Raw genomic sequence first — 57,671 nt, forward strand, 5'->3', positions numbered from 1 at the left:
AGTAAACGCGTTAAGGCTGTAATCGCCACATAAATAAGAAAACGTACAGGCATATGATTGGTTTTAAAATAAATACCGACCATTGCGCCGAGTTCCAGATAAATAAATAACAATAAGATGTCATCGATTGAAGCATACTTTTTGACAGTTAAAATTTCATAAACTGTATGTGCTGCTGACCATGCCACCATACAACCGATAATGAATAAAGCCAAATAATGAAAAGCTTCAACGGCATAGTGACCAAACCGGTCGAGCGTTCTTTCAAACTTTTTCGGATCAGGCATAGTAAAATCTTTTTAATATGAGTATGCCTAGAAAATAAACAAATTTTATGCCAATAGAAATAGTAAATACAAAATAAAAAACGCCTGATTACTCAGGCGTTTTTTATAAAAATCTTAATTATGCTTGGTTTGTAAAGTAGTCTTCACTAAAGCCCATAATTAAGTCTGAACCAGCTTTGATTTTAGCAATACGTGCATCAATATCTGGCAAGATACGTTCAACAAAGTATTGAGCTAAAGCAAGTTTGTTTTGGTAGAAATCACCAGATTTATCTTTAGCAGCAGCTGCAATTTTTGCAAACATATAAGAGAAGCTGAGTAAGCCAACTGCATGTAAGTAATCAACAGCAGCAGCATTTGGGAAATCTACATTTTCAGCAGCTTGTTCAATAATAAACTGAGTGATTGCTTCAATTTCAGTTGCAGCATCTAAAGTTGCATCTTTAATGAAGTTCAAATCGGTGTCTAAATCATTTGCAAAGTCACGGATTTCTGTAATGTATTCAGCAATGAATGCACCGCCACATTTAATAGTTTTACGACCAATTAAATCTTGAGACTGAACGCCGTTGGTACCTTCGTAGATTTGCGCAATACGAAGATCACGAATACATTGTTCCATACCCCATTCACGAATATATCCGTGACCACCAAATACCATCTGAGCATCTAAAGTTGCTTGGAATGCGGTATCTGTAAGGTAAGCTTTTGCGATTGGTGTTAAAAGCGCAACGCGATTATTGGCTTTTTTCACAGCTTCTGCATCAGTTGAGAACTTAGTGATATCTAGCTGTTGACCTACATAGACTGCAAATGCACGAGAAGCTTCGTTGTTTGCACGTACATTTAACAACATACGACGTACATCACCATGTACTAAAATGCTATCAGCAGGCTTGCTTGGTGATTGGACACCAGCTGCACTACGGCCTTGTAAACGGTCAGTCGCATATTGAGCAGCATTTTGATAAGCAAATTCAGAAGCACCTAAACCTTGAATACCCATTGATAAACGTTCGTAGTTCATCATAACGAACATCGCAGCGAGACCTTCGTTTTCTTTACCAACGAGGTAACCTTTTGCGCCATCAAAGTTCATTACACAAGTAGCAGATGCTTTGATCCCCATTTTATGTTCAATAGAACCTGGGCCAACATGGTTGCGGTCACCTAAAGAACCATCTTCTTTTACAAGGTATTTCGGTACGATAAATAGCGAGATACCACGTGAACCAGCAGGAGCATCTGGAGTTTTAGCAAGTACCAAGTGAATGATGTTTTCTGCTAAATCGTTGTCACCGCCAGTGATGAAGATTTTAGTACCTGTAATGTTATAAGTACCGTCTTCATTACGTTCTGCTTTAGTTTTAATAATACCTAAGTCAGTACCTGCATGTGGTTCAGTCAAACACATGGTACCTGACCATTCACCGGAATAAATCTTAGGTAAATAAGTTTCTTTTTGCTCTTGAGAAGCATAGCTACTTAAAGCCATACCAGCACCTACTGAAAGAAGCGGGTAGAGCATGAAAGATGGGTTTGTCGCAAATAACATTTCATCGGCAAGAACGGTCAGCATTTTTGGCATGCCTTGACCGCCCCATTCTTCATCTGCGCCTAAGCCAATCCAACCACCTTCTGCATATTGACGAAATGCATCTTTAAAGCCAGCAGGCGTAAAGACTTCGCCGTTTTCATAGCGAGCGCCTTCTTCATCACCAGTACGGTTTAATGGATGAGTCACGTTCTGAGCAAATTTAGCCATTTCTTCTAAAATTGCTTCAGCTGTTGCAGCATCTACATGAGCGAGTTTCTCATTAGACTGCCAAAATTGTTCTGCTTTAAATACATCATTTAAGATGAATTTCATATCAGCTAAAGGAGCATTGTAAATTGGCATAATCGTTCACCTTTTTTATGCACATCAACTTGTGCTAGATATCCTGTAAAACGAAATGGATATTGAATTTAAAGTCTAAATTTATCACTGATCTTATAAAAAAAGGACCGTCAAAACTGAGCAGTCCTTTTTTAGTTTTTAACATTGCATATCGCAACTAACTATGGTTAGAAAGCGAAATGTTCAGCATCTAATGACATCAATGGGTCTAAACCACCAGCAATAACGTCTACGTGAGAACGTACGCGTGGCAAGATTTTCTTGAAGTAGAAGCGAGCAGTCGTAACTTTCGCGTTATAGAAATCAACGTCAGTTGTACCTTCTGCTAATTTCTCTTGTGCTACAAGCGCCATACGAGCCCATAGATAAGCTAAAGTCACGTAACCAGCGAAGTAGAGGTAATCTACAGCAGCAGCGCCCACTTCATCCGGATTTTGCATTGCACGCATACCGATTTGCATAGTGAGGTCGCCCCATTCTTTGTTAAGCGCAGCAAGTGGCTCAACAAATTCTTTCATGGCAGCATTGTCTTTATTTGCTTCTACAAACTTGTGAACAATCTTAGTGAAATCACGAAGCATTGCACCTTGAGTTTGTAAAACTTTACGGCCTAATAAGTCTAGTGCTTGAATTTCAGTTGTACCTTCATACAAGCAGGCAATACGTGTATCACGTACGATTTGTTCCATGCCATGCTCAGAAATAAAGCCATGACCACCGAAGACTTGAACACCGTGCTTAGCAGACTCAGAACCTGTTTCAGTTAAGAATGCTTTTGCAATTGGAGTCAATAAAGACAAGATGTTGTCAGCAAACTTACGCTCTTCTTCAGTTTCGCCTTTTTCAACGATATCTGCATATTGAGCAAGTAAGTAAACAAGTGCACGACCGCCTTCAGCAAATGCTTTTTGAGTTAAAAGCATGTTGCGAACAGCAGGGTGAACAATAATTGGATCTGCTTCTTTTTCCGGAGCTTTAGGACCAGAAAGTGAACGCATTGCTAAACGCTCTTTCGCGTAAGCTAAAGCACCTTGGAAAGATGACTCAGATGCAGATAAACCTTGAACCGCAGTACCAATACGTGCTGTGTTCATGAAGGTGAACATACAGTTCAAACCACGGTTTTCAGGTCCGATCAAGTAACCTTTAGCTTGGTCAAAGTTAATGACACAAGTTGCGTTACCATGGATACCCATCTTGTGTTCAATAGAACCACAGCGTACTGCATTACGCTCACCAATCGTTCCGTCTGCATTGACATTGAACTTAGGAACGATAAATAACGAAATACCTTTAGTCCCTTTTGGTGCACCTGGAAGGCGAGCAAGAACGATATGGATAATGTTTTCAGCCATATCATGTTCACCAGCAGAGATAAAGATTTTCTCGCCAGAGATTGCATAGCTACCATCTGCATTTGGTTCTGCTTTAGTACGGATAATACCTAAGTCTGAACCTGCATGAGATTCAGTTAAACACATCGTACCTGTCCAAACACCTGAAACAAGGTTTGGTAAGTAAGTATTTTTTTGTTCATCAGAACCATGATGTTCTAATGTACGTACTGCTCCGTGAGACAAGCCAGGGTACATACCCCATGCCCAGTTAGAGCTACCTACCATTTCTGAAATTGCGATACCTAAAGAGTTAGGTAAACCTTGACCGCCGTATTGTTCTTCTGCTGATAAAGACGGGAAGCCAAGTTCGATGTATTTTTGATAAGCTTCTTTAAAGCCTGTTGGTGTAGTAACAACACCATCATTCCAAGTACAACCCTCGCGGTCGCCAACTTGGTTTAAAGGAGAAAGTTCATTTTCACAGAAGTCTGCCGCAGCTTCTAAATATTGATCAACCAATTCACGGCTTACGTTACCTTGAAAGTCAGGTAATTTTGCATAGTGTTCTTCAGCATTTAATAATTCATGCAAAACAAATTGCATATCACGTAAGGGCGCTTTGTATTGTGGCATATCGGGTTCCTCAATACTGGTGAAACCAGAGTTATAATCCTAATCTACGATAATGTGCCATAAGAGGCACCTTGAACCATTACATCGTGCAACAACTTGCATAACTGTACAAGCACCTCAGGGCCTTTACTTTGTGACTGCAAAGTCAAGAAAAAAATACTTGAACTATGTAAGTGCTTTGAGTGTAAACACTTTTGGTGAAGTTTAGATGAGACAAATAGTCAAAATCGTAAATAGTTATGTACACAAAAAAGGCGCCTATAGGCGCCTTTTATTGCAGTATTTTTAAAATTATTTTGCTTGTGGTGCTACTGGAGCTGGAGCATTCATTGGAGGTTGAGGACGCTTTGGCTCGAAACGAAGATTACAAGTCCCTTCAAGTGTTCTATCTCCAACTTGGACATTTACAGCTTGACCATTTGCCTTGCCTTCACATGCTTTTTGAATCTGTTCAAAACGAGCTTGACGTTCTGCGCGGTGCTGTTCCCACGCTGCTTTTTGCTCAGGTGTAAATTCACGATGTTTCATGCGGTGATGACCATCACGTGGACCATCTTTCATCATATGATGGTCTGAATTAGGCGTTTGAGGGTTTGATTGACAAGCTGCCAAACTGCCCATAGTTACAATTGCTGCACTGAATAATGCGATTTTAGCCGTCATTTTCATATTTAAAGCCCTTTAATGTTTGTTTTAAGATGACTTAAAGATTAGATAATAAAGATGAAGAAACAATGGAGAGTTTTTCTTTTCGTTGTTGGTTACAATGCAAAATATAGGATAAAAATGAGAGAGTGCTTTTGAACGTTCTACGTGTTCCCATTGCATTGCGGCTATTTTTAACGGTCTTGCTTACCACGCTGTTAATTGCAACCGCAAGTTTGAGTGTTCTGCACTGGACCATGCAAAAGAACTTTGCCAAATATGTGGCCGATGTTGAAATGCAAAAGCTAGATCGGCTCATGACCAATCTTGGAAATGTTTATAACGTTTATCATGATTGGGGAAACGCGATTCAAGCCCAAATCTTACAAATTGAAGGAACAGCCGCTCCAGATGATTACGATCGTCTTTCACAGTGGTGGTTAAGACGCCAATATGACATTGCCATTCAGCAGCATTCTTTCGATGAACACACTCTCATTAATGTTTCTCCAGATGGTGCATCTCCAAATAAAAATTCTATTTTTAGCGATGAAGAGTTACGCACACTAGAAAAAAACTTACCTTCTGAATATCAACCATTTGAAGGTTTAAAATTCCCGTTAAGTGCTAACCAGTTTCGTCCACGTGATGACAATAAAAACAAGTCAAAAAGAGGAAGTCTCAAAGATATTGAGACACAAAATGGTAAGAAGCGCTTTATTGCTTTACCAGACCGTTTAGGCTTAAGTTCTCGTTTATCCTTATATGATGCCAAACATCAGTTTGTAGTGGGTGAACCGCCATCTTCAGATCAAATGTCGTACCGTCCTATCATCGTCAACAATGAGGTGGTAGGGTACTTAGGACTAAAACCAGTCCTAGATAAAGAAGATGCTTTAAGTATTAATTTCTTTAGTAATCAAAAGCGTTATTTACTTTTAATTTATGCCTTAACATTGCTGTCGAGTTTAGTTGCAGCACTTTTAATGGCAACTTATTTTAAAAAGCCAATTCAGCGTTTATTAAATGCAACAAATGAATTAACTAAAGGTAATTATCAGCATCAAGTTGTGATTAAACGAAATGATGAACTAGGTGACTTATCAACTCAACTAAATCATTTAGCCGAGATTTTACATCAACATGAAGAATCACGACGTCAATGGGTTGCAGATACATCTCATGAGTTAAAAACACCATTAGCTGTATTGCAAGCGCAAATCGAGGCAATGCAAGATGGCATTCGAAAGGCGACTCCTGAACATCTCGATGCCATGATGCGACAAGTTTCAAGTTTAAAGAAACTCACTCAAGATCTTGCAGACTTGGCACAGGCCGATGCCCAGCAACTTAAATGCTATTTAAGTTCGGTCAACCCTTGGGATGTTGTACTGCAAGAAGTCGAAAATTTCAGACCTAAACTCGAACAGGCAGAGCTGGAAATTGAGGTGGAAGGTGAGGGCGTTCCATTATTATTAGACCGTGATCGCTTTAAACAAATTATTGTTAATTTAATTAGTAATAGTATTCGTTATACCGAAACAGGTGGAAAGATTCATATTCATACAAGTCAAACGTCTCAGGAGTGGACTTTATATGTCGATGACAGTCCGTTTGGTTTAAGTGATGAGCAATTATCACGTTTAGGTGAACGTTTTTATCGTGTAGATGATTCGCGCACGCGTAGTACAGGTGGAACAGGACTAGGCTTAGCTTTATCTTGTAAAATTGCGCAAGCGCTTGGTGGTACACTAAGTTTTGAACACTCACCATTAGGTGGTTTACGTTGTGTACTTACCTTTAAAAAGCAGAGTTAAATAAAAGGAAAAATGGCCCATGAAACATGTAATGTTGGTTGAAGATGAAGTCGAGTTAGCGCATCTGGTGCGTGATTATCTTGAGGCTGCTGGTTTCGAAGTAAGCATGTTTCATGATGGTCAAGATGCTTATACGAGCTTTCAACAACGTAAACCTAATTTAATGATTCTGGACTTAATGGTTCCAAGAATGGATGGTTTAACGATTTGCCGTAAGGTACGTGAACAGTCAGACTTACCAATTATTATGGTAACTGCACGTACTGAAGAAATTGACCGTGTTTTAGGGCTAAATATGGGAGCAGATGATTATGTGTGCAAACCTTTTAGTCCAAAAGAGTTAGTTGCCCGTGTACAAGCAGTTTTACGCCGTTTGGAACGTAAGGCTGAGCCAGAACAAAATGATTCGTTCCGCATCGATAAAGCCCAACAAAGAATTTGGTATCAACAAAAATCTTTAAGTTTAACGCCGACAGAATTTCGCCTACTTGAGCTATTTTTAGAACATGTGGGGCAAGTTTATTCACGTGCACAATTATTAGACCATATTAATCCGGATAGCTTTGATGTTGCTGACCGAGTTATTGATAGCCATATTAAAAACTTGCGTCGAAAAATCACGGAAGTGGCGGAAACTGGTAACCGTCATGAGTGGATTCAAGCTGTTTACGGTGTAGGGTATCGCTTCGAATATCCTGAAGAATAATTGCTTAGAAAAGTTATTCTGTGGATAACCACAATGTTATCCACAGAAAATGTGGATAAAAAATTAAGACGAACAGCTCACTGCTACATCAGGTACATCGCTTGGCAATGGCCCTAAGTCTTCAGGTTTTTCCAAATCTGGTTGTCTTGTATAAGGATGATTGAGTAACTTAAACAAACGGTCTACTTCACTAAAATCATCTCGCTCCGCTGCTTCAATCGCTCGCTGTGCCATATGATTACGTAAAATATAAATCGGATTTGCTTCTTGCATGTTCGCATCAAGTTCATCGTTATCTTGATGTTCACGAATATTTTCGTATTGCGTAAGGAAAGCATCAAATTGTCGAATATCAAGGCAATCATCACGTAAAACCTTATATTCTTTATTTTGAAGGCGAATAAAGCTTTGAGTGTAATCAAGCTGCTCTGTTTGCAAAATACGTAAAAAGCTTAAGCCGCATTCAGTACTGTCTTTATGAAAATGAGGAAGCCCCATTTTTTTGCATAACCCAGTGGTGTAATGCTCAATAAAAGTGGGTTCAAATTCTTCTAGACAAGCGGCCAACGCTTCTTTGAATTGCTCCTTTTGCTCAGGCTCAGCAAGTGGAATGAGATTATTTAACCAAGTCCATAAATTCCAGTGCGCAATACTCGGCTGGTTTTGATAGGTATAACGCCCTTGGTAATCAGAATGGTTGTTAATCCAGTTTGGACGGAAACGTTCCATAAAACCGTATGGGCCAAAATCGAGTGTAGAGCCCGTAATATTCAAGTTATCGGTATTCATCACACCGTGAGCAAAACCGACCAGCTGCCATTTAGCAATCATAATGGCTGTATTTCTAATCACAGCTTTAGCAAAAGCTAAAATAGGCTGTTCTTCTTGTTGGCATTCTGGATAGTGCCATTCAATGCATTTTTGAGTGAACTTGGCCAATAACTCAGGCGCATATTGATTGATCCATTCAAAATGCCCTAAACGAATATGGCATTCAGATGTTCTAAGCAGCATCGCGCCCGGTTCTAGTTTTTCACGTTGTACACCTTGGGTAGAGCTTGTAAAACCAACTGCATGACTCGAGGCGACTCCTAGAGCATTTAAGGCATGACCTGCTAAATATTCGCGAATAACTGAACGTAAAACTGCTCGGCCATCTCCCATGCGTGAATAAGGGGTAGGGCCTGCACCCTTCAAATGCAAATCGATGGTTTGACCTTTTTTATTCAGAATTTGTCCAATGAGTAAACCGCGTCCGTCGCCTAGCTGACCTGCCCATTGTCCAAATTGATGGCCTGCATAAACCATTGCTAAAGGTGGAAACTCTGAGAAAGTCCGCTGACCACTGCAAATTTCTACCCATGCCTCTTTTTCTTCATCCGTCCATTGTAGCTCTTCGGCTAAAGCTAAATTGAAGTGACCAGCTTTCGCACCACGCAGAGGAGAAGGCTGTTGTATATGAAAAAGCTTTGGATTGAGTGATGAATAAAGTGGATTGAATTGCATAGGCTGGACTAAATATTTGAGGCGAACTTCACTATACCATAGTTAAAAACGAGCCAAAAAAATAGCGCCTGCAAAGCATGGCTTTACAGGCGCTATTTCGAACTAGACTCGTATTAGTCTGGTACGACGTTTGTGTTCTTTTTTATGTTGCGCATTAAAGTTTCTAAACACTCACGGTGGTGACTCAAACGATGTTCAAGCAATTGGAAATCAACTTTTAACTTATGATCCATTTTATGAATCTTTTCAGCCATTGCTGCTTTCTTTGCTTGTAACTCTTGTTCTTTGAGTTTCGCCCAGTCATTTAAAGTATGCGTAAATGCTTCATATTCTTGAGCAATACGTTGCTTCATTTGACTAATGTCGGCATTTACATCGTGACCATAAATCGCAAGATCCTGTTCAGCATATTTAAACTTCATTGCCAATTCTGCTTTTTTAATATTAAAGCTTGGAATACGACGTAGGTTTTTTGCTAAACCAATCTTAGAACATGTCCAAATTAGCCATTTAGTTGGGTCATATTGCCACCATTTCACACCATTACGATAATCGTATTGGAAAATATGGTGATAGTTGTGATAACCCTCGCCCCATGTTGCAATCGCTAACCAGAAGTTATCGCGTGCTGAGTTTTCATCGGTATAAGGACGTTTACCAAACATATGGCAAAGAGAGTTAATGAAGAAAGTTACTTGATGGCTAATGATTAAACGTACTAAACCACCGAGAAGAACAACTCCCCATAAATCGCCAGTTGCCCAGCCGACTAAACCTAAAATACCAACGTGAACTGCTACGACAAGTAAAGCATAGTATTTATGCTGGAACATCACCAGTTTGTCATTGAGTAAATCAGGCGCATTTTTAAAGTCTGGCTCAGATGGAGAATGATCGCGAATCATCCAACCCATATGGGCATACCAGAATCCACGTTCAATTGAATATGGATCTTCATCCACATCGTCAACATGGCGATGATGGGTACGGTGACCAGATGCCCAAAACAGAATACTGTTTTGTACAGCAAATGTGCCGCCAATCATTAAAAGAATTTTAAGAGGTAACGACGCTTCATAAGCACGATGTGCCCAAAGACGGTGATAACCAGCAGTAATCCCCATGCTACTTAAAGCTAAAAGAAAAAATAAGCTTACCCATGCGCTTACACTAAAATCATAATAATACGCGTAAATCGGGATTATGATTGCAGCAAGAATTGGTAAACCAATTAAGGTAATGCTAGCGGTCCAGTTAATTGGGGCCTTGAGTGGGGCGGAAGTCATATCCGGCAGCGCTCCTAGAAACCTTGTCATACAAGGTAAAAAGACAAAACGACATAGCAAAACCAATCATCAAGATTTATTGCTATTTTGCACACCATATTAGCACGTGCATAGTGAGAATCACTAACATTATTGTACAGATGTATCGAAAGAACCGTAACAGAATTAAACCATGCTTGGCAACATTTCAGATAGGAGAAGTTGGGTAATGAAAATACAGCGATTGAGAAAAAAGAATAGCATTGATATTGCAGGAAAATTGCCATTGAAATGTCTTTTCATCGCAATCAGCCTTGTATTGGCAGCATGTCAAAGCGCGCCGCAACAAAATGTTCAAAAAGGCCATGTAAAACCCATACACCATGCACAAACTCCGGTAGTTAAAAAGAAAGTGAGCCCGGAAGGTGTTCAAGATATTGATTGGCAAATCACTCAGATTAATGGTCATAAGGCAAAATTCTTTAACCAATGGCCGACTCTTTCACTGAACTCAGCAGTCAAAACTGTAACCGGCCATACCGGATGTAACCGTATTTTTGGACGATACACTTTTGATTTCAACCAAAAGAAACTTGATATGGAAGTTAATGCGGGACATTCAAGTTGTGATGGTGCTTTGGCTCAAGAAGCAGAACTAGTTGATTCCTTACAACGTATTCAACGCTTCCAGTTAGCAGGTAATACCCTATATTTACTTGATCAGAATGGACAACGCCTGATTCAGGCCGAGAAAAAATAAAAGGTGGTTAATACCACCTTTTTTCATTTAAAGCGTTTCGAGCATTGTTGTAGGAATATCTGTAATTAAGCCCTGAATATCTAAATCGCGGAGCCTTTTCGCTCTTTCTACATCATTTACTGTCCAGACACTAATGTTTAAACCTGCTTGGTGAGACAATTGAATCATTTCATCTGTAGCAAGCTGGTCATACCAACCAATATGACAGCAACCAAATTGATGAGCGAGTTCAATCGCTGTAGCTCCAACCGGAAGTTCAACTAACAAACCGCGTTTAAATTGAGAGTTGATATCACGTAAGGCAGTTAGAATTTGAAGATCGAAACTTGTAATAGTCACGACTTTTTCATACCCCTGTAATTCAGACTCAAGCTTTTGAACTAACTTTTCTGCAAATGCCATATCTCTGACAGCTTTAACCTCAACTTCAATATGATCAAAGTTATCAAGTAAATTTAAAACGCCTGTAAGAGTAGGGGTTGGCTCTGAATTTGGCCAATTGGGCCAGTTTTGTCGATGATCAAATGATAAAGCTTGAGCCAAAGTAGATTGCTCAACAATTTGGTCGACTCCAGCTGTACGTAAAAAATTATCATCATGAATAACGACCAGTTCTTGGTCCTGAAGCTGGCGAATATCAAATTCGACACCACGAATACCTAAATTTTTTATGTGCTGAAAACCGCCTAATGTATTTTCGGGGGCTTCTCGGCGTGCACCACGATGACCAATAATGCGCATAATTTTCTTCTATTCAGTTATTGTTGGTTATGGTCTCTTCAAAAGCAGAGACCATACTTAAATTAGCCTATTTTTAAATAATCTCATTAATATTTTTTTGCCAAAGGACTTCTTGTCCACCTTCTGCACGTTGTAAAGCACGAGATGCGACAAATAACCAGTCAGATAGGCGGTTTAAAAGTTGGAGTGCTGTGGCTTGAATATTTTGGTCACGAGTCTGTACCGACATAAGTGACCGTTCTGCACGACGGCAAACAGCACGCGCTTGATGAGCGTAACTGCAAGATAAAGAGCCAGATGGCAGAACAAACTCTTTCAGCATAGGCAAATCTTCATTCATACGATCAATTTCTTTTTCCAGAAATTCAATACAAATGGGCTGAAGCAAATTGTAATTGGGAATACAAACTTCGCCGCCTAAGTCAAAAAGCCAATGTTGGATCAAGCTCAGGCTTTTGTCCCATTCTGCTTTATTAGTCACTTGGCTGGCTGTGATTTGTGCACGCAGTACACCAATAATGGCGTTCAATTCATCGACATCACCAAGTGCCGCAATTCGTAAATCATCTTTGGCAACACGAGAGCCATCGCCTAAACCTGTGGTACCTGAATCGCCTGTGCGTGTATAGATTTTGCTTAAACGGTGTCCCATGATGGATATCCTGAACATAAAAAAGGGGATAATGTCGGTCAGAACATTACCCCGAAACTGGAGTTAAGAAAATATTTTTATAATGAGGGTGAAAAATTAATAGCGGAAAGTTACACCAACAGAAGCTTGGCGGCCTGTATTAACATACCAGTCATTTGAAGGATATGTATTTAATACTTCACGATATTGAACATCACCTACGTTTTGAATATTGGTAAATAATTTTACGTTAGGAATAACGTTCCAATAAGCATTTAAGTCTACTGTTGCGTAACCTGGTACTCGTATAGAGTTCGCAGAATCTGCATAAGATTTAGCTCTAGCGATTAACGAAGCACTAATTCCATACACTGCATTTTCTAGCCCTGTGCTTACAGTGAGAGTCTGGCGAGGGCGATAAGCAATTTCTGTATTGTCTTTTTCATTTTCTGTTTTTACGTAAGCATATTCAGTAGATAAGAACAGATCATCTTGATGCCACTTTACTCCAGCTTCGCCACCAGTAAAGTTCGCCTTAGCTATATTTGTATTAGTGCCTGCATTGTAGGCAATAAGATCTTTAATTTTTGTATGATAAACAGAAAAATTAGTACTCACATTGGAAGTAAGATCATAGTTCACACCCATTTCATAAGAAGTACTTTTTTCTGGCGCTAAGTTTTCATTACCCCCCCATTGTGAATATAGTTCATTCAAGGTCGGAGCCCTGAAAGCACTACCGATATTTGCATATACACTAGCATTAGGTAAGAAGTGATAGCGGATAGCACCTTGTCCAACAGTATGAGTACCAAAGCGCTGGTTATCTTCTAAACGAACGCCAACTTGGGTGTCAAAAAGATCATTCTTTAGTTGATGCTGTAAATAATATCCCGTGCTATTTACACTCTTATCTGAGTTAAGAATGGTATTACTTTTATAATTTGCATCGTTATATGTTGCACCAACCAAAATGTTCTGATTTGGAGTAAATTTCCATTTCAGGTTTAGATCGCTTTCATTGTTTTCAGTATTGTAATATGAGTCGTAAGCAGGGACATTTTGTTTATCTTGGACATTTGCATAGTGTGCATTGATGATGATATCAGGCAAAATATTATAAGCAACTTTTGTGTTGATAACTCGATTTTCGAATAGACGCTGTGCTGTGTTGGTTATGTAATCATTACTGAAAATATTAGTGCCTTTATTTTCACTAATTGAAGCAGAAGCATCTATTAAGTTTTCTTGAAAGAAGCCCACTTTAGCGTGATAACCTTTTTGATCATATCCAGCCTTTTCATTTTCTGGTTGGCTTTCAAAAATACGTGTTCCATCACTTTCTAAGCGCTGACCACCTAGTTGTGCATAGAAACCTTGATCACTTACAAGATTGGCATTAACAATAGTCTTATAGGTATTATTTTCACCATAAATACCCGTTAGTTCAGCACCTGTTTTCTCAGGTTTTTTAGAAATTAACTGAACTACACCGCCAATAGCATCACTTCCATACTGAACTGATGCTGGACCTTTTAATATTTCAATTTGTTGAACATCTGTTGTATCTAAAAATGCGGGATATAGTGGACCAAGTTCATTTTGACTATTTAAACGAGCGCCATCTTTAAGAACCAATGTATGAACTGATTTAGTACCACGAAGCGAAATTTCAGAAATCTGACCTAGACCACCGCTTTGTTTTACATAGATGGATGGGTCACGTTGAATAATATCTGAAACGTTTAATAATGGATTCTGCTCAATGGTTTTTTCATCAATCACGGAAATACGAGCCGGAACTTCACTTGCTTTTTCAGCACTTTTAGAAGCAGTTACCACAATTGGATCAAGCTGAGTTGCGTTTGTTGTATCTTCAGCAAAAATAATAGGCGAACACCCCATCGCAATAGCGATAGCACCTACCAGACGAGTAGGTTGAAAAGACTTAGACATAACATGCTCCATACATTCACCCCACGTGAATGATCGGGTAGATAGATGAAACAAGCAGGTCTCCGGACTTCAGCGCCATAATTCATTTATGGACATATTCACCTTCCCACATCACTGCAGTGGTGTAAGTCGATCTCGACTTAAAAAATATGCTTTACATTGTTACCGTTGCGGGGGCAGTGCCGGACTTTCACCAGCTTCCCTAAAGCATCAATTGCTTACACTTGCTTCCATTTGAACGCAGTATAAAGTGCTGAATTGCTTCCTACAATGTCATTTCGAGCAATTCCCGGAGAACTTTTACGCAAGGGACTAAAATTGCATTACAATGACGCTTATTTTAAAAAATGGTTGTAGTTTAGGCAGATCATGAGCCCATCAAACCAAAAGCGTACTCGAGCAAAAATTTGTGGAATTACTCGTAAGCAAGATGTTCAAGCAGTGGTCACAGCTGGAGCAGATGCGATAGGTTTTGTTTTTTTTCCGCCAAGTCCAAGAAACGTAACAGTTGAACAGGCAGAAGAATTGGCAAAACTTATTCCACCTTATGTACAAATGGTTGGTTTGTTTGTTAATGCAAGTGCCACTGAAATTCAGGATGTACTTGATTGTGTTCCCCTAGATGTATTACAACTACATGGCGATGAAACTCCAGAACAATGCCAAGACATCGCTCGCCATTGTAAACGTCGTTGGTATAAAGCAATTCAGGTTAAACCTGATCTGGATGTAGTTGCTGAAATTCAAAAATATCAGGCAGCTGGTGCCAGTGCTGTATTGCTCGATGCATGGCATCCTGAGCTTAAAGGGGGCACAGGACATCAGTTTGACTGGTCTAAATTCCCGAAACTTGATATTCCATTAATTTTGGCAGGTGGTTTAACCCCTGACAATGTCATTGACGCTATTCATACTACCGGTGCTTTTGCAGTAGATGTGAGCGGAGGCGTAGAGTCCGCAAAAGGTATAAAAGACCAACAACTCATTGAAAGATTTATGCAAGGAGTCCAACGTGGATCAGCAAAATAATGTGATTGACTATACCCAATTCCCAGATGCAAATGGGCATTTCGGTATCCATGGCGGACGTTTTGTGTCAGAAACTTTAATGGCGGCATTAGAAGATTTAGAAAATCTCTATTCCCGCATGAAAAATGATGAACAGTTTCTGGCAGAATTCGACCGTGACCTCGCCTACTATGTAGGTCGTCCTAGTCCACTTTATTATGCTGAGCGATGGTCAAAAGAGTTAGGTGGTGCGCAAATTTACCTTAAACGTGAAGACTTGAACCATACAGGCTCACACAAGGTAAACAACACGATTGGTCAAGCACTACTTGCAAAGCTTTCTGGTAAAAAACGTATTATTGCCGAGACAGGTGCAGGCCAGCATGGCGTGGCAACAGCAACAATTGCAGCACGTTTAGGTCTTGAGTGTGTTGTATATATGGGTGCTGAAGACGTTAAACGTCAAGCCATGAACGTTTACCGTATGCGTTTGTTGGGTGCAACAGTTGTACCTGTACAAAGTGGCTCTAAAACGCTTAAAGATGCCATGAATGAAGCAATGCGTGACTGGGTAACTAACGTTGATACGACTTACTATGTCATTGGTACAGTTGCAGGTCCGCATCCTTATCCTCAACTCGTTCGTGATTTCCAGTCGATTATTGGCCGTGAAGCACGTAAACAGATTTTGGAGCAAGCAGGTCGCTTACCAGATGCATTAGTTGCATGTGTAGGTGGTGGTTCAAATGCAATGGGCTTGTTCTATCCGTTCTTAAACGATGCCAATGTGAAAATGTATGGTGTTGAGGCTGCTGGCTTCGGTATTGAAACTGGTAAACACTCCGCGCCTTTAAATGCAGGTCATGTGGGCGTATTGCATGGTAACCGTACTTACCTCATGAGTGATGCACAAGGCCAAATTATCGAGACACATAGTATCTCGGCAGGTTTGGACTATCCGGGTGTGGGTCCTGAACATAGCTTCTTAAAAGATATGAAGCGCGTAGAATACGTGCCAATTAATGATACGGAGGCGCTGCAAGGTTTCCGTGACTTAACCAAAATCGAAGGGATTATTCCTGCGCTTGAAAGCTCACATGCTATGGCATATGTATCTAAGCTTGCACCAACCATGTCTAAAGATCAGATTATTATTGCGACTGTTTCAGGCCGTGGCGATAAAGATTTAATGACAGTTGCACGCATTGATGGCGTAGAAATGGTTGAGATGTAAGAGGAAAAAAATGCCAAGTTTGTTTATGGTAATGTTGGGTGGCCGTCATGTGCGTGCCAATACAGAAGTCCATGACATCGTTATGGCTGTAGGGGATACTTTAGAAGAAGTTTACCCTCAACTTAAACAGGCTTGGTTTGGTGAGGCTCAAGGGTTGCATATCGATGCTTGGGCCAAGCTTTCAGGGGTTAGCTCTCAAGGGCAGAACTATCAAATCCAGTTTACCGATGCAGCCCCATCAGCTTTAGATCTAAAGTTATATTTGATTAATCTGGGTGGATATACACCCCAAGCTTTTGGTGAGTTGCATAGTTATCATTTAGTTGTTGCATCTAATGCGGTAAGTGCAAAACAATTAGGTAAACAGTTTATAGATCAAGAGTGGCATAAACCACACACTGACCGTGTAGTGGATATTGATGATTGTATTCCTATTGACCATATTGCGGGTCGTTATATACAGTTAGTGCAAGGTGAGTTCAATCCAACACGTTGGGAAAATACTTATTTACTTCTTTAACTGTTCTTAAAAAAAGCTTAAAGGCAAAAATAAAATATAAAAAGTTGCTGATCTCATGTATAGCTCGCTCAAATCGCAACTTTTTTGTACCACTATTTACAATTCATCTGCTTAGACTAGAAGCTCAACATAAGCTCTTTGGAGTAATCAAAATGGGTCTTCTAGATGAAGTAGGTAAAATTGCTGGTGCAATTATCGCGGAACAAGGCGTCGATAAATTAGATCCAGATGCAGGTTTTCTAGAAAAAGCAGCTGGTGCTTTTGCTGGCTATGAAGCAGCAAAAATCGCTGAGAAAAAATTGGAAAATCAGGACAGTAACGAGCAAGAATCAGAGCCAGAACAGGCAAGTGACGATGATGCTTAACTTTTAGAAATTGAATTACACTTAAATCGAGAGTTGAATTTGATTTTGTTGATGGAGTGGGTCATAGCTACTGAAATAGACCCTCAAAGAGTTTAAGTTATCGTATATAGATTTAAGTGAATATCAGAAAAAAGAGCATATCAATATGCTCTTTTTTTATGGCTAAATAAAAGTCATTTGAAGACCAAAACAGATAAGTAGCCAACTGGTCAGTGATCAGTCTATTATTAGTCAATAGATGAACAGGAAATCAACGGATAATAAATAATGGATTTAATTCAAGAAAATGGACAGCCTCGTTATGGGCGTTTTGAATCTGTACCGTCGACTATTCATGTACAACGTTATATCTATAAAACGCCTTATGGTAAGGTTTTAAAGGGCTGGCGTAAGCAATTAAAGTATAAAAAATTTAAATTCTGTGGCATTCAGCATAAACACTACAGTATTGGTCTAGCCATTGCAGATATTGGTTGGGTTGGACATGGTTTTTTCTATATTTTTGATCATGAAACGGAACAAGTCATTGAGTGGAACGCCATTCAACCTTTAGGTCATAAAACTCATCTTGATGAGCAGCCATTATTTAATCAAAGTTATTTTTCTAAATCGCCTTATCAACTAGATATTCAACATGCTAATGGTGTGCGATATATTCGGGTAACTAAATATGGGGAAATTTGCCTGAGTGCCCGTATTTTTTGTGCTGGAACAGATATTTTAAGTTTGTGTACCCCAACAGGTATCAATGGTTGGACATATACCCAAAAGCAGACCACTTTAGCTGTAGAGGGAATGTTCATGAATAAACAGAATCAACTTATACAATTTGATGAAAAGACATTTGCATCGCTTGATGATACTTGTGGATTTTTACGTCCCGAGACAGCGTGGTTCTGGCTTTCATGTAATTGTTGGGATGAACAGGGGCGACGTATTGGGTTGAATTTGGCTTCTGGGGTCAATGAAAGTTTTGGTAATGAAAACTGTTTATGGGTAAATGGGGTTTTATTTCCACTCACTGATGTTTTGTTCGAAAAAATAAATGATGAAAAATGGAAAATTAGCTCTTTAGATCAAAAACTTAATCTAGAAGTGCATATTGGTTGGTGCCGATACGAAAATATAAATTTAAGAATGATTGGCAGCCAATTCAACCAGTGGCAAGCTAAAATTACTGGCACTATTGAAGACGAGGCAATTGATACGATTACTTGTAATGAGCAATACGGTCTATTAGAACAACATTATGCAAAATGGTAACAAGCAGGTTATAAACCTGCTTGCCAAAATGCCTCACCCGCTGCGATAGGGTCATTTGTTTTTTCTAAAGTCTCAATCCAAACAGGGTACTGACGAATAACTGGATGTTGGCTTGGGTGAAAATCTTTTTTAAACCAGTCCAGATATTGCTTTTTCATAGCTGTTAATGTGCCATTTTTGCCAAAGAACCAAGGTATTCCTTTGAGTGTCATCGATAACCTTTCTTTAGGGCTAAACCCATCACATTTCAACATGATGTTGGTTCTATAGAGGGTAAAACCAAACATGAGTACAGTTGTTAAAACAAGTACAAAGCGACGGGTTGACTCTGGAACTTCACCCACCTGTCTCATGACATCAAATGCCACATCACGATGCTCCATTTCTTCGATAGCATGCCATGCAAATAATGCGCGAACGTAAGGATGAGCATTTTCCAAGGTTTTTTTATTGCTATAAAAGGTTTCTGCCATTAATGCTGTTAAATGTTCAGCCGCGGCCGTCATTGCAATATTGTATTGTGGTGAACGTTTGGTGAGCTCAAAACGGAAAATTTTTTTAAGTGTGCTTGTGAACTCATCCACAGGCATACCTTGTTCTTTCATGAGCTGATTCATTTTGTCATGGGCAATACCATGTTGAGCTTCTTGTTTAATAAAATCTGCAACTCGCTTTTGTAGTTCCGGATCATCAATTTTGTCACGGAACATTCGCACACATTCAATGAAGTAACGCTCTCCGTCGGGAAAGGTTAAGCTGAGTGCATCAAACATGCGAGTCAAAAAAGGATCGTTATTAAACCAAAAGCGTGGTGCTTCGTTTAAATGAAAATCTAGATCTTTGCGAACCACTGGCTCGACCTGATAAGAAACATGTGCGTTCATCTTTGTATTTCTCGCAACTAAGCTTTTCATTAGTATGCCGTGAATGGTCGGCTTTGTTTTGACAGTTATCGCCAATTTTTATACAGTTTGCGACAAGATGGCAGTAAAAAAAGGAAACGCCATGCAAGAGTTTACGATCTCAAATGGATACTTTTATCTTTGGAATACGTATTTAAAAGAAGAGGGAATAGCATGGCAGTCACTCAATTTAAATGACACTCAAACTCGGCAAATACAAAATATTTTATCTGCCTCTATTGATGCTCAGTCCTCCTTACATCTTTTTACTGAGCTTTTAGAACTAACCGAATCTCGATTACAAGTGACCAATTTGGCTTTAGAAATGGCAGCCTGTATTACACCTGCCAATTTTGGCGTGCTGGGTTATATGGCCTCCAGAAGTGATACCTTAGGTCAAGTGGTTAAATATATTGCTAAATTTCATCGCCTAGTAATAGATGGGGAGCAAGTTGTACCCATACAAATCGAGCAAGATGCTTCCAAAATTCGCTTGTATTGGCCTTTGGTTGATGACAGTAATATTGTGCTTAGTGAGTTAACCTTAGCCGCAATGGTACAGCTTGCTAAAGAGATTGCTCCCTTACATGATTTTCTTTTACAACATGTCGAATTTGTACACCGACCTCGGGGGCCATTGGTTCTTTATCAACGCTTCTTTCAGTGCAAATTGTCATTTGACCGACCGTACTATGCATTAACTTTTGCAAGTGAAAGTTTAAATGTTCGCCCCCAGCATGCAGACCCGACTTTAGTGCAGCTTTTAGTAAAACAAGCTGAAGAAGCATTGGTTCAACGGAAAATACATACCGATTTAGTTCAGCAAATACATTGGATCGTACAAGAATATTTAAAGCATAAGCAGCAGGCTCCAAAAATAGAAGATATTGCCATCGAACTTAATGTTTCAGTACGAAGCTTGCAGCGTCAACTACAGGCATTAAACACTTCATTTAAATTAATTTTAGATACTGAGCGTATGAAGCACTGCGAGATATTGTTAAGTCAAAATGAAAGTCTTACTGCGATTGCTGACCAGTTGGGTTATTCCGATCAGTCTGCACTTGCGAGGGCACATAAAAATTTAACAGGGCAAACATTATTAACTCGTAAAAAGCAATTGCAACTCACCCATAAAAATACAGAGAAATAGATTTTTTGATGATTTTTTATTCACATTGCAAACGAATAATGGCTCAAAAATAGGAAGCTTTGATCATTGAGAAAAGTTTCAAAATATTGATAAATGTACGCCATGGGTTGTATGAATCATACAATCGAATATCGCCATAACGTTAGGCCTGTTCAATGAGCAAAAAATAGCGTTAAAATGCGGTGTTCTTGTATTTCTACAAACAACTCCTCAATTTTAAATAATTCAAGGAAAGCACAACCCTATGTCACGTCTTGCCACCCGTTTTGAAAAGCTGCAGTCCCAACAACGTAAAGCGCTTGTATCTTATGTCATGGCGGGTGATCCACAGCCACAAGTAACAGTTCCGTTACTTCATAAAATGGTTGCGGCAGGAGTAGACGTTCTTGAGCTTGGTTTACCATTTTCAGACCCGATGGCTGATGGTCCGGTTATTGCGCTTGCTGCGGAACGCGCGCTTGCGGCAGGGACGAACACCTTAGATGCATTGAACATGGTAAAAGAGTTTCGTGAACAGGATCAGGAAACACCTGTTGTTTTGATGGGTTATCTCAATCCTGTTGAAGTGATTGGTTATGAGAAGTTTGTTTCTTATGCGAAACAATGTGGTGTAGATGGCTTATTACTTGTGGATTTACCACCAGAAGAGTCAAAAGAATTTGGTGCGATCTTAAAACAGCATGATATGGACCAAATTTTCTTACTTGCACCAACTTCAACTGATCAACGTATTCAACACGTAGCAAATCAGGCAAGCGGTTTTATCTACTATGTTTCACTTAAGGGTGTAACAGGTGCAGCGACTTTAGATACTTCTGAAGCGGCTGCGCGTATTGAAAAAATCAAAAGTATAACTAACGTTCCTGTTGGCGTTGGTTTCGGAATTAGTGATGCTGCATCAGCGAAAGCGATGGGTAGCGTTGCAGATGCCGTGATTGTAGGTAGTGCTTTCGTTAAATCTTTTGCAACGTTAACAGCTGATGAAGCTGTTGAACAGACGGTGAATAAAGTCAAGGAGCTTCGAGCAGCGCTCGATGAGTTAGTATGAATCAAGAAGTGAAATCAGGGAAAGTTCTTAGCCCTTCGACGCCATGGACACAGCGTCCAGTTCCAGGTATTGAAGTTGCAGATGAGCAACAGACTCTCAAAGCAACATTTACTGAGCCGACTATTGAGTGCCCTGAATGTCATGCTTTAGTGACACGTACAGCTATATCTTTCAATGCGTATGTATGTCCACAGTGTGACGAACACTTAAAAATGAAAGCTCGCGATCGCTTAAACTGGTTCTTCGACAATGTTGTAGCTGAATTAGGTCAAGAATTTAGCGCGAAAGATCCTTTAAAGTTTGTCGATAGCAAACCGTATCCGGAACGTATGCGTGAAGCGCAAACTAAAACTGGTGAAACGGAAGCTCTCATTGCTATGCAAGGAAACTTAAATGGCGTAGACATGATTGCATGTGCTTTTGAGTTCGACTTTATGGGTGGCTCAATGGGTACTGTAGTAGGTGACCGTTTTGTTAAGGCGGCTGAGCTTGCAATTGAAAAACGCCAACCTTTAATTTGCTTTGCAGCTTCTGGTGGTGCACGCATGCAAGAAGGTATGTTGTCACTTATGCAAATGGCGCGTACTTCTGCTGCAATTCAAAAATTAAAAGATGCAGGTTTACCTTATATCGTAGTGTTAACACACCCAGTTTATGGTGGTGTAACTGCTTCTTTAGCAATGTTGGGCGATATCCATATTGCAGAACCTAAAGCAATGATCGGCTTTGCTGGTAAACGTGTAATTGAGCAAACTGTACGTGAAACATTGGAAGAACCGTTCCAACGTGCTGAATATTTGCTTGATCATGGTGTAATCGATCAGATTGTTCATCGTCATGCTTTACGTGATACTGTATCTCGACTTGTATCGAAATTGATGAACTTACCTTGAAACAACAAGCTCCACTTTCAACAGACTCTTTAGATACATGGCTCAATTATTGGAGCCATGTTCACGTTACAGGGATCGATCTTGGTCTGGAACGTGTTATTCCCGTAGCAGAAAAATTAGGAGTGACAAAACCCACTGCTAAAGTTTTCACTGTTGCCGGAACAAACGGGAAAGGTTCAACTACAACAACACTTGCGTCTATATTAAAAGCACAAGGTTATAAAGTTGGGTTGTATCAATCGCCGCATATCTATCGGTTTAATGAACGAGTCAAATTAGGTGGAGTCGAGGTTGATGATCAAAGCCTGATTGATGCTTTTGTACAAGTTGATCAGGCTCGTCGCGATTGCGATTTAAGCTTATCGTTTTTTGAAGCAACCACTTTGGCTGCTTTTGTCATTTTTAAACAGCAACAATGCGATGTATGGGTGCTTGAAGTCGGTTTAGGCGGACGTCTGGATGTCGTCAATGTCATTGACCCTAATATTGCTGTGATCACCAATATTGGTCTTGACCACACTGACTGGTTAGGCGATACCATCGAGAAAATTGCTTTTGAAAAAGCAGGTATCATTCGCCCTGATATTCCAGTCATTTTTGCAGGTGAGCAAGTTTTACCTCAAGCCATTCAAGATAAAGCCAATAGTTCAAAAGCGACACTATATGCGATTAACAGAGACTATTTCTATAAACTCGCAAATGATGGAAAACACTGGTATTTTGCAAGTGAAGGAACTACTTTAAAACTGCCATTAGGGTCACTTGCAATTGAAAATATTGCAGGAGCAGTTGCTGCTGTCTTAAATAGCGGACTTGAAATCTCACAATCGGCGCTAGAGAAGGGCATTGGAAATGCTCGCTTGGCAGGACGCTTTGAAGTGCGTCAAGTCAATGGAAAAACCATAATTTTCGATGCTGGACACAATCCACATGGTGTTGAATTTTTGTTAAAGCAATTGCGAAATTTCTTAGAATACAATAAACAGTACACAGAAGTTGTCGCAGTATTTTCAATGCTGGCAGATAAAGATATAAAATCAGTAGTCGATTTATTGAAACCTACTGTTTTACATTGGAAAATTGCTGAGTTGAATGTGCCGCGTGCTGCACCGATTCAGCAATTGAATGACGCCCTACAAGGCCAGACAATACAACAATTTGGCAATATCAAAGAGGCTTTTAAATCAGCGCTTGAGCAGACAAATAACAATCAGCTGATTTTAGCCTGTGGTTCGTTTCATACTTTAGAAGCGATTTGGGAGTATTTGGAAGAATGTCAATGAATAACAAACAACGCTGGATGGGTGGCGTTGTTTTATTAGGTGGTGGTGTTTTATTGGCAGCATTACTTCTAAAAGGAAATGAAGAAATAAAACATGTGGGCGCTGAACCACAAACCTCTACATCACCGAAGCCACAAGCTAAGCCAAAGCCATCCGCACAAGAAGGGCAGATGGTACAGCTACAGCCGCTTGCAGTAGATGTGGAAACAGAGAAACGTCTTCTGGAAGAACAACGCCGTTCCCGTGAAAAAGCTGTCGCGGAACAAGAAGCTCGTGCTGCTCAGTTCTTGGCAATGCAACAACAAGCAGAAGCAGATGCAGCGCGTAAAGCCGCTGCAGAATATGCTGCGATTAATGCACGCCGTGCTGCTGCGCAGGAAAGTTCAGATAATATCCCTCCTGAAGTTGCAGGTGGTGAAGGTAAGACAAAAGGACAGCTGACTGATACAAAAAAGCCAGTAGATACAGCTAAAGCAGATGCAGATAAAAAAGCTGCTGAAGCGAAGAAGCAAGCAGAAGCCGACAAAAAAGCCGCTGAGGCAAAGCGTCAGGCCGAAGCTGATAAAAAAGCAGCAGAAGCTAAGAAACAAGCCGAGGCAGAAAAGAAAGCTGCTGAAGCTAAAAAGCATAAGGCTGAAGCTGAGAAAAAGGCTGAAGAAGCTAAACATCAAGCTGAGGCGGAAAAGAAAGCTGAAGCTAAGAAACATGCTGAAGCAGAAAAGAAAACAGCAGAAGCTAAACATAAAGCTGAAGCAGAGAAAAAAGCTGAAGCTGAGAAAGCGCGTGAATTGCTTGAAAATGGCGATAAGAAATGGATGGTACAGGTTGCATTGGCTGCTAATCAGGCAAATGCAGATGCTGTTGTTTCTAAACTACGCGCTAAAGGTTATAAGGTCACGACAAGCCCAACCAGTAAAGGTATTCGTATTATGGTTGGTCCAGCAAAAGACCGTGATACTGCAGATGCAGCTCGTAAGAAAATTACCTCTGACTCCAGTTTAAACATGAAGTCAGCTTGGGTGATTGATTGGGTGCCATTAGATCAGCGCTAATCTGATCATAAGTTTATTCAAGATCTAGTTAAGATGGATTCGACAATTGTTGTTGAATCCATTTTACATTTTCAGGGGTGAATAAACGGTCAATATTTTTCCAAATAATATGGTAACCATATCCACCTTGTTTCATTTCTTTAACAGCATCATCAATTGTCCAATCTTCAAAAATAATTCGGTACATTGCAACGCTGGCGCCGGTACGGTCTGAACCATGGTAACAGTGTAATAAAACACGTTGGTGATTTTGTTTGGCAATTTTAATTTGCTGCATGACTTCTAATAGATCTTGTCTGTTAATAGCCCATGTGTCGATAGGAATGTGAACAAGATTAAAATTTTCATTTTTAAATACTAATTCATCTGAGTCTTTAGCTCTTAAATTAATAATAGTTCCAATTTGATGGTGCTTTAACTCGGGAATCATTGCTGCATTTGGTTGTTCGCTACGAAAAACATCATTACTCACTTGATAGAAATTATGGGTTTGAGAAACTAAAGTTCCCCAATCTTTGGGTCTATGCTCATGTGCAATGCTTTCATGTTGCATACATCCTTGTAGGTTTAAACACAGAACAAAAGCAATGAGGGAGAGTTTTTTCATGTTTGATACCGTCGAAGCTCGTGAGGATCATGGGCACAAATAATTTCAATCGTTGGCTCATGTTGAGCCAAATGCTGTATTTTTTTCAGGTTAACAAGACGCTTTTCATTATCTTCTGCAAATGTTTTTTCCAGAAGGGTCAGCGATCTTAATTTATTTTTAGGATTTAACTCTAGGTGTGAGTAGTAAGCATCTCCGCAGAACAATAACCACTGATTTTGCTGTTTGATGGCAATACCACAATGTCCTGCGGAATGGCCTAATAATGGCACCATTAAAATTTCATCTTGGAATAACGGGAAACCTTTGACTTTTTCAAGATTAAACCATTTTTCACCCTGCTGATATTCAACAAAATTCCAGTATCGATGATGATTATATTGATTAGTTCTATAACGAAGCTTACCTTTAAAATTAGGTAATTGTGCAGCATTATATTCAGCGGCTAATACATGAACTGTGGCATGAGGAAAATCCGAAATGCCACCTGCATGGTCAAAGTCGAGGTGAGTCACAAAGATGTGCTGTACATCTTTAGGATGAAATCCTAATTTTTGTATTTGCTGAATCGCGCTGAATTCAAGATTCGGCTCAATTTTCCCCAAACGTTTGACTAAAGAGCCAAGGCGCTGTTGCATGTGTAAATAGTCTTGCAGACCAAATCCGGTATCAATGAGCACAAGGCCTCGATCAGTTTCGACCAAAAGACAATGGCATACAACGTCAGCTTTCCAGCCTTTCTGCCCAAATAAAGGTGCGCAGACAGGACACATACTGCCGCATTTCAAATGATGAATTTTATGGATCATGATTTTTGTTTTTTGCACAAACTCCTTGGGAGTTATAACTGATCTCGACAGTAAAAACCATGTGTATTCAATAATGCAAAAAAAAAGCCATCGGTTGAGATGGCTTGGAGATGGAAACATTCGTTTATGAGCTTTAGTTAGTTTTCTTTGCTTTTTCTCATTATTGATTACGCGCTTTATTGGTTTTTTAGGCAACTTTTCAAATGTCTACCTATGCGCTTCGCTTGTTTTGCAGGGAACCTTTCAGACGCTTGCCTACGCACTGCGTTTGTCTTGCAGCCAACTTTTCAAGTGTTTGCCTACGCGCTTTGCTTGCCTTGCAAGCAGTAAAACCTTTAGTCGGTTTTATTGCTTTCAGGCTGTGGTGTGAGACGTAAATAAGGTTTCACCGCAGTATAGCCTTTAGGGAAACGTTGTTTAATTTCTTCTTCATCTTTCAAAGAAGGAACAATCACAACATCTTCGCCTTGTTGCCAGTTCGCTGGAGTAGCTACTTTATGCTTGTCGGTTAATTGTAATGAATCTACTACACGTAAGACTTCGTTAAAGTTACGACCAGTCGAAGCAGGGTAAGTAATAATTAAACGAACTTTTTTGTTCGGATCAATAATGACTAAAGAGCGAACTGTAAGCGTTTCACTAGCATTTGGATGAATAAAACCATAGAGCTCAGATACTTTGCGGTCTTTGTCGGCAATAATTGGAAAATTAACTGTAGTATTTTGAGTTTCATTAATGTCATTAATCCAGCCTTTATGCGACTCAACGTCATCTACAGATAGGGCAATCGCTTTAACATTACGTTTTTCAAATTCATCTTTTAATTTCGCTGTATAGCCTAATTCTGTTGTACATACAGGGGTATAGTCAGCGGGATGTGAAAATAAAATACCCCAACTATCACCTAAAAAATCATAAAAACTAATTGTGCCTTCGCTTGATTCTTGTTGAAAATCAGGGGCAGTGTCTCCTAATCGTAATGTCATGATCTTTCCTCAGTTGCTTAAAATTTGTTATATGTTGAAATGACTATGCCGCAATTTATTTATTATTAAAATTATTGTTTTTGTATTTTATTATGAAATTTTTATATAAGTGTAAATATATATGACTAAAACTCGTTAATTTATGGCCTGAATCAATGTAACTTTAAGATAAATTTGCTAAATTAGATTTCTCGGAAGTTGTGTTCAATAGATAAGCGTTAATGTTGAGTTTTAGGTGCCAGATGCATTAAAGGGGCTTAGATAAAGGGTAAAACCGTTTATCTAACTATCAGATTTTTTTTATGGGTTTTGTGCAAACCCCTTGTACTTCAAATTTCTGACACCATAATAAACGACTGAGAAAAAATTTATTCATTTGACCAAGCAAGATTTAGAGAGTTTATCCATGTTGGCAAGTCTGATCGGAGGTATCTTCGGTACAAAAAATGAGCGTGAACTCAAACGCATGCGCAAAATTGTTGAGCAAATCAATGCGCTCGAGCCGACGATATCAGCTTTAAGCGATGCAGACTTATCTGCAAAAACTCCAGAATTCAAACAACGTTATAACAATGGCGAAAGTTTAGATAAGTTACTCCCTGAAGCGTTTGCAGTTTGTCGTGAGGCAGCAAAACGTGTGATGGGCATGCGTCACTACGATGTGCAATTGATTGGTGGTATTACTCTCCACGAAGGCAAAATTGCCGAAATGCGTACCGGTGAAGGTAAAACCCTTATGGGTACTTTGGCGTGTTACCTAAACGCATTAAGTGGCGAAGGCGTTCATGTGATTACCGTGAACGATTACTTGGCACAGCGTGACGCTGAGTTAAACCGTCCATTATTTGAGTTTTTAGGTTTAAGCATTGGTACAATTTATTCAATGCAAGAACCGTCAGAAAAAGCAGCGGCTTATCTTGCTGACATTACTTATGGTACCAATAACGAATTTGGTTTTGACTACTTACGTGACAACATGGTGTTTTCTTTAGCAGAAAAGAAACAACGTGGTTTGCACTATGCCATTATCGATGAAGTTGACTCAATCTTAATTGATGAAGCACGTACCCCATTAATTATTTCTGGTCAAAGTGAAGACTCTTCACATCTCTATACAGCAATCAATACAATTCCACCAAAACTACGCCCGCAAAAAGAAGAAAAAGTTGCGGATGGTGGGCATTTCTGGATTGATGAAAAGCAACGTTCAGTTGAAATGACTGAAATCGGTTATGAAACTGTAGAGCAAGAACTTATTCAAATGGGCTTGTTGGCTGAAGGCGAAAGCTTATATTCGGCAACAAACCTAAACCTTGTTCACCATGTATCTGCCGCTATTCGTGCGCATTTCTTATTCCAACGTGACGTTCATTATATTATTCATGATGGTGAAGTCATCATTGTTGATGAGCATACTGGCCGTACAATGCCGGGTCGTCGTTGGTCAGAGGGTCTGCACCAAGCAGTTGAAGCAAAAGAAGGTTTGGAAATTCAGCCTGAAAACCAGACCTTAGCGACAACTACATTCCAGAACTATTTCCGTCTTTATAAAAAGCTTTCAGGTATGACAGGTACTGCTGATACTGAAGCTGCGGAAATGAAGGAAATTTATGGTCTTGATGTTGTTATTATTCCGACACATCGTCCAATGATTCGTAATGACCAAAACGATTTAATCTATTTAAACCGTAACGGCAAATATAATGCGATTATTCAAGAAATTATGAATATTCGTGAGCAAGGTGTTGCACCGATTCTAATTGGTACAGCAACCATTGAAGCCAGTGAAATTCTATCTTCTAAGTTGATGCAAGCTGGTATTCACCATGAAGTGTTGAACGCTAAACAGCACGAGCGTGAAGCAGACATTATTGCTCAGGCGGGTAGCCCGAATGCAGTAACAATTGCAACCAACATGGCTGGTCGTGGTACAGATATTATCTTGGGTGGTAACTGGAAAGCGAAACTTGCCAAGCTTGAAAACCCAACAGCAGAAGATGAAGCACGTCTGAAAGCACAGTGGGAGCAGGACCACGAAGATGTATTGCAAGCAGGTGGTTTGCACATTATTGGTTCTGAACGCCATGAATCACGTCGTATTGACAACCAGCTGCGTGGTCGTGCGGGTCGTCAAGGTGACCCTGGTGTTTCTCGTTTCTATTTATCTCTTGAAGATGACCTCATGCGTATTTTCGCAGGTGACCGTGTTGTTGCCATGATGCGTGCAATGGGCTTACAAGAAAATGAAGCGATTGAACACAAAATGGTAAGTCGCTCTATCGAAAATGCTCAGCGTAAAGTTGAAGCACGTAACTTCGATATTCGTAAGAACTTATTGAAATACGATGATGTGAATAATGAACAACGTAAGATCATCTATTCACAACGTGATGAAGTGTTAGCTGAAAATACTTTACAAGATTACGTTGAAGAGATGCATCGTGAAGTCATGCAAGCCATGATTGCCAACTTTATTCCACCTGAGTCAATTCATGACCAATGGGATATTGAAGGTCTAGAAAATGCTTTACGTATTGATTTAGGTATTGAACTTCCGGTTCAGGAATGGTTAGAACAAGACCGCCGTCTTGATGAAGAAGGTCTGGTTGAGCGTATTAGTGACGAAGTGCTCGAACGTTATCGTCAACGCCGTGCGCAAATGGGTGATGAGTCAGCAGCAATGCTTGAGCGTCATTTCGTTCTAAACTCTCTTGATCGCCATTGGAAAGATCATTTAGCTGCAATGGATTATTTGCGCCAAGGTATTCACTTACGTGGCTACGCGCAAAAGAACCCTGAGCAGGAATACAAAAAAGAAGCGTTTAACCTGTTTGTGAACATGTTAGGCGTCATTAAAACTGATGTTGTGACTGATTTGTCTCGTGTACATATTCCAACACCAGAAGAACTTGCAGAAATGGAAGCTCAACAGCAGCAACAAGCTGAGTCGATGAAGCTTTCTTTTGAACATGACGATGTAGATGGCTTAACAGGTGAAGTGACTGCCTCTCAAGAAGTACTCAATGAGCCGGCTGGTGAACAACAAATGTTCCCAGTACCAGAAAGTCGTAATGCACCATGTCCATGTGGTTCTGGTTTAAAATATAAACAGTGTCACGGCAAAATTTAATTTTCGTGATAAAAAAAGCAGAACAATCGTTCTGCTTTTTTTTCATTTGTAGTAAGCCTGTGAATAATGTTTGCAGTTTTAAGTATTAAATGCTATTTACTTCTCATCCAGAGTGTATGTTGGAAAGACAATGAAAAAAGTATTACAACCTTTATTTTTAACTGTTCTTGCTGTACCAAGTTTTGTTTTCGCAGCAGAAACAGCTTCAGCACCTCAAACCACAACGGTTGATAAGGTTCTTGCGGCAAAAGGCCCAACTTCGGCTCAGGCTGTAGTGAAACAAGAGAATACGACGGTAATTAGCCCGCGTACAGGTATTCGTTATACATTGGGTAATACAGGTAATCGCCCAATCATTTTACAAACTGCTGCGATTGCTCCAGCAAACTCTGCAAACATTAATCGTATTGTGGCAACTAACCCAGCTCTATCTGCAAAAAGTCAAGAAAAAGCAAAAATTGCATTAATTGGTGAAGCAGCAGTTGCGGGCGCAGCAGCTGTGGCGGCAAGTAATGTAACTGCTCCTGCAGCGACAAACAGTGTTGCACCAGCAAACCCTGCATCAATGAATTAATTTTCATATATAAAAAAGCCGGTCAATTTTGAACCGGCTTTTTTATGTTAGGGTGTTTGAAAATACTTAAATCTGATTATTCACATCTTCATTCTTGGTTTCACGAATAAGTAAAAAGGCAACCAATGATAAAAGTGATGCCGCTGTAAGATAATAACCTACAGCATACAAACCATAAGTTTCAGCAAGTTTTGTGGCAATTAATGGCGCAAACGATGCACCAAAAATACCAGCTAAGTTAAAGGTTAATGCTGAACCTGTATAACGAACTGAAGTTGGGAAAATCTCAGAAAGAACCGTACCAATCGGGCCATAGGTCAAACCCATAATTGATAGGCCAGTGCATAAGAAAAGAAAAACGATAAGAGTATTTCCAGACTCTAACATGCTAGAGAAGAATAATCCGAAGATCGCAGCAGCGATACATACACCAACTGAAGTTGCTTTACGTCCAAATTTTTCTGCAAAAATAGCAGATAAAGGTATGAAGGCTGCAAAACAAAGTGTGGCAAAAAGTTGAAGTTCTAAAAACTCACCACGTGCATATCCCAGTTTTGTCGTTCCCCAGTTAAGTGCAAACACTGTGGTCAAATAAAACACCACGAAAGTACAAATTGCGGCAATTGTGCCGAGAATAAGCTTTCCAGTGTGTTTCGTGACAACTTCTTTAAATGGAATATTAACTTCTTTTTGCTTATCTAAAACTTTCTGGAAAGCTGGAGTTTCATGGAGTTTTAAACGGATATATAAACCAACAATAACCAAAATTGCACTGGCAATAAATGGAATACGCCAGCCCCATTGCATGAATGCTTGTTCAGGAATAGCTGCACTTAAAAGTAAGAATGAACCCGTTGCTAAAATAAAACCAATAGGTGCGCCAAGCTGTGGGAACATGCCATACCATGCACGCTTACCTTCTGGAGCATTTTCAGTTGCAAGTAGTACAGCACCACTCCATTCGCCTCCTAGACCTAAACCTTGTCCTAGACGGCAAACTGCTAATAGTAATGGTGCGACAATCCCGATTTGGGCATAAGTCGGAAGTAAACCAATACATACCGTTGATATACCCATAGTAAGCAAGGCTGCCACTAGGGTTGCTTTACGTCCAATACGATCCCCTAAATGGCCAAATAGCGCTGCACCAATAGGGCGGGCAATAAAGGCAATCGCAAAGGTTGCTAGTGACTGTAAGACTGCGGCACTGCCACTGCTAGCAGGGAAAAACAGATGTGGAAAGATAATCACGGCAGCAGTTGCATAGATATAAAAGTCGAAGAACTCAATGGTTGTACCGACTAAGCTTGCAAACAAAACCCGTGTTTTTGAATTGGTGGCTACTACAGGAGCAGCTGTCGCAGAGGTTGACTCCATATAAGTCCTTATATCAGTTAAAATTTATTTTTAGTTTACTATTCTCTTTAAAGGCATATTTTTCTTCAAAGAATAGTGTGAAAGAACATCTTCCATGACTCTTTCAGGATCACTGAATATGAGTGAAAAATGGATTAAACAACGTACCAATAGATTGCAAGAAAGTGTGCACCTGCACCTAAAAGTACAAAAATATGCCATATCGCATGGGTATATCTTACCTTTTTTAACGCGTAAAACAATGCTCCAACGGTGTAAGCTAAACCTCCAGTAATCAATAACATCAAAGCGTCTTTACTTAAATAGGTACGCATATCATCCATTACAAAAACGGCAAGCCACCCCATAAGAACATAAGCGAGCAAAGAGATTTTCTGAAAACGATGAATAAAAACTAACTTGAAAAGTGTACCAATTGCAGCAATGCTCCAGAGTGCAATAAGCAGAATATGAGCTTTTTGTGTAGGTATCGCAATACTCAAGAACGGGGTATATGTCCCAGCAATTAAATAATAAATAGCAGTGTGGTCGAGTTTCTTATACCAGTAACGTAAGTTTTGGGTCTGGGCAAAATGATAGAGAGTCGAACTGGTAAAAACGAGAATGAGGCTAAATGAATATACCCACAAACCTACCCACTGTGCGGTGGAAAGATAAGAACCTTTTATAATTAAAAGGATAGATGCAATCACGGCCATAACAACGCCAGCACCATGGCTATAGGCATTAAAAAGTTCTTCTTTAGGATCGTAAGTTTCTAACACCGATTTGCTCATAAGTTTATTTTTTTGATTAAAAATACAAATGTATAGAAATACAAAACAGTCGTAAAGTTATTTTATTTTTAATCCTATACCCTTTAAACTTTCACTTTATATGAGTCACCATTCTTTAGGTATATCTGTGTCGGTTTTCTCCTTTGAGCAAGAACAGCAATTCTTTCATGAAATCAAACAAATGCTTGATGAGCAAAGTTTTGAGCGTTTGATTTTGAGCCAATATAAAGGAGAGATGGCACAGCTAGAAAAAATCACTTTCCGTATTCTGGAGTTAAGTGGGAAAAAACAGCTTTCAGCTTTATATCATTATACTACTCAAGATGTGACCAAAAACTATACCTTTGAAGAGGGTTTAGAACAGATCGCAACACTGATTGTTCAATGCAAACAAGCAAATTTATTTTCAACTCTGCAAGAAATTCAGCTTAAAAAAAATAAGAAAAAAGCCATGCTTAATATGGGTAAAAAGCAAAGAGTGACTACCGCTCCAACTGTACAAGCGCATGATCGTGAAAAACAACGTTATGTACAGCAGAATAGTGCATTTTTAAAAGAGCTTGGCATTACCGATGAAAAAGCTCAAATCATTCCAAGTATGGCTCGTAAATGGAAGCAGATTAATAAATTTATCGAAATTTTTGCGAGCGCATATGAGCAGATTGATGCTGAGCAAAAAGAGATAAGCATCGTCGATTTTGGTTCAGGAAAAGGTTATTTAACTTTTGCCTTATATGATTATTTACAAGAACAACAAAAGATACCGCTGATTACTGGTGTAGAGCTGCGCCGTAACTTGGTGGAGTTTTGCCAGAATGTAGCCGAAAAAGTAGATTTTAACCACTTAGACTTTTTCGAAGGTGACGTTCGTAGTTATCAGCCGGAAAAGCTGGACGTTATGATTGCTTTACATGCATGTGATATTGCGACTGACTTCGCCATTCATACTGGAATTCGTTTAAATGCTTCAATGATTATGTGCGCACCGTGCTGTCACAAAGAATTACGTCCACAACTACATAGTCCTGAAGTTTTACAACCCATGCTACAGTTTGGTATTCATGCGGGGCAACAAGCCGAGATGTTGACTGATACATTACGTGCTTTACTTTTAAAAGCTTATGGCTATGAAACTAAAGTTTTTGAGTTTGTATCGCTTGAACATACCAGCAAAAATAAAATGATTTTGGCAACAAAACGCAAAGACGTTTCTCAACCTGATGCGAAGATTATGGCTCAAATTCAAGCATTGAAAGAAATGTATGGGATTAAAAAACAGACCTTGGAATTGTTGTTACAAGATCAGTTGCCAATCGAAAATATTGGTTGCAAATGCTAGGAAGGTGAGTGGATGTATAAAATTATAGCGGGTGATTGGAAACAGCTTGAGAAGGACGCCAAATACATCCGTGAACAAGTTTTTATTCAAGAGCAAGGTATTGCACCCGAAGATGAGTGGGATGATTTTGACTCCACTGCTGTGCACTTTATGGTGTATGACAAAGAGCAGCCTATCGCTACAGCACGCTTGTTACCGCAGCATAGTGTAGGACGTGTTGCTGTTTTAATACCTTATCGAAAGCAGGGTATAGGTAAAATTTTAATGCAGCATATTATTGACTATGCCCGTAATCAAAAATTGCCTTATTTAAAGCTTTCCGCGCAAACTTATGTGACAGCTTTTTATGAAGCTCTAGGTTTTAAAGTGCAGGGTGAGGTTTACCAAGATTGTGGTATTCCACATATTGATATGACTTTAGCGTTAAGTTGAGATTCCTTTTTAGAAATCTCAACTTTGAATTACTTCATAGCATTCCAGTTTTCGATGGCTTGTAAGCCTGTTTCCAAACCAACTTCATAGCTGTAACGAAGCTTTTTCGGATTTGTCGTTAAACGACCTGCCATATTTTTAAGAGGCGGTGGACATACCTCTAAAATTTGCTGTTCAGGGTTACTGCTACGAACAAATTCAACTGAAGCATTATAACGGGCACAGCGGTTACGCAAACTATTTGCAAAACCGTAATGGTGTTTAAAAGCATATTTCGCAAGGAATTGGTCGCCTCGGCTACTGGCTTTAAAGTAGTTCTTCGGGCGAGTTCGTAAAACTAATAGCTTTTTGACACCACTTTGCTGAGCCGTCCAGCGAACAGGTAGAGCATCTGCAACGCCGCCATCAAAGTAGGGTTCACCCATAATATCGACGGGATGACGAGTTAAAACCGGAATTGAGCTAGAAGCACGCAGTGCATTTAGCAAATTATCTTTACCAGCACGAAGATACTCAGCATGACCAGTTTTAGCATGCGTCAATACCATATAAAAATCTGGATTTTTGGCAAAAAGGCTCTGTTGATCAAGAGGATGTTCTTGCTCGCCAATTTCCCACATCCATTTTAAATCAAGTAAATCGCCACCTTTAAAGAAGCGCTTATAATCGATAAATTCAGGACGGAGGGAATGATCAATATAGAAGGTTAAAGTCCGACCTTGTTGACCTGCCAAGTAGTTAGCCACATTGGTCGAACCAGAAGATACACCAACGTATAAGTCAAAAGGATTGAACTGTTGTTGTAGAAAAGCATCAAGTACACCACTGGTAAAGGCACCACGCATGCCTCCACCTTCTACAACCAATGCGTTGCGGGAAAAATCTGTCATTTGAAAAATATCTGATTACTGATGTGAATGCTGATGTTCTTGCATGTCCATTTCAGGCATGTTGTCATGCTGACTTTGTTGATCTGTCGATTTTTCAACTTTTTGTTGCATTTCGTGCTGTTGAGCTTTGCGCTGAGCACCTGGCATATAGTCAGGTTCATTACTCATTGCTAAATAGAAAAAGCCAAGGAAAATCGCACTTAAAACACCAACGATCAGAACAAATTTCCAGCCTAAAACTGCTGACTCGGAAGAATTTTTATCGGACATAAGGATTTCTCGAATGTGCTGTAGAAGCACAAAAATGAAGTCTATTTATAGCATATTTAGGCAGTAGGCTGAAATCTTAAAGGTCATAAAGAAAAACCCATATAAATAAAATATATTTATATGGGTAAGGTTTATGCAGTTTTTAAATATTTAATAGATTTAAATTATTGAATATTTTGTTTCTGCTCAGCTTTGGTTTTGAGTAACGCTGGGGGCGTGAAGCGCTCACCATATTTGGCAGCCAACTCTTCAGCACGTTTCTCTGCTTTATCAATACCATACTGATTTAGGAATTGAATCGCTCCGCCAGTCCAAGGTGCATAACCAATTCCAAAAATAGAACCGACATTGGCATCAATAACTGACTCTAGCACACCTTCTTCGTAACAACGTAAGGTATCTAAAGCCTGTACAAACAAAATACGGTCAATCATATCCTGTTCAGAAATATCATGATCTTTTTGCCAACGATTTAAGCCTTCCCATAGGTGCTTTTTACCATTCTCAGGATAGTCATAGAAACCTACGCCAGCAGCTTTACCTTTACGGTTTAACTCATGAATCATGGTATGAATTACTTCATCTACCGGTGTTTTTGGTAACTCTTTGCCTTCGGCTTGCAGTGCTTTACGTGCTTCACTGGCAACATGCTCGGTCAAAGTTAAAGACACTTCATCTTGAATCGCAAGTGGCCCCACAGGCATGCCTGCTTTCAGTGCTGCCATTTCAATACGTGCTGGGTGGACACCTTCTGCAAGCAAGCGCATACCTTCTTGAATAAAAGTACCAAACACACGACTGGTAAAGAAGCCACGGCTATCATTGACAACAATTGGTGTTTTTCCAATTTGCTGTACAAAGTCATAGGCTTTCGCCAGTGTCTCTGCAGAGGTGTTTTTACCTTTAATAATCTCAACCAACTGCATTTTGTCGACAGGGCTAAAGAAATGCAAACCGATAAACGCTTTATCATCCTTGCTTGCTTGCGCTAAACCTGTGATCGGTAGGGTTGATGTATTTGATGCCATTACGCCATTAGGCACTAAGTATTGTTCAGCTTCTTGAGTGACTTTCGCTTTGAGCTCTTGGTTTTCAAATACGGCTTCAATAATCAGATCACAACCTTGTAAGTCTTCAGCAGAGGCTGTAGCCGTAATGAGCGATAAAACTTGATCACGTTTTTCTGCCGTCATGCGGCCTTGTGAAACACGTTTATCTAGCAATTTCTGAGAATATGCTTTGCCTTTCTCTGCATTTTCAACAGATATATCTTTAAGGATAACAGGAATGCCTTTAATGGCTGTTGAATATGCAATACCGGCACCCATCATACCCGCACCTAACACACCAACTTTAGTCGCTTGCCATTTGGCAACATCGGCAGGGCGGCTTGCACCAGACTTAATTGCATTTAGGCCATGCCAGAACGTGCCAATCATATTTTTAGAAATTTGGCCTGTTGCTAGTTGAGTAAAATAGCGAGACTCGATGCGCAACGCTGTATCAACATCAACTTGAGCGCCTTCCACTGCGGCAGCCATAATCGCTTCAGGAGCAGGGTAGCAGCCCTTGGTTTTGTCTTTTAACATGGCTGGTGCAATGGCAAGAACTTGTGCAACTGCCGGAGTTTTTGGATCGCCACCCGGAATTTTATAACCCTTCACATCAAAAGGCTGTTGAGATTTCGGATTTGCCTTAACCCATGTAATTGCTTTATCTAAAAGTTCTTGTTCATTTTCAGCTGTGTCATGAATTAAGCCTAAAGATTTGGCTTTATCGACACCGAACTGCTTACCTTCCATTAAAAATGGAAATGCATTTTGAAGACCAAGCAGACGTACCATACGTACAATACCACCGCCACCCGGAAGTAAACCTAAAGTAACTTCTGGTAGGCCAAATTTGCTTTTTGGGTCATTGATTGCAATACGGTGATGGCAACTTAAAGCTATTTCCCATCCACCGCCCAGTGCCGTTCCATTCAATGCTGCAACAACTGGAATACCAAGCGTTTCAATTGTACGTAAATGACCTTTTAACTTCTCAACCATATTGAAAAAGTCAGTTGCATGCTCAGGTTGAACTTGAATTAGCTCATCTAGGTCGCCGCCTGCAAAGAACGTTTTTTTAGCCGAACGGAAAATAATGCCTGAAAGTTCTGTTTCTGCTTTAAGTTTCTGAGTGACCTCATCAAGCGAGTCACGAAACTCAGCATTCATGGTGTTTGCAGATTGTCCAGTTGAATCAAGCGTTAAAATGACAATATTGTCGGCATTTTTTTCGTATTGAATTGCACTCATCTTTATCTATCCCTAAATTTTTATACACGTTCAATAATGGTGGCAATACCCATACCACCGCCGACACAGAGCGTCGCTAAACCGCGCTTTTTATCTTGTCGTTCAAGCTCATCAAGTAGGGTGCCTAAAATCATGGCGCCGGTTGCGCCTAAAGGATGTCCTAAAGCAATTGCACCGCCATTTACATTGACTTTCTCAGCAGGGACATTGAGCTCATTTATAAAACGCATCACGACAGCTGCAAATGCTTCGTTGACTTCAAATAGGTCAATATCATCAATTGTTAAACCAGCTTTTTCCAAGGCTTTGCGTGCAGCAGGTGCAGGACCAGTTAACATGATGGTTGGGTCGGTACCAACGAGAGCAGTCGCCAAAACTTTAGCGCGTGGTTTTAAATTTTGTTCTTTGACTGCTTTTTCTGAAGCCAGTAAAACGAGAGCTGCTCCATCGACAATGCCTGATGAGTTACCTGCGTGATGAACATGATTTACTTTTTGTGCTTCTGGATATTTTTGTAAAGCAACTGCATCAAAACCCATTTGCCCCATCATTTCAAAACTTGGATTGAGTTTTGCAAGGCCTTCGAGTGTGGTATTGCCTTTAATAAATTCATCTTTTTCTAAAATCACCACACCTGAATGATCTTTGACTGGTACGACTGAGTGATTGAAATAACCATTTGCTTGAGCTGCCGCTGCTTTTTGTTGTGACTTCACCGCAAAATTATCAACATCTTCACGGCTATAGCCGTCTAAGGTTGCAATAAGATCAGCCCCGATACCTTGTGGAACAAAAGATGATTTAAGGTTGGTTTCCGGATCTAACGCCCATGGTCCGCCATCAGAACCCATTGGAATGCGTGACATTGATTCAACGCCACCAGCAACCACTAAATCTTCCCAACCAGAGCGGACTTTCATTGCTGCCATGTTGACGGCTTCTAAACCTGAAGCACAAAAGCGGTTAATTTGTACGCCAGCAACATCATCATTCCAACCAGCAGCAATTGCTGCGGTTTTGGCAATGTCTCCACCTTGATCGCCAATTGGTGTTACGCAGCCCAGAACAATATCGTCCACTTTAGATGTATCAAGCTGATGGCGCTGTTGCAATTCGTTTAATAGGGTGGTGAGTAATGATATTGGTTTTACTTCATAAAGAGAGCCGTCTTTTTTTCCTTTTCCGCTTGGTGTGCGAATGGCATCAATAATATAAGCCTCGCTCATAACAGTTCCTTTTTTATTGCTTAAAATTTATTTGTGCTTTGAGTGTACTGGTTTTAATAGCGAGCGCAATGACGATAAGCGCACCAGTCAGGTGATGATTTTTGCCAATAGAGATATAAAAAAGCCCAAGTTGAACTTGGGCTAGATGTGAATATAAAGAGATTTAAGAATTAGTGGTAACCATGTAGTTGGCGATATAAGCCAGGAGTTACACCAGTCCACTTTTTAAATGCACGGTGGAATGTACTGGTTTCACTAAAGCCTACCTGTTGAGCAACATCTTCAAGTGTTAATTCAGGGTTGAGCAACAAGTGAATCGCAGCATCTCGACGTAGAGCATCTTTTACGCCTTGATAGCTTTTACCTTCAGCAGCTAAGCGGCGGCGTAAAGTTTGCGGAGATAAATACAGCATTGATGCAACGTCGTTAAGCGTTGGCATTTCTTCACCAATTTGACTCTTGAGTACGTCACGAATACGAGAAGTCAGCGAGTTGGTGTTCTTGAATTTTACTAAAAGCTGAGCAGGGGCTGCTTTCAAGAACTCTTCTAGCGTTTTTTCATCTTGACGGATTGGTAAATCAAGATAATCAGCTGCAAAGGTTATTTCAGTACGTGGTGCATCAAACTGCATAACTGGCGCAAAGAATAAAGCATCATATTCATCTGCATGTGCAGGGCGCGGATAGCTAAAATGAACACGTTCTAATGGTAAGCGGCGTTCAATCAGCCAAGATGCCAAACCATGCCAAATCATGAGCATACTTTCAGTAATGAAATGATCTGGATCTAATGTTTTTGGAATGAGAGGTACTAAACGTGCTTCGTGTTTGTCACGCTCTAGCGTTACCGACCATTCATCACCAAATAATTTATAAAACTGAGATGAGAGTTCAAGGGCTTGGCCCAAGGTTTTTGCATGAATAATCAACTGACACATAATGGCAAAAGTGCCCAAACGACGCGGCTGTACATCAAAGCCGACGTGTTCATCTTGTGTGACCATCCATAACATTTTTATAAAACGGGTATATTGTTCTGGTGAGATTCGAGCTTTAGGTTGACGTAATAGTTCCGCTTCGATACCCACATGTGAAAGTAACGTCTCGACATCCATGCCAAGGCGTTTTACGCCTGTCAAAGCCGCATTCACGAAGTGGATGCTAATCGTATCGCGACTCATATTGAATCCTTCAGTCTCTTTGATGTTCACTTTAAATTGACCTAAATGACCGTCTAAAAAAATAAATTGGCGATTTACAACAGTGTAAAAGCACTTTTTACATGTTAAATTGCCGAAATGATCAAGGTAAATGGCTGAACATGACATTGTTTTAGAATATTTGCTTAACTAATATAAAAGAAAATTCGAATAATACTGGTTAAAAATACGATGACGACAGCATTAAATGGACTTAAAGTTCTCGATTTCTCGACGCTCTTACCTGGACCTTTTGCCACAATGTATTTGGCCGATATGGGGGCAGAAGTCATCCATATCGAATCTCCATCACGTCCAGATCTCATTCGGATAATGCCGCCATATGCCAATGGTCAGGCGACCGCACATAGTTATCTAAACCGAAATAAACAGTCGATTGTTCTCGACTTAAAAGATGTTGCCAGTATTGATCTGATAAAAGCTAAGATTTCCGAGTTTGATATTGTGATAGAACAATTTCGGCCAGATGTCATGCGCCGTTTAGGGCTGGACTATGCCACCCTTGCAGAAATTAACCCGCGTTTAATTTATTGTTCAATTACAGGTTATGGCCAAACTGGAAGTTATAAAGACCGGGCTGGCCACGACATTAATTATTTAGCCTTAGCTGGTATTGCTGGGTATAGCGGCCGGCAAGATAGCGGTCCGCCACCGCTTGGTATTCAGGTTGCCGATATTGCTGGTGGTTCATTACATGCAGTCATTGCGATCTTGGCTGCAGTAGTTGAACGCAACCGTAGCGGTATAGGTCAATATATTGATATTTCCATGACGGATTGTGTAGCGAGTCTAAATAGTATGGCGGCGTCAGCTACGCTTGCCGCACAAGTTGAACAGGCTCCCGAGCAGGGGATGCTCAATGGGGGGATTTTCTATGACTATTATATGACGCAAGATGGTCGTTATCTTTCTATCGGTAGCCTTGAACCGCAATTTATGGCAGGTTTGTCTGCGGCACTAGATTTACCTGTATTATTACAAAAAGGTGCGTCATTAGATGTGCAAGATCGACAGGACGTTAAACAAGCCATTCAAGAAAAAATTAAAGCCAAAACATTTAAAGAATGGCATGAAATTTTTGCCAACCTCGATGTATGTGTAGAGCCCGTATTGAGTTTAAGTGAGGCTTTAAATTCACCGTTAGCACAACAACGTGGATGGATTGTGAATGTTCCTTTGCAAAATAATACGGCAGATACAGAACCTCAAATTGCATGCCCAATTAAGTTCTCACGTTCCCAAATGCGATATTCCTTTGTAGGTCAAAAGCTTGGCGAGGGGCAGTGGTAAGGTTAGAGGGCTATTTCTTATACAGTAAGTACTAAGATTATTATCTGATTAATCAATTGATTAACATTTTGAATAATTTCTTTACATAAAATTAGCGTAACCTTTATAAACAAAGACATAAAAGGTTCGTAAACATGAAAACGCATAAATCTTTGATGGTTTCCTGTTTATCCGTTTTATCAATTACTCTTTTTGTTCAGCATGCACAAGCTGCTGCTGCATTTGACCCAAATAGTTCTTGGATGTTGGGTGATTGGAACGGGCAACGTACAGCGTTACAAGCACAAGGTTATGATTTTTCTTTTGGATATACCGGTGAATACGCCGGTATTTTAGATTCAAAGAATACTTCTACACACGGTAGCGCTTATACAGGGCAACTTGCTTTAGGTTCGCATTTGGACCTAGGTAAAATTTTAGGGTGGCAAGATACTGAAGCTCAAATCACTTTAACTTATCGTGATGGGCAATCGCTTTCTGAACATTCTCCAGCTTTAGCTGGACACATTAGTTCTGCACAAGAAGTGTGGGGGCGTGAGCAAACTTGGCGTTTAACAGACTTGTGGATTAAGAAAAAATTCCTTGATCAGAAGTTAGATGTAAAAGTTGGTCGTTTTGGAGAAGGTGAAGACTTTAACAGTTTTGACTGTGACTTCCAGAACTTGGCCCTCTGTGGTTCACAAGTGGGTAACTGGGTTGGTGACCAATGGTATAACTGGCCAGTTAGCCAATGGGCAATGCGTGTTAAATATAATGTGCAACCCGATTTATATACGCAAATTGGTGTATACGAATATAACCCAGAGAACTTGGAGCGTGGCAAAGGTTTCAACCTAAGCACAGATGGTTCTCACGGTGCAATTATTCCAGCAGAGGTTGTTTGGTCACCTAAATTAGGTGTGCAAAGCATGCCTGGTGAATACCGTTTAGGTTATTACTACAGCACTGCTGATGCAGAGGAAATTACTAATCCAACTAAAACATCTCATAAGCAAGGTGTTTGGGTAACTGCGAAACAAAAATTATTCCAGCCAGCTGATCAAACTGATCGCGGTTTAACAGGTTTTGTGAACCTTACTTTCCACGACTCAGATACTAATAAAGTTGATAACATGCAAAATGTAGGCTTAGTCTACAAAGGTTTGCTCAATCAACGTCCACAAGATGAGTTGGCACTTGGCGTTGCTCGTATTCATATCAATGATGACTGGAGCGATATTCAAGCCAAAGAATATGACACTGAATACAATACCGAGCTTTACTATGGTATTCATGCCACTAACTGGCTAACTATTCGTCCAAATGTGCAATATGTTCGTCATGTTGGTGCATTAAAAAATGGTGATAACACTTGGGTAGGCGGTATTAAATTCTCAACCGTATTCTAAGTAATTATTCCGAAAAACGGATTGTCGAGGGCTAAATCATTGATTGAAGTATCCAGACCTTCCGTTTTTTTCTTTATGCCTGAATTTTGTTTTATATGTATTGGTGATGCCATTTTCCTATAAGGTTTTTGGCACATCTTTCCGATAAAAATGATGATTGATAAGAGGTGGTTTATGAATCAACCTTCTTCAAGATCAGGATTAACGACTTTTACCGTAATCATTATTGGGTTATTGGCGTTATTCCTGTTAATTGGAGGTATTTGGCTCGCTACACTAGGCGGTTCAATTTACTACATTGTAGCTGGAGTCTTACTTCTCATTGTTACATGGCAACTCTACAAACGCGCTTCAACTGCTTTGTGGGTTTATGCTGCATTAATGCTAGGTACTATTATCTGGAGTGTCTGGGAAGTTGGAACAGACTTTTGGGCGCTTGCACCTCGTTTAGATATTTTAGGTATTCTTGGTTTATGGTTATTGGTTCCGGCAGTGACTCGTGGAATCAACAACCTTGGATCAAGTAAAGTTGCCTTATCTTCAACTTTAGCGATTGCAATCGTGTTGATGGTTTATTCTATCTTCAACGATCCACAAGAAATTAATGGTGAGATCAAAACTCCTCAACCAGAAACTGCTCAAGCCGTTCCAGGTGTAGCAGAGAGTGATTGGCCAGCTTATGGTCGTACTCAAGCTGGTGAGCGTTATTCTCCGCTCAAACAAATTAATGACCAAAATGTCAAAGATTTGAAAGTAGCATGGACACTACGTACTGGTGATTTCAAAACAGATAATGATTCTGGTGAAACAACCAATCAGGTTACGCCAATTAAAATTGGTAATAACATGTTTATCTGTACGGCTCACCAACAATTAATTGCGATTGATCCGGCTACTGGTAAAGAAAAATGGCGTTTTGATCCGAAACTTAAAACGGATAAATCGTTCCAGCATTTAACTTGTCGTGGTGTAATGTACTACGATGCAAACAATACTACTGAGTTTGCAACGAGTCTCCAAAGCAAGAAATCTAGCTCTACACAATGTCCACGTAAAGTCTTTGTTCCAGTTAATGACGGGCGTTTAGTGGCTGTGAATGCTGACACAGGTAAAGCATGTACTGACTTTGGTCAAAATGGCGAAGTGAATTTACAAGAATTCATGCCATATGCTTATCCAGGTGGTTATAACCCAACATCTCCTGGTGTTGTGACAGGTTCAACAGTAGTTATTGCTGGTTCTGTGACAGACAACTATTCAAATAAAGAGCCATCTGGTGTGATTCGTGGATATGACGTGAACACTGGTAAGCTTCTTTGGGTATTTGATACTGGCGCAGCAGATCCAAATGCTATGCCAGGTGAAGGTACAACATTTGTTCATAACTCTCCAAATGCTTGGGCACCTTTAGCATACGATGCCAAACTTGATATCGTTTATGTTCCAACAGGTGTAGGTACTCCAGATATTTGGGGTGGTGACCGTACCGAGTTGAAAGAACGTTATGCGAACTCTATGTTAGCGATTAATGCTTCAACTGGTAAATTGATTTGGAACTTCCAGACAACCCATCACGACTTATGGGATATGGACGTACCGTCACAACCATCTTTGGCAGATATTAAAGACAAATCTGGTAAAACTGTTCCAGCAATTTATGTATTGACTAAAACAGGTAATGCCTTTGTTCTTGATCGCCGTAATGGTCAGCCAATTGTTCCTGTAACTGAGAAACCAGTTCCACAAACAGTTAAACGCGGACCACAGACTAAAGGCGAACATTATTCAAAAACTCAGCCATTCTCTGACTTAAACTTGGCACCACAAGATAAATTGACTGATAAAGATATGTGGGGTGCCACAATGCTTGATCAGCTCATGTGTCGTGTGTCATTCAAACGTCTCAATTACGATGGTATTTATACACCACCATCTGAAAACGGTACTTTAGTTTTCCCTGGTAACTTAGGTGTGTTTGAATGGGGCGGTATGTCAGTTAACCCTGATCGTCAAGTTGCTGTCATGAATCCGATTGGCTTGCCATTTGTAAGTCGTCTAATTCCTGCTGATCCAAACCGCGCGCAAACTGCAAAAGGTGCAGGTACTGAGCAAGGTGTTCAGCCAATGTATGGCGTACCGTATGGTGTAGAAATCAGCGCATTCCTATCTCCGCTTGGTTTACCTTGTAAACAACCAGCTTGGGGATATGTGGCTGGCGTAGATTTGAAAACTCATGAAGTCGTTTGGAAAAAACGTATTGGTACTATCCGTGATAGCTTACCAAAACTGTTCCAATTACCAGCTGTTAAAATTGGTGTTCCTGGTTTAGGTGGTTCAATCTCTACTGCCGGTAATGTTATGTTTGTTGGTGCAACTCAAGATAACTACATCCGTGCATTTAACGTCACGAATGGTAAGAAATTATGGGAAGCGCGTTTACCAGCAGGTGGACAAGCAACACCAATGACTTATGAAATTAACGGTAAGCAATATGTAGTGATCATGGCCGGTGGTCATGGTTCATTTGGTACAAAAATGGGCGACTATTTAGTGGCTTATGCATTGCCAGATAACAAATAAACGTTTGCTATCAAAAAAGCCCAGATTTATCTGGGCTTTTTTATATCGATGTATATAAGCTTATCAATAAAATCGTTATTAAATATGCAAAAAAAGCATTTTATTGATGAATAAAAGCTCGCTATGCTATCCGCCTTAATAATGAATCTACTAGCCATACGCCATGTATTTATATACCGATTTCGACCAGCAGCTGGTTAATGAACGAGTTGCTCAGTTCCGTGATCAGACTGAACGCTATTTAGCTGGCAAACTTTCTGAAGATGAATATCGTCCATTACGTTTGCAAAATGGTTTATATGTGCAACGTTATGCGCCTATGCTGCGTATTGCTGTGCCGTATGGCTTAATGAATTCAAAACAATTACGTAAAGTTGCTGAAGTTTCAACAAAATATGATCGTGGTTATGCACACGTATCAACACGTCAAAACATTCAGTTAAACTGGCCTGCACTTGAAGATGTGCCAGATATTTTGGCAGAACTTGCAACTGTACAAATGCATGCTATTCAAACGAGTGGTAACTGTATTCGCAACACGACAACTGACCAATATGCGGGTGTGGTTGCTGGTGAAATTGCAGACCCTCGCCCAACATGTGAATTGATTCGTCAGTGGAGTACATTCCACCCTGAATTTGCATTCTTGCCACGTAAGTTCAAAATTGCTGTTTCTGCACTTGAAGAAAAAGATCGCGCAGCAACTGCATTCCATGATATTGGTGTTTATATCGTGCGTAATGAGGCAGGTGAAATTGGCTATAAAATTATGGCTGGTGGTGGTTTAGGCCGTACCCCAATCATCGGTAGTGTCATTCGTGAGTTTTTACCACGTGAAGATTTAATTGCTTACTTAGAAGCTGTTCTACGTGTTTATAACTTGCATGGCCGTCGTGATAACAAATATAAAGCGCGTATCAAAATCTTGGTTAAAGCATTAACGCCTGAAGTATTTGCACAGAAAGTTGAAGCTGAATTTGAACACACACGTGAAGCATTAAAAATTCAGCCAGAAATCTTGAAAAAACTGGATGAAGAGTTCACTCCGTTTGATTATCAAGATTTGGCAGATGAAGATTTCACGGATTTATTCGCTGAGCATCCAAAATTCAAACAATGGTTCAACATCAACACGCATGCACATAAAGTGAAAGGCTATCGTATTGTTACGATTTCTCTAAAACGTGCAGGCATCGCACCGGGTGATATGACCACCGAAGAAATGAATTTTATTGCAGATCTTGCTGATAAATATACGTTCGGTGAGCTTCGTACTACTCACGAACAAAATATTGCTTTGGCAGATGTGCCTCAAAAAGACTTGTTCGATGTATGGCAAGCACTTGAACAACACAATATGGCACGTGCACATATCGGCTTTATTACCGATATTATTAGCTGCCCGGGTGGTGATTTCTGTTCACTTGCAAATGCGAAATCAATTCCAATTGCTGAAGCGATTACACGTCGTTTTGAAGACTTAGACAAAGTTTATGATCTTGGTCATTTAGATCTAAATATTTCTGGTTGTATGAATGCTTGTGGTCACCACCACGTGGGTAACATCGGTATTTTAGGTGTAGATAAAAAAGGCGCTGAGTTCTACCAAATTACATTAGGTGGTAATTCAGACCATGATGCCTCTATCGGTGACATCTTAGGCCCATCATTTGCAGCAGATGCTGTTCCAGACGTTATTGAAGAAGTATTAAATACTTATCTTGATTTACGTACTGAAGGTGAGCGTTTCGTCGATACATATCGCCGTGTAGGAATTCAACCATTTAAGGAGCGTGCATATGCTTAATACAGCTCTACCAGTGCTTTATAAAGACGGCACGATTGCAGACAATACTTATCAAATCATTGCAGAAGATGGTGTGGTTCCTCAAGGTGATGTTGTTGTAACAACAGCTCAACTCGATCAATTAGCTAACGTTCAAGGCAAAAAAGCTTTGTATGTGACTGTGAGCGATTCACCAGAAGATCATACATTCCCACTTAGTGAACTTGATGCGATCTTTATTGAGTTTGCTGGCTTTGGTGATGGTCGAGGATATTCATTTGCAGCGTTATTACGTCGTCAAGGTTTCCAAGGTGAACTGCGTGCAACTGGCGATGTGTTTAAGGATGTCTTAAACTACTTAAAGCGCTCAGGTTTTGATAGTTTTGTAATTAAGGAAGGTAAAGATGTGCAAGAGGCGGCAGCTGGTTTGCAAGACTTTACCAACCCGTACCAAGCTTCAACAGCCGTACCGCAAGCAAGTTATCAAACTGGTGCTTAAATAATTTTAAATGAAGAAGCTGAACTTAGGTTCAGCTTTTTTTATAATTACTTTTTAATAAATGAATGAAGAATAAGAATGTTAGGCTTAATTTCAAAAATAAATCCCGGTGCTTGGTGGTTAATATTTGCTATCGCGACAGATGTGCTCTCAACATTTTATTCGGCTAAAGGCAATGGATTAGTTAATAAAACTGCTCAAGGAATTGCTCTAGTTTTATATATTGGGTCTTTTGCATGTGCAGCTATTGCTTTGAAATATATGCAGGCGGGAATTTTATATGTGCTTTGGTCTGGAATAGGTGTATTAGCAACTGCTTTTCTTGCAAAGATTTTTCTTGGGCAGAATATTGATGTAGCTGGATGGGTAGGTATAGGTTTTATTACCGTTGGTTTAATGATTATTGCGCAGTATTCTAATATTAATGTTTAAGACCCTTATAGAAATAGTAAGTGTCTCTATAAGGGGCTGATCTTAAAAAATATTATGTATCAAGCTGACAGTTAACCATCCACTTTATGCCAAACTGATCGGTAAATGCACCGTATAATGCACCCCAGAAAGTTTTTTCTAATGGCATTTCAACTTGTCCATTTAGAGATAGAGCATCGAACAGCTGTTTTGCTTTTTCTTGCTCATCTTTTTCAAGGTTGATTGCGATGTAATGATTATTACCTTTAGTAAATACACTATTCGGGGTACAGAATTGATCGATAGTGTCTGATGCCATGAGTACTGTGTACTCATTAATCGGTAGAGAAACGTGAAGCACTAAATTTTTTTCGGCTTCCGATAATGTTACACCCTCATTAGGTGGCATGTCGCTATAACGGCTCAGCATAGCAAATTCACCACCAAAGACCGATTTATAAAAATTAAAGGCTTGTTCTGCCTGACCTTGGAAATTGAGATAGTGATTGAGTTGCATTGTTATTGTCCATTGTTGTTTTCGTTTAAAGAAATAAGTTAAAACTTAAAAGTGATTTTGTGGGTCTTTTTTTGTAAATTTTTCATAAAAAATCCCACCGAAGTGGGATTTTAAACAGGTTTTAATTAAAGAATTTCAATGGCAACAGCTGTTGCCTCACCACCACCAATACAAAGTGCGGCAATACCTTTTTTACCGCCAGTACGTTTAAGCGCATGAATAAGTGTAAGAATAATACGAGAACCTGTAGAACCCACCGGATGACCTAGGGCACAAGCCCCCCCATTGATATTTACTTTCTCTGCATCAAGTTTGAAATCATCAATTGGGCACATGGTAACCATAGCAAATGCTTCATTAATTTCCCAAAGGTCAACGTCCTGAGCATTCCATCCAGCTTTTTTAAGTACTTTTTCAATAGCACCAACTGGAGCAATTGTAAATTCTGAAGGATGTTGAGAATTTGAAGCTGTCGCAATAATTTTAGCAAGCGGTTGTAAGCCGCGCTGTGCTGCAACTTCACTCGATGTTAAAACTAGTGCAGAAGCACCATCAGAAATTGAACTCGCGTTTGCAGCGGTAATTGTACCGTCTTTTGCAAAAGCTGGTTTAAGTGATGGGATTTTATCAATCTTGGCATTTAAAGGTTGTTCATCTTGGTCAACAATGACATCGCCTTTACGTGTAGAGACAATAACAGGGACGATTTCATCTTTGAAATAGCCTTCAGTAATTGCAGTTTGAGCACGTTTTAAAGAACGAATGGCAAAGTCATCCATTTGCTCACGTGTATAACCACGTGTATTTGCCATATCTTGAGCAAATGAACCCATTAAACGACCTGTTTCAGCATCTTCTAAACCGTCGAAGAACATATGGTCTTTAATTTCGCCATGACCCATACGGTAACCAGCACGTGCTTTGGGCAATACATAAGGAGCATTAGTCATTGACTCCATGCCACCTGCAACCACAATTTCAGCACTGCCTGCTTTGATCATGTCTGCTGCTTGCATCACGGCTTTCATGCCTGACCCACAAAGCTTATTAATCGTCACTGCACCTGTAGAATCAGGTAAACCAGCTTTACGCATCGCTTGACGGGCAGGGCCTTGTTTTAAACCCGCAGGTAGTACACAACCCATAATGACTTCTTCGACATCAGTAGGTTGCAAGCCTGCTCGTGCGATTGCTTCTTTAATTGTTACTGCACCTAGTTCAGGAGCAGTTAGACTAGATAGTGATCCTTGAAAACCACCCATAGCAGTACGAGCACCATTAACAATTACGATGTCAGTCATTGTTGTAATCTCCGATTGTTCTTTATCTCAAATTAAGAAAACATTAAAACTTAAGCAGTATATTGCAAAATGAGGGATGTATTGGTCTCGGCATTAGACTGTAGAGTTCTAACAATTTTTTAATTCTTCGACACGCACATGACCCATTTTGCTAAGAACTAATTTAAAATTTTTAAGCTGATCATAAGAACAGTAAATAAAACTACCATTAGACTCGATTGGAAGTCCCGAGCTTCCTTGAAAAACAATACTATTTTGTTTTTTACCAAAACGTTGTAATTTCATAGAACCATAAGTATGGTTAAGATCTATAGAGGTTAATAATTCTTCATTTAAATCATGCTGTAGATTGCGGTTACTATCTACGAAGCTGATTAAGTGTTTATTCCAATCTGTATTACAGATTACCTGATCTGAACTTGGACACAGAACAATGTTCTTATGCTGAATAATTGCGTCCGATTTGGCTTTTTGTATATGAATTGTGAGTACACGCGAGGTATTTTTTAATTCTACAGATGCCATAAATTGATGGTATAAAGGAATGGCTATAACTGACATAATCACAAGAATTACGAGGGTTATAGAGAGCTCAACTATAGTAAAACCAGGAGATCTAAACATTAAGAAACCTTAATATATGTATAAATAGAGCAATTTTATGTTTTCTGACAATGATTTATATTATTTTTTATAATAAGGAAACACAAAATTAAATAAGGGTTATCAGTTGGCTAGAATACTGGTAAAATCACCGCAAGCGAAACAAAGAAGTTATTCATTTTTGCTAGTTGAGTAAAAAATTACCGAATTACAACGGAAATTGTAAGTAATTTTGTCAATAATTTACTTGATTAAAATTATCAAGCACTTGGAAAGTTGATCAAGTGTTTGTATGATTCAAATGTGAATAGCTTAAAAATAATACTGGGGTAAAAATATCTCAGGGGCCAATAAATTTAGGCTGAGCTTGAACAACAATTGTTATCTCTGGAGGATATCCATGAAATTGAGTCGTATTGCACTTGCTACTATGCTTGTTGCTGCTCCATTAGCTGCTGCTAATGCTGGCGTAACAGTTACTCCATTATTGCTTGGTTACACTTTCCAAGACAGCCAACACAATAACGGTGGTGACAAAGGTAGTTTAACAAATGGACCTGAGCTACAAGACGATTTATTCGTTGGTGCAGCTTTAGGTATTGAGTTAACACCATGGTTAGGTTTTGAAGCTGAATATAACCAAGTTAAAGGTGATGTAAACGGTATTGCTGGTGCTCCAAATGCTGAATACAAACAAAAACAAATCAACGGTAACTTCTATGTTACTTCTGATTTAATTACTAAAAACTATGACAGCAAATTCAAGCCATACGTATTGTTAGGTGCCGGTCACTACAAATACGAGATTCCTGATCTTGGTTACCACACAAGTGAAGAAGGTACTTTAGGTAATGCTGGTATCGGTGCATTCTATCGCATCAACGATGCTTTATCTCTTCGTACAGAAGCTCGTGGTACTTATAACTTTGATGAACAATTCTGGAACTATACAGCTCTTGCTGGTTTAAACGTAGTTCTTGGTGGTCACTTGAAGCCTGCTGCTCCTGTAGTAGAAGTTGCTCCAGTTGAACCAACTCCAGTTGCTCCACAACCACAAGAGTTAACTGAAGACCTTAACATGGAACTTCGTGTGTTCTTTGATACTAACAAATCAAACATCAAAGACCAATACAAGCCAGAAATCGCTAAAGTTGCTGAAAAATTATCTGAATACCCTAACGCTACTGCACGTATCGAAGGTCACACAGATAACACTGGTCCACGTAAGTTGAACGAACGTTTATCTTTAGCTCGTGCTAACTCTGTTAAATCAGCTCTTGTAAACGAATACAATGTTGACGCTTCTCGTTTGTCTACTCAAGGTTTCGCTTGGGATCAACCGATTGCTGACAACAAAACTAAAGAAGGTCGTGCTATGAACCGTCGTGTATTCGCGACAATTACTGGTAGCCGTACTGTAGTAGTTCAACCTGGTCAACAAGCTCAATAATTTGAGTTTCTGAACAGTAAAAAAGCGACTCGTTAGAGTCGCTTTTTTTATTGTGATTTTTAAAATATTTTTCATTTCTCTATCTCCTTGATAATATGTACTCAATTGTTCATGGTTAGATCAGTTTTACCAAAAACCTTTTTTTAATTGCTGTTTAGTATCTTGTCTATCTCGACGATGCTGTGCACGAGGTTTTTCTGTCTCATGCATGCCACCTTTTTGAAGTAAAGGTGAAAGGGCTACGTGGTTGCGAGCCTTAATTTTTGGCATTTCTTTAATTTTCATGTTTTAACCTTTAATACATAAAACTTGTTTAAGTGTATGGACCACTTCAATAAGATCTGACTGGTTCGCTATAACTTCATCAATGTCCTTATAAGCGCTTGGAATCTCATCGACAACACCACTGTCTTTACGACATTCAATTCCTTGCGTTTGTTCAATTAAGTCTTGTTGATTAAAAAGTATTTTTGCCTTGCTTCGGCTCATTTTGCGGCCAGCTCCGTGAGAGCAAGAACAAAAAGACTCAGGATTAGCTTTTCCTCTAACAATATAAGAGCGTGCTCCCATAGAACCTGGAATAATTCCTAACTCATCTAAACCCGCTCTAATCGCTCCTTTTCTGGTAACTAAAAGATTTTCACCAAAATGGGTTTCTCGACTTACATAATTATGATGGCAATTAATTGCTTCTTTTGTCATTTGAAAAGAGGGTAGAAGAGGTCGAATTGCTTCTAAGATTAATCGCATCATTTCTTTGCGATTTTCGAAAGCATATTCTTGTGCCCATTCCACAGCTTCTACATAATCATTAAAACTATTTGAACCTTCAGCAAAATAACTTAGGTCTTTATCAGGTACATGCCCGAAGCGATGTTGTACTTCTTTCTTGGCAAGTTCAATAAAATAAGTACCAATGACATTACCAAGACCGCGACTACCTGAATGGAGCATGACCCATACATCTTGATTTTCATCAATACATAACTCTATAAAATGATTACCACCTCCTAATGTCCCTAATTGTTTTTGCCAAGTTGCATCAAACTGCCGAAGCATACGAACTAGACCTGGATGTTTCTTTATAATCGGTTGTAAACGCTTTTCGAGTGGAATAATACTCGACGCCTTAGCTTTGACCTGTTTATGTAAAGCAAAACCGACGGGTACTTTACGTTCGATTGCATCACGTAAACAGCTTAAGTTATCTGGAAGTTGTGATGCTTTTAGACTCAAACGAATTGCATTCATTCCACAACCAATATCTACACCGACTGCAGCTGGAATAATTGCATGTTTAGTCGGAATAACACTACCTACAGTCGCGCCTTTTCCTACGTGAACATCTGGCATAACAGCAATATGTGAGTATATGAATTGCAGTTGTGCCATTTTCTTTAGTTGTTCGATACTTTCACTATCTATATCTTGAGTGAAAATTTTAACCGGCACACCATACAGTGCCTCTTCGTTTAATATTTTTTGTATGCCCATAATTTTTCTCTTATTTTTCTGTCCGAATAGGCATAAAAAAACCTAGCGAATGCTAGGTCTTAAATTCGAGCATTCGGACAAGTGAATTAAATTTGTACACTTGTCCGTGAGCTGACATCGTGCCAAATCGTTACTGTGTTTTACCTTGTAGTGTTGGCATGATGTCCTCCTTTTTTAAAAAGTGCCGTTGAAAATCTGAACGGCATTTTACCTGTTTTTAACTAAAGATCAAGTTTTTGACATTTAGTTATTTTTGATTAGCTCTTTAAGCTTACTATTAATCTTGCTCTGGTTTTACATCCATTTGATCGTAAGGTATTAATTTAGTTTTATTTTTCCATTTATATCCGAGCCAAATTACTAAGAATAAAGGCAAGCTAATATAGGTAGAAAGTAAGCCCATCCAGTCAATTTTTCCACCTAAAACAGCTTGATAGTTTTGTCCTAAAATAATGACAGAACAAAGAATAAAGGCAAACCATGGAGCAAATGGGAAAAACTTAGCACGGTAGGCAAGATCGTCGAGCTTATAACCTTGAGCAATATAACCTTTACGGAAACGATAATGTGAAATTGCAATACCTAGCCAAACAATGAAACCACACATCCCAGACATATTGAGAAGCCAGTTAAAGACTTGTTTTTCCCCAATAAAAGTCGTTAAGAAGCAGAATGCAGCAATAAATGTAGTCGCATATAAGGCATTCATTGGAACACCACGATTGTCGAGTTTTGCAAACCATTTTGGTGCGCGGCCTTGTTGAGCCATATCAAATAACATACGGGTAGACGAATACATACCTGAGTTACCTGCCGACAAAATAGCTGTCAAAATAACCGCATTCATTAAGCTCGCAGCGAAAGCAAAGCCTACTTTTTCATAAAGCAAGGTAAAAGGAGAAAGTGCAACATTTTCTGTTGTCGCAGCTTGTAATAGGTTTGGATCATCATAGGCAATGAGTGTACCGATAATGAAAATACACAATACATAGAATAATAAAATTCGCCAGAAAATCTGTTTAATCGCAAGTGGTATCGTTTTCTTTGGATCTTTCGATTCACCCGCAGCCACACCCACCATTTCGGTTCCCTGAAATGAGAACCCTGCAATCATGGCAACACCAATCATGGCTTGTAAACCACCTACAAAAGGCGCATCTTTGTAAGTCCAATTACCAAAAGTGGCCACACCTGGTGTCAACATCACCTTAATAATCATGGCAATACCAATGATAATGAAGGCAACAATAGCGATAACTTTAACCATTGAAAACCAGAATTCGCTTTCGCCAAATCCTTTTACACTCATCGCATTAATCATAAAAATAATGACGAGGAAGAGCGCACTCCAATAGAACCCGGGAATATCTGGAAACCAGAACTTCATAATAAACTGTACTGCAACGAGTTCAAACGCAACCGTGATTGCCCAGTTATACCAGTAGTTCCAACCTAGTGCGAAACCAAAGCCTTCTTCCACATAGCGACTGCCATAGGTGAAGAATGCGCCAGATGTCGGTGTATGAGTTGCAAGTTCGCCCAAACTGGTCATTAAGAAATAAATCATGATACCAATGAGGGAATAGGCGAGTAACGCCCCACCTGGACCTGCATTTGCAATGGTTGACCCAGAAGCAAGGAAGAGACCTGTACCAATGGAACCACCAATGGCGATCATATTCAGATGACGAGCCCCAAGCTTTCGCTGGAGTTTTTCAGGAGCATGTGTTTCGCTCATGGAGATTCCTTACATAGTTTGTTATGCACAGGCATATAACACCTTAAAGCCTTGTAGATCAGTTTTAATCTCACACTGACCAAAGTGCTTCTCGATTAAGATTGGATAGTTTAAAAAACGGTTTGCTACAATCCATAGCTCACCTGATGCCTTTAAATGTTTTTTAGCGTTCTGGCAGAGTCCTTCACTTGCATCGTAGTTGGTATGAATACCTTGATGAAAGGGGGGATTACTGACAATGGCATCAAGTTCTGTTGGGGCGTCTGCAATTCCCGTAACGGGCTGCAATCTCAACTGGTCTGAACCTATTCCATTTCGACTAAAAGTCATTTCCGTTGACCGTAAAGCGAAGGCATCAATATCTAGGGCATGAATAATATTACTTGAATTTACTTTTGCCAAATAGCAACTGATAATTCCCGCACCACACCCGAAGTCGGCAATTCTACCTGATTTCACCTGATTTAGATAAGGGAGTAAAACAGCAGTTCCGACATCTAAATGATTTTGACTAAAAACGCCAGGTAGCGCGCAAATGGTAAGTTCTTGTTCATTTGCTTGAACAGTATAGGTTTTTAACCAGCTTTCAAGAGGTTTGATCTTTTCAGTTTTTTCAATTTTTAAATGCCATAATTGACAATGGCGTGCACTATCGAGTTTAAGTATCTGGCCAAAACTTTGTAATTGTTTAGCTGCTCTTTCAACACCGCCTTTTTTCTCGCCTACTAGAAAAACTGATTGATCAGCTTTTAAATGGCTCATCACTACATGCAATATATAGTTTAAAAGCTCTTTTGATTTAGGCACAAAAATTAAAGCCTGATCAAATTCTTGTGATGGAAACTCAACTGAGAAATGTGCTGGGGTACCTGTATTAATGAAACCTTGGTAGTCAGCATAATTCCATGTCCAGACTGAGGCATCAACCGCAGTAGGTAATTGACTGACTAAGGCATCATTGGGTGCATTAATCAACAAGAGTCTACCTTTTAAATAGTCTTGCTGTCTTAATACCACTTCACTTCTAGGATCCATGTACATCTCTCATGAAGAAGAATGCCCAGTGGAAACTGGGCAGTAATCAAAAAATTAAAAAATAGGTTATTTGTGGGTTTCAGGCAGAACAATATTTAAAATTAGTGCTGCAATACCACCTGTTGCTACACCAGAACTAAAAATATTTTTAAATAACTCTGGCAAGTGCTCCAAAATTTGTGGAACTTGGGCAACACCTAAACCGAGTGCAAGTGAGATCGCAATAATTAAAAGTGCGCGACGATCGAGATGGATAGATGAAAGAATGTTAATGCCTGAGGCAGCAACTGCACCAAACATTACCATAACTGCTCCGCCTAATACTGCCTGTGGTACAGCTTGTATTACACCCGCTACAGCTGGGAATAGCCCTAATATAATGAGTAAAGCTGCAATCCAGATCCCTACGTAACGACTAGCCACACCCGTGAGTTGAATAACACCATTATTTTGGGCAAAAACAGAACTAGGGAAAGTATTAAATAATCCTGCAAGTAAAGAGTTTGCGCCATTTACTAACACGCCACCTTTAATGCGTTGCATCCACTGAGGGCCATCTACAGGTTGGTTTGAAAGTTTGCTGGTTGCTGTGACATCACCAATTGCTTCTAATGAAGTCACCAAATAAATGAATGCCATTGGAATGAATAAGCCCCATGAGAAGCTTAAGCCAAAGTGCATCGGTGTTGGAATTTGAATGACTGGGGCGTCTTTTAGACCAGAGAAATCTAAATAACC

General features: G+C 39.7%; 52 protein-coding genes and 1 riboswitch (2 of these 53 cut by a window edge). Of the genes, 24 read left to right on the forward strand and 28 right to left on the reverse strand.

The annotated features are described in order from the left end of the window. From J582_RS07705 to J582_RS07720, 4 genes are all read right to left on the reverse strand, one after another. Nucleotides 1–287 carry the 5' portion of a phosphate-starvation-inducible protein PsiE gene (locus J582_RS07705; protein ID WP_004885289.1) on the reverse strand. The gene continues 196 nt to the left of window position 1, outside the view, so only the first 287 of its 483 coding nucleotides appear in the window; it begins with the start codon at nucleotides 285–287; its stop codon lies off the left edge, out of view. A gap of 118 nt (nucleotides 288–405) precedes the next feature. Further along, nucleotides 406–2,187 (reverse strand): acyl-CoA dehydrogenase C-terminal domain-containing protein, encoded by a 1,782-nt coding sequence (locus tag J582_RS07710; RefSeq protein WP_031981613.1) that lies wholly within the window; start codon nucleotides 2,185–2,187, stop codon nucleotides 406–408. A 167-nt stretch (nucleotides 2,188–2,354) separates the two neighbouring features. After that, nucleotides 2,355–4,157: an acyl-CoA dehydrogenase C-terminal domain-containing protein gene (locus J582_RS07715; protein ID WP_004711974.1), complete on the reverse strand. Its 1,803-nt coding sequence runs from the start codon at nucleotides 4,155–4,157 to the stop codon at nucleotides 2,355–2,357. Nucleotides 4,158–4,448: 291 nt separating this feature from the next. Beyond that, nucleotides 4,449–4,826 carry a hypothetical protein gene (locus J582_RS07720; protein ID WP_004711976.1) on the reverse strand — a complete coding sequence of 126 codons (378 nt, stop codon included), beginning with the start codon at nucleotides 4,824–4,826 and terminating at the stop codon, nucleotides 4,449–4,451. 131 nt (nucleotides 4,827–4,957) lie between these two features. Here J582_RS07720 and baeS point away from each other — a divergent pair, with 131 nt between their 5' ends. Continuing rightward, nucleotides 4,958–6,619, forward strand: coding sequence for a sensor histidine kinase efflux regulator BaeS (baeS, locus tag J582_RS07725; RefSeq protein WP_031944210.1), 1,662 nt, complete (start codon nucleotides 4,958–4,960; stop codon nucleotides 6,617–6,619). A 19-nt stretch (nucleotides 6,620–6,638) separates the two neighbouring features. Then, the gene (locus J582_RS07730) at nucleotides 6,639–7,325 is read left to right on the forward strand and encodes a response regulator (RefSeq protein WP_002051374.1); all 687 of its coding nucleotides are present in this window, start codon (nucleotides 6,639–6,641) and stop codon (nucleotides 7,323–7,325) included. Between the two features lie 63 nt (nucleotides 7,326–7,388). Here the strand turns inward: J582_RS07730 and J582_RS07735 are convergent, their stop codons facing one another. Both J582_RS07735 and J582_RS07740 read right to left on the reverse strand, forming a co-directional pair. After that, nucleotides 7,389–8,831, reverse strand: coding sequence for a protein adenylyltransferase SelO (locus J582_RS07735; RefSeq protein ID WP_032047679.1), 1,443 nt, complete (start codon nucleotides 8,829–8,831; stop codon nucleotides 7,389–7,391). A 113-nt stretch (nucleotides 8,832–8,944) separates the two neighbouring features. Next, the gene (locus J582_RS07740) at nucleotides 8,945–10,117 is read right to left on the reverse strand and encodes an acyl-CoA desaturase (RefSeq protein ID WP_002051241.1); all 1,173 of its coding nucleotides are present in this window, start codon (nucleotides 10,115–10,117) and stop codon (nucleotides 8,945–8,947) included. A gap of 208 nt (nucleotides 10,118–10,325) precedes the next feature. On the opposite strand from J582_RS07740, the gene J582_RS07745 reads away from it, so the two are divergent. After that, complete coding sequence (locus tag J582_RS07745) at nucleotides 10,326–10,856, forward strand: META domain-containing protein (protein ID WP_031981615.1); 531 nt, start codon at nucleotides 10,326–10,328, stop codon at nucleotides 10,854–10,856. Nucleotides 10,857–10,883: 27 nt separating this feature from the next. Here the strand turns inward: J582_RS07745 and J582_RS07750 are convergent, their stop codons facing one another. The 3 genes from J582_RS07750 to J582_RS07760 form a co-directional block, all read right to left on the reverse strand. Further along, nucleotides 10,884–11,597, reverse strand: a complete 714-nt coding sequence (locus J582_RS07750) for a glycerophosphodiester phosphodiesterase (protein ID WP_002051567.1) — start codon at nucleotides 11,595–11,597, stop codon at nucleotides 10,884–10,886. Nucleotides 11,598–11,670: 73 nt separating this feature from the next. After that, nucleotides 11,671–12,249: a cob(I)yrinic acid a,c-diamide adenosyltransferase gene (locus J582_RS07755; RefSeq protein ID WP_031981617.1), complete on the reverse strand. Its 579-nt coding sequence runs from the start codon at nucleotides 12,247–12,249 to the stop codon at nucleotides 11,671–11,673. Nucleotides 12,250–12,345: 96 nt separating this feature from the next. Beyond that, nucleotides 12,346–14,196 carry a TonB-dependent receptor plug domain-containing protein gene (locus tag J582_RS07760; RefSeq protein ID WP_081404818.1) on the reverse strand — a complete coding sequence of 617 codons (1,851 nt, stop codon included), beginning with the start codon at nucleotides 14,194–14,196 and terminating at the stop codon, nucleotides 12,346–12,348. A 23-nt stretch (nucleotides 14,197–14,219) separates the two neighbouring features. Continuing rightward, nucleotides 14,220–14,427: riboswitch (cobalamin riboswitch) on the reverse strand. A 126-nt stretch (nucleotides 14,428–14,553) separates the two neighbouring features. Here J582_RS07760 and J582_RS07765 point away from each other — a divergent pair. From J582_RS07765 to J582_RS07785, 5 genes are all read left to right on the forward strand, one after another. Continuing rightward, entirely contained in the window at nucleotides 14,554–15,213 is a 660-nt protein-coding gene (locus J582_RS07765) for a phosphoribosylanthranilate isomerase (RefSeq protein WP_004711989.1), read from the forward strand. Next, nucleotides 15,197–16,426, forward strand: a complete 1,230-nt coding sequence (gene trpB, locus J582_RS07770) for a tryptophan synthase subunit beta (RefSeq protein WP_004711992.1) — start codon at nucleotides 15,197–15,199, stop codon at nucleotides 16,424–16,426. The genes J582_RS07765 and trpB overlap by 17 nt, the downstream gene beginning before the upstream one ends. A 10-nt stretch (nucleotides 16,427–16,436) precedes the next feature. After that, nucleotides 16,437–16,946 (forward strand): DUF1543 domain-containing protein, encoded by a 510-nt coding sequence (locus J582_RS07775; RefSeq protein ID WP_032047680.1) that lies wholly within the window; start codon nucleotides 16,437–16,439, stop codon nucleotides 16,944–16,946. Nucleotides 16,947–17,098: 152 nt separating this feature from the next. Continuing rightward, a complete protein-coding gene (locus tag J582_RS07780; protein ID WP_002051387.1) occupies nucleotides 17,099–17,311 on the forward strand; it encodes a hypothetical protein in 213 nt (70 codons plus the stop codon). Nucleotides 17,312–17,578: 267 nt separating this feature from the next. Further along, nucleotides 17,579–18,574 (forward strand): DUF2804 domain-containing protein, encoded by a 996-nt coding sequence (locus J582_RS07785; RefSeq protein WP_032047681.1) that lies wholly within the window; start codon nucleotides 17,579–17,581, stop codon nucleotides 18,572–18,574. 8 nt (nucleotides 18,575–18,582) lie between these two features. Here J582_RS07785 and J582_RS07790 read toward each other — a convergent pair whose 3' ends face one another. After that, the gene (locus J582_RS07790) at nucleotides 18,583–19,458 is read right to left on the reverse strand and encodes a metal-dependent hydrolase (RefSeq protein WP_032047682.1); all 876 of its coding nucleotides are present in this window, start codon (nucleotides 19,456–19,458) and stop codon (nucleotides 18,583–18,585) included. Between the two features lie 121 nt (nucleotides 19,459–19,579). On the opposite strand from J582_RS07790, the gene J582_RS07795 reads away from it, so the two are divergent. The 5 genes from J582_RS07795 to J582_RS07815 all read left to right on the forward strand — a co-directional run bounded on the left by J582_RS07795 (nucleotide 19,580) and on the right by J582_RS07815 (nucleotide 24,905). Further along, nucleotides 19,580–20,629, forward strand: a complete 1,050-nt coding sequence (locus J582_RS07795; RefSeq protein ID WP_032047683.1) for an AraC family transcriptional regulator — start codon at nucleotides 19,580–19,582, stop codon at nucleotides 20,627–20,629. Nucleotides 20,630–20,873: 244 nt separating this feature from the next. Continuing rightward, a complete protein-coding gene (gene trpA, locus J582_RS07800; protein ID WP_002051145.1) occupies nucleotides 20,874–21,677 on the forward strand; it encodes a tryptophan synthase subunit alpha in 804 nt (267 codons plus the stop codon). Then, nucleotides 21,674–22,570, forward strand: coding sequence for an acetyl-CoA carboxylase, carboxyltransferase subunit beta (accD, locus tag J582_RS07805; RefSeq protein WP_002051365.1), 897 nt, complete (start codon nucleotides 21,674–21,676; stop codon nucleotides 22,568–22,570). The genes trpA and accD overlap by 4 nt, the downstream gene beginning before the upstream one ends. Next, the gene (gene folC, locus J582_RS07810) at nucleotides 22,567–23,853 is read left to right on the forward strand and encodes a bifunctional tetrahydrofolate synthase/dihydrofolate synthase (RefSeq protein WP_032047684.1); all 1,287 of its coding nucleotides are present in this window, start codon (nucleotides 22,567–22,569) and stop codon (nucleotides 23,851–23,853) included. The genes accD and folC overlap by 4 nt, the downstream gene beginning before the upstream one ends. Beyond that, nucleotides 23,844–24,905 (forward strand): SPOR domain-containing protein, encoded by a 1,062-nt coding sequence (locus J582_RS07815; RefSeq protein WP_032047686.1) that lies wholly within the window; start codon nucleotides 23,844–23,846, stop codon nucleotides 24,903–24,905. Before folC ends, J582_RS07815 begins: the two co-directional genes overlap by 10 nt. A 28-nt stretch (nucleotides 24,906–24,933) precedes the next feature. Here J582_RS07815 and J582_RS07820 read toward each other — a convergent pair whose 3' ends face one another. The 3 genes from J582_RS07820 to J582_RS07830 all read right to left on the reverse strand — a co-directional run bounded on the left by J582_RS07820 (nucleotide 24,934) and on the right by J582_RS07830 (nucleotide 27,307). Beyond that, a complete protein-coding gene (locus J582_RS07820; RefSeq protein WP_004885318.1) occupies nucleotides 24,934–25,512 on the reverse strand; it encodes a dual specificity protein phosphatase family protein in 579 nt (192 codons plus the stop codon). Then, nucleotides 25,509–26,321, reverse strand: coding sequence for an MBL fold metallo-hydrolase (locus J582_RS07825; protein ID WP_176563846.1), 813 nt, complete (start codon nucleotides 26,319–26,321; stop codon nucleotides 25,509–25,511). Before J582_RS07825 ends, J582_RS07820 begins: the two co-directional genes overlap by 4 nt. Before the next feature lie 335 nt (nucleotides 26,322–26,656). Then, nucleotides 26,657–27,307: a peroxiredoxin gene (locus tag J582_RS07830; protein WP_032047687.1), complete on the reverse strand. Its 651-nt coding sequence runs from the start codon at nucleotides 27,305–27,307 to the stop codon at nucleotides 26,657–26,659. 406 nt (nucleotides 27,308–27,713) lie between these two features. On the opposite strand from J582_RS07830, the gene secA reads away from it, so the two are divergent. Further along, nucleotides 27,714–30,437, forward strand: a complete 2,724-nt coding sequence (gene secA, locus J582_RS07835) for a preprotein translocase subunit SecA (RefSeq protein ID WP_017394136.1) — start codon at nucleotides 27,714–27,716, stop codon at nucleotides 30,435–30,437. A 130-nt stretch (nucleotides 30,438–30,567) separates the two neighbouring features. After that, complete coding sequence (locus J582_RS07840; protein ID WP_002051244.1) at nucleotides 30,568–31,011, forward strand: hypothetical protein; 444 nt, start codon at nucleotides 30,568–30,570, stop codon at nucleotides 31,009–31,011. A gap of 66 nt (nucleotides 31,012–31,077) precedes the next feature. On the opposite strand, the gene J582_RS07845 is transcribed toward J582_RS07840, so the two are convergent. After that, nucleotides 31,078–32,388: an MFS transporter gene (locus tag J582_RS07845; RefSeq protein ID WP_004712018.1), complete on the reverse strand. Its 1,311-nt coding sequence runs from the start codon at nucleotides 32,386–32,388 to the stop codon at nucleotides 31,078–31,080. Nucleotides 32,389–32,522: 134 nt separating this feature from the next. Then, the gene (gene trhA / locus J582_RS07850; protein ID WP_006580327.1) at nucleotides 32,523–33,164 is read right to left on the reverse strand and encodes a PAQR family membrane homeostasis protein TrhA; all 642 of its coding nucleotides are present in this window, start codon (nucleotides 33,162–33,164) and stop codon (nucleotides 32,523–32,525) included. Nucleotides 33,165–33,291: 127 nt separating this feature from the next. Here trhA and J582_RS07855 point away from each other — a divergent pair, with 127 nt between their 5' ends. Then, nucleotides 33,292–34,503, forward strand: coding sequence for a class I SAM-dependent methyltransferase (locus J582_RS07855; RefSeq protein ID WP_032047688.1), 1,212 nt, complete (start codon nucleotides 33,292–33,294; stop codon nucleotides 34,501–34,503). A gap of 12 nt (nucleotides 34,504–34,515) precedes the next feature. Next, nucleotides 34,516–34,935: a GNAT family N-acetyltransferase gene (locus J582_RS07860; protein ID WP_032047689.1), complete on the forward strand. Its 420-nt coding sequence runs from the start codon at nucleotides 34,516–34,518 to the stop codon at nucleotides 34,933–34,935. Nucleotides 34,936–34,964: 29 nt separating this feature from the next. On the opposite strand, the gene J582_RS07865 is transcribed toward J582_RS07860, so the two are convergent. The 5 genes from J582_RS07865 to J582_RS07885 all read right to left on the reverse strand — a co-directional run bounded on the left by J582_RS07865 (nucleotide 34,965) and on the right by J582_RS07885 (nucleotide 40,802). Next, the gene (locus J582_RS07865; protein WP_006580330.1) at nucleotides 34,965–35,825 is read right to left on the reverse strand and encodes a patatin-like phospholipase family protein; all 861 of its coding nucleotides are present in this window, start codon (nucleotides 35,823–35,825) and stop codon (nucleotides 34,965–34,967) included. Between the two features lie 15 nt (nucleotides 35,826–35,840). After that, entirely contained in the window at nucleotides 35,841–36,095 is a 255-nt protein-coding gene (locus tag J582_RS07870) for a hypothetical protein (RefSeq protein ID WP_002051419.1), read from the reverse strand. 164 nt (nucleotides 36,096–36,259) lie between these two features. Continuing rightward, complete coding sequence (locus J582_RS07875; protein WP_032047690.1) at nucleotides 36,260–38,395, reverse strand: 3-hydroxyacyl-CoA dehydrogenase NAD-binding domain-containing protein; 2,136 nt, start codon at nucleotides 38,393–38,395, stop codon at nucleotides 36,260–36,262. 20 nt (nucleotides 38,396–38,415) lie between these two features. Continuing rightward, nucleotides 38,416–39,621 carry an acetyl-CoA C-acetyltransferase gene (locus J582_RS07880; RefSeq protein ID WP_032047691.1) on the reverse strand — a complete coding sequence of 402 codons (1,206 nt, stop codon included), beginning with the start codon at nucleotides 39,619–39,621 and terminating at the stop codon, nucleotides 38,416–38,418. 170 nt (nucleotides 39,622–39,791) lie between these two features. Next, nucleotides 39,792–40,802 carry an AraC family transcriptional regulator gene (locus J582_RS07885; RefSeq protein ID WP_002051267.1) on the reverse strand — a complete coding sequence of 337 codons (1,011 nt, stop codon included), beginning with the start codon at nucleotides 40,800–40,802 and terminating at the stop codon, nucleotides 39,792–39,794. Between the two features lie 210 nt (nucleotides 40,803–41,012). On the opposite strand from J582_RS07885, the gene J582_RS07890 reads away from it, so the two are divergent. From J582_RS07890 to J582_RS07915, 6 genes are all read left to right on the forward strand, one after another. After that, on the forward strand, nucleotides 41,013–42,131 hold the full coding sequence (locus tag J582_RS07890; protein WP_032047692.1) for a CaiB/BaiF CoA transferase family protein: 1,119 nt from the start codon (nucleotides 41,013–41,015) through the stop codon (nucleotides 42,129–42,131). Between the two features lie 155 nt (nucleotides 42,132–42,286). Next, nucleotides 42,287–43,519 (forward strand): carbohydrate porin, encoded by a 1,233-nt coding sequence (locus J582_RS07895; protein WP_079377139.1) that lies wholly within the window; start codon nucleotides 42,287–42,289, stop codon nucleotides 43,517–43,519. A 174-nt stretch (nucleotides 43,520–43,693) separates the two neighbouring features. After that, nucleotides 43,694–46,099 carry a glucose/quinate/shikimate family membrane-bound PQQ-dependent dehydrogenase gene (locus tag J582_RS07900; protein ID WP_002051504.1) on the forward strand — a complete coding sequence of 802 codons (2,406 nt, stop codon included), beginning with the start codon at nucleotides 43,694–43,696 and terminating at the stop codon, nucleotides 46,097–46,099. Between the two features lie 163 nt (nucleotides 46,100–46,262). After that, the gene (locus J582_RS07905) at nucleotides 46,263–47,906 is read left to right on the forward strand and encodes a nitrite/sulfite reductase (RefSeq protein ID WP_004712033.1); all 1,644 of its coding nucleotides are present in this window, start codon (nucleotides 46,263–46,265) and stop codon (nucleotides 47,904–47,906) included. Next, on the forward strand, nucleotides 47,899–48,384 hold the full coding sequence (locus tag J582_RS07910) for a DUF934 domain-containing protein (RefSeq protein ID WP_017394128.1): 486 nt from the start codon (nucleotides 47,899–47,901) through the stop codon (nucleotides 48,382–48,384). The genes J582_RS07905 and J582_RS07910 overlap by 8 nt, the downstream gene beginning before the upstream one ends. Before the next feature lie 78 nt (nucleotides 48,385–48,462). Beyond that, nucleotides 48,463–48,816 carry a DMT family transporter gene (locus J582_RS07915; RefSeq protein ID WP_002051463.1) on the forward strand — a complete coding sequence of 118 codons (354 nt, stop codon included), beginning with the start codon at nucleotides 48,463–48,465 and terminating at the stop codon, nucleotides 48,814–48,816. Nucleotides 48,817–48,868: 52 nt separating this feature from the next. On the opposite strand, the gene J582_RS07920 is transcribed toward J582_RS07915, so the two are convergent. The 3 genes from J582_RS07920 to J582_RS07930 all read right to left on the reverse strand — a co-directional run bounded on the left by J582_RS07920 (nucleotide 48,869) and on the right by J582_RS07930 (nucleotide 51,237). Beyond that, a complete protein-coding gene (locus tag J582_RS07920) occupies nucleotides 48,869–49,312 on the reverse strand; it encodes a VOC family protein (protein WP_017394127.1) in 444 nt (147 codons plus the stop codon). A 125-nt stretch (nucleotides 49,313–49,437) separates the two neighbouring features. Continuing rightward, nucleotides 49,438–50,613, reverse strand: coding sequence for a thiolase family protein (locus J582_RS07925; RefSeq protein ID WP_032047694.1), 1,176 nt, complete (start codon nucleotides 50,611–50,613; stop codon nucleotides 49,438–49,440). 108 nt (nucleotides 50,614–50,721) lie between these two features. After that, on the reverse strand, nucleotides 50,722–51,237 hold the full coding sequence (locus J582_RS07930; RefSeq protein ID WP_016804645.1) for a GspH/FimT family pseudopilin: 516 nt from the start codon (nucleotides 51,235–51,237) through the stop codon (nucleotides 50,722–50,724). Between the two features lie 379 nt (nucleotides 51,238–51,616). Here J582_RS07930 and omp38 point away from each other — a divergent pair, with 379 nt between their 5' ends. Beyond that, nucleotides 51,617–52,666 (forward strand): outer membrane protein Omp38, encoded by a 1,050-nt coding sequence (omp38, locus tag J582_RS07935; protein ID WP_032047696.1) that lies wholly within the window; start codon nucleotides 51,617–51,619, stop codon nucleotides 52,664–52,666. A 126-nt stretch (nucleotides 52,667–52,792) separates the two neighbouring features. Here the strand turns inward: omp38 and J582_RS26950 are convergent, their stop codons facing one another. The 5 genes from J582_RS26950 to J582_RS07960 all read right to left on the reverse strand — a co-directional run. Then, on the reverse strand, nucleotides 52,793–52,951 hold the full coding sequence (locus tag J582_RS26950) for a hypothetical protein (RefSeq protein WP_032047697.1): 159 nt from the start codon (nucleotides 52,949–52,951) through the stop codon (nucleotides 52,793–52,795). Between the two features lie 3 nt (nucleotides 52,952–52,954). Next, complete coding sequence (locus J582_RS07945; RefSeq protein WP_032047698.1) at nucleotides 52,955–54,160, reverse strand: RtcB family protein; 1,206 nt, start codon at nucleotides 54,158–54,160, stop codon at nucleotides 52,955–52,957. Nucleotides 54,161–54,437: 277 nt separating this feature from the next. After that, complete coding sequence (locus tag J582_RS07950; protein WP_006580341.1) at nucleotides 54,438–55,898, reverse strand: amino acid permease; 1,461 nt, start codon at nucleotides 55,896–55,898, stop codon at nucleotides 54,438–54,440. 21 nt (nucleotides 55,899–55,919) lie between these two features. Then, nucleotides 55,920–56,933 carry a class I SAM-dependent methyltransferase gene (locus J582_RS07955; RefSeq protein ID WP_002051385.1) on the reverse strand — a complete coding sequence of 338 codons (1,014 nt, stop codon included), beginning with the start codon at nucleotides 56,931–56,933 and terminating at the stop codon, nucleotides 55,920–55,922. 66 nt (nucleotides 56,934–56,999) lie between these two features. Continuing rightward, a protein-coding gene (locus tag J582_RS07960; protein WP_032047700.1) for a uracil-xanthine permease family protein crosses the window boundary here: on the reverse strand, nucleotides 57,000–57,671 show its end. Its footprint extends 687 nt past the window's final position; 672 of the gene's 1,359 nt are visible here — the last part of the coding sequence; its start codon lies off the right edge, out of view; it ends in the stop codon at nucleotides 57,000–57,002.

It is taken from the genome of Acinetobacter sp. 1566109, from assembly GCF_000582255.1.
GTDB classification, from domain to species: Bacteria; Pseudomonadota; Gammaproteobacteria; order Pseudomonadales; family Moraxellaceae; genus Acinetobacter; species Acinetobacter nosocomialis.

Bases quoted from the DNA above. Each gene is read 5' to 3' on its own strand.
- J582_RS07955 (WP_002051385.1), bottom strand. From the start codon at position 56,933: ATGGATCCTAGAAGTGAAGTGGTATTAAGACAGCAAGACTATTTAAAA.
- J582_RS07930 (WP_016804645.1), bottom strand. From the start codon at position 51,237: ATGTTTAGATCTCCTGGTTTTACTATAGTTGAGCTCTCTATAACCCTC.
- secA (WP_017394136.1), top strand. From the start codon at position 27,714: ATGTTGGCAAGTCTGATCGGAGGTATCTTCGGTACAAAAAATGAGCGT.
- J582_RS07925 (WP_032047694.1), bottom strand. From the start codon at position 50,613: ATGACTGACATCGTAATTGTTAATGGTGCTCGTACTGCTATGGGTGGT.
- J582_RS07780 (WP_002051387.1), top strand. From the start codon at position 17,099: ATGGGTCTTCTAGATGAAGTAGGTAAAATTGCTGGTGCAATTATCGCG.
- J582_RS07890 (WP_032047692.1), top strand. From the start codon at position 41,013: ATGACGACAGCATTAAATGGACTTAAAGTTCTCGATTTCTCGACGCTC.
- J582_RS07765 (WP_004711989.1), top strand. From the start codon at position 14,554: ATGAGCCCATCAAACCAAAAGCGTACTCGAGCAAAAATTTGTGGAATT.
- J582_RS07895 (WP_079377139.1), top strand. From the start codon at position 42,287: ATGGTTTCCTGTTTATCCGTTTTATCAATTACTCTTTTTGTTCAGCAT.
- omp38 (WP_032047696.1), top strand. From the start codon at position 51,617: ATGAAATTGAGTCGTATTGCACTTGCTACTATGCTTGTTGCTGCTCCA.
- J582_RS07885 (WP_002051267.1), bottom strand. From the start codon at position 40,802: ATGAGTCGCGATACGATTAGCATCCACTTCGTGAATGCGGCTTTGACA.
- J582_RS07715 (WP_004711974.1), bottom strand. From the start codon at position 4,157: ATGCCACAATACAAAGCGCCCTTACGTGATATGCAATTTGTTTTGCAT.
- J582_RS07950 (WP_006580341.1), bottom strand. From the start codon at position 55,898: ATGAGCGAAACACATGCTCCTGAAAAACTCCAGCGAAAGCTTGGGGCT.
- trhA (WP_006580327.1), bottom strand. From the start codon at position 33,164: ATGAGCAAATCGGTGTTAGAAACTTACGATCCTAAAGAAGAACTTTTT.
- J582_RS07840 (WP_002051244.1), top strand. From the start codon at position 30,568: ATGAAAAAAGTATTACAACCTTTATTTTTAACTGTTCTTGCTGTACCA.
- J582_RS07905 (WP_004712033.1), top strand. From the start codon at position 46,263: ATGTATTTATATACCGATTTCGACCAGCAGCTGGTTAATGAACGAGTT.
- J582_RS07920 (WP_017394127.1), bottom strand. From the start codon at position 49,312: ATGCAACTCAATCACTATCTCAATTTCCAAGGTCAGGCAGAACAAGCC.
- J582_RS07745 (WP_031981615.1), top strand. From the start codon at position 10,326: ATGAAAATACAGCGATTGAGAAAAAAGAATAGCATTGATATTGCAGGA.
- J582_RS07875 (WP_032047690.1), bottom strand. From the start codon at position 38,395: ATGAGTGCAATTCAATACGAAAAAAATGCCGACAATATTGTCATTTTA.
- accD (WP_002051365.1), top strand. From the start codon at position 21,674: ATGAATCAAGAAGTGAAATCAGGGAAAGTTCTTAGCCCTTCGACGCCA.
- J582_RS07750 (WP_002051567.1), bottom strand. From the start codon at position 11,597: ATGCGCATTATTGGTCATCGTGGTGCACGCCGAGAAGCCCCCGAAAAT.
- J582_RS07820 (WP_004885318.1), bottom strand. From the start codon at position 25,512: ATGAAAAAACTCTCCCTCATTGCTTTTGTTCTGTGTTTAAACCTACAA.
- J582_RS07735 (WP_032047679.1), bottom strand. From the start codon at position 8,831: ATGCAATTCAATCCACTTTATTCATCACTCAATCCAAAGCTTTTTCAT.
- J582_RS07815 (WP_032047686.1), top strand. From the start codon at position 23,844: ATGTCAATGAATAACAAACAACGCTGGATGGGTGGCGTTGTTTTATTA.
- J582_RS07860 (WP_032047689.1), top strand. From the start codon at position 34,516: ATGTATAAAATTATAGCGGGTGATTGGAAACAGCTTGAGAAGGACGCC.
- J582_RS07880 (WP_032047691.1), bottom strand. From the start codon at position 39,621: ATGAGCGAGGCTTATATTATTGATGCCATTCGCACACCAAGCGGAAAA.
- J582_RS07795 (WP_032047683.1), top strand. From the start codon at position 19,580: ATGCAAGAGTTTACGATCTCAAATGGATACTTTTATCTTTGGAATACG.
- J582_RS07740 (WP_002051241.1), bottom strand. From the start codon at position 10,117: ATGACTTCCGCCCCACTCAAGGCCCCAATTAACTGGACCGCTAGCATT.
- J582_RS07870 (WP_002051419.1), bottom strand. From the start codon at position 36,095: ATGTCCGATAAAAATTCTTCCGAGTCAGCAGTTTTAGGCTGGAAATTT.
- J582_RS07775 (WP_032047680.1), top strand. From the start codon at position 16,437: ATGCCAAGTTTGTTTATGGTAATGTTGGGTGGCCGTCATGTGCGTGCC.
- J582_RS07945 (WP_032047698.1), bottom strand. From the start codon at position 54,160: ATGGGCATACAAAAAATATTAAACGAAGAGGCACTGTATGGTGTGCCG.
- J582_RS07825 (WP_176563846.1), bottom strand. From the start codon at position 26,321: ATGATCCATAAAATTCATCATTTGAAATGCGGCAGTATGTGTCCTGTC.
- J582_RS07720 (WP_004711976.1), bottom strand. From the start codon at position 4,826: ATGAAAATGACGGCTAAAATCGCATTATTCAGTGCAGCAATTGTAACT.
- J582_RS07900 (WP_002051504.1), top strand. From the start codon at position 43,694: ATGAATCAACCTTCTTCAAGATCAGGATTAACGACTTTTACCGTAATC.
- J582_RS07845 (WP_004712018.1), bottom strand. From the start codon at position 32,388: ATGGAGTCAACCTCTGCGACAGCTGCTCCTGTAGTAGCCACCAATTCA.
- J582_RS07790 (WP_032047682.1), bottom strand. From the start codon at position 19,458: ATGAACGCACATGTTTCTTATCAGGTCGAGCCAGTGGTTCGCAAAGAT.
- J582_RS07760 (WP_081404818.1), bottom strand. From the start codon at position 14,196: ATGGAGCATGTTATGTCTAAGTCTTTTCAACCTACTCGTCTGGTAGGT.
- J582_RS07910 (WP_017394128.1), top strand. From the start codon at position 47,899: ATGCTTAATACAGCTCTACCAGTGCTTTATAAAGACGGCACGATTGCA.
- J582_RS07785 (WP_032047681.1), top strand. From the start codon at position 17,579: ATGGATTTAATTCAAGAAAATGGACAGCCTCGTTATGGGCGTTTTGAA.
- J582_RS07730 (WP_002051374.1), top strand. From the start codon at position 6,639: ATGAAACATGTAATGTTGGTTGAAGATGAAGTCGAGTTAGCGCATCTG.
- J582_RS07710 (WP_031981613.1), bottom strand. From the start codon at position 2,187: ATGCCAATTTACAATGCTCCTTTAGCTGATATGAAATTCATCTTAAAT.
- trpA (WP_002051145.1), top strand. From the start codon at position 20,874: ATGTCACGTCTTGCCACCCGTTTTGAAAAGCTGCAGTCCCAACAACGT.
- J582_RS26950 (WP_032047697.1), bottom strand. From the start codon at position 52,951: ATGAAAATTAAAGAAATGCCAAAAATTAAGGCTCGCAACCACGTAGCC.
- J582_RS07915 (WP_002051463.1), top strand. From the start codon at position 48,463: ATGTTAGGCTTAATTTCAAAAATAAATCCCGGTGCTTGGTGGTTAATA.
- J582_RS07755 (WP_031981617.1), bottom strand. From the start codon at position 12,249: ATGGGACACCGTTTAAGCAAAATCTATACACGCACAGGCGATTCAGGT.
- J582_RS07830 (WP_032047687.1), bottom strand. From the start codon at position 27,307: ATGACATTACGATTAGGAGACACTGCCCCTGATTTTCAACAAGAATCA.
- J582_RS07865 (WP_006580330.1), bottom strand. From the start codon at position 35,825: ATGACAGATTTTTCCCGCAACGCATTGGTTGTAGAAGGTGGAGGCATG.